This is a genomic window from Legionella drancourtii LLAP12 (genome assembly GCF_000162755.2).
GTDB lineage: Bacteria > Pseudomonadota > Gammaproteobacteria > Legionellales > Legionellaceae > Legionella > Legionella drancourtii.
Window position 1 is genome coordinate 162,325 of sequence record NZ_JH413847.1, and the last position, 53,916, is coordinate 216,240.

A 53,916-nucleotide genomic window follows, 5' to 3' on the forward strand; every position below is an offset into this window, starting at 1 on the left:
TTATTAGATGACCAACGTCGACCATTAAATGAAGAGCGGATAGCCCGTTATCATCATTTATTGCGTTTGAATCAGGATCATCTTGAGATGGCATAATTGTCGTAGTCGTCAAGCAAGCCTTATTCTTACATTCCGCGGCTTGTCCGCGGAGTAGGTGGCGCGAAGTGATGGATGAGGGGCTTATTGTGGCAAGTACATTTTAAGTGTCCTTATCAACCATCTTCATCCACCCAGTCTACGTTTTGTCGCTGTATATCCCCTCATTCGTGCGATACCCCTTGAACTCGAAGCTAAAGTGTTAGTACACTAGACTTTTGGCCTTCTCTAAATATCATGAACTTAAATACCGTCGCTGCATTACTTGCCCAATCATGCCAGATAAATGCTGAAATTACTGGCGTTTGTACTGACAGCCGCGAACTCAAGCCGGGTAGTTTATTTATTGCTATTCAGGGGGAGCGTTTTGATGGGCATGATTTTATTAAAGAGGCAGAGGCTCAAGGTGCTTTAGCTGCTGTGGTGAAGTATGCTGTTGACGGCATAACGATCCCGCAATTTGTGGTTCCGGATCCTTTACACGCGTTAGCTAAAATTGCAGCGGCTCATCGTCACAATATTCATTGTCCTGTAATTGCATTGACTGGCTCAAATGGTAAAACGACGACTAAAGAAATGATTGCCGCTATTTTACCGGTGCCATCGCATGCGACCAAAGGCAATTTAAACAATCATATTGGGGCTCCATTAAGCGTGTTGCAGTTGACTAGCCAGCACCGTTATGCGGTTTTTGAGTTGGGCGCCAACCATCCAGGCGAAATTAGCCACACTGTAGCTATCGTACATCCTGATGTGACTTTAATTACTAACATTGCTCCAGCCCATATCGAAGGTTTTGGTTCCATTGATGGTGTTGCACGAGCTAAGGGCGAAATCCATCAAGGCTTATCCACTAGCGGGATCGCGGTCGTGAATGACGATGATGCGTATGCGCATTTTTGGGATGATATTTTGGTGGATAAGAAGACCTTACGTTTTTCTATTGAACACCCTGCAGAGGTTTATGCTCAAGACATCCATCTAGATGCCTATGGTTGTGCCCAGTTTTCGTTGATATTGCCCAATGGTCGTATTGATACTCAACTACAGGTTCCTGGATTACATAATGTTCGTAATGCCCTGGCTGCTGCAGCTTGTTGTCATGCCGTGGGTGTGGCGATTAAAGACATTCAACATGGATTAAATAATTTTGGCGGTGTCAAAGGACGTTTAATGATTCTTTCTGGAAAAAATCAATCCACCGTAATTGATGATACCTATAATGCTAATTTACGTTCAGTCTTGGTTGCTTTAGAAGTTTTAGCGGAACGTCCAGGTAAAAAAATCTTTGTATTTGGCGATATGGGTGAATTAGGTGCATGGGCTACTCAGCATCATCAAGAAGTAGGGCTTGCTGCGCGTCGCTTGGGAATCGATTTGTTATTAAGTTGCGGTTCGTTCAGTAAATTGGCTACTGACTCCTTTGGTGCCGGAGGGGAGCATTTTACGAATCAGGAACTTCTGGCACAAAATCTGATCGAAAAGTTATCTCCTGATACAGTTGTCTTAGTAAAGGGATCGCGATCTAGTGCTATGGAAAAAATTGTGAATAAACTGCTTAATTGATGCCGTAGGTGTGTGATATGCTTGGCCACTTTTTTGCCCATGGACCTGGGTTTTTCTGGTTTTTGCTAAAAAAACCCTATCCCTCAGGAGGGATTTTATCGGGGTAATGCAAGACTATTGGGATGGATCTTAGGCACTACTATACTTAACGAGAGGAATAATTATGCTCTACTGGCTAACGCAGTTATTTCAAGGACAATATCATGCGTTACGTGTTTTTCAATATCTGACATTCCGCTCCATTCTGGCAGCATTAACGGCGCTTCTCGTGGGCTTACTTTGTGGTCCATTGACTATTCGTTGGTTACGTACGCTACAAATCGGCCAGATGGTTCGTGATGACGGTCCGCAATCGCATTTATCGAAAGCCGGCACGCCAACCATGGGTGGCGTATTGATCCTCTTGGCAATTACCGTGAGTTGTTTGCTCTGGGGGGATTTGCAACAATCCAGTTTATGGCTTGTGCTTTTAGTAACGTTGGGCAATGGGGTGGTGGGCTGGGTTGATGACTACCGCAAATTAGTACTAAAAAATAGTAAAGGCTTGCCTGGTCGCTGGAAGTTTTTTTGGCAGTCAGTTATTGCCTTGATCGCGGTTATTTATCTATATATGAATGCGACTTTGCCAGTACACACCCTGTTAACGGTACCTTTCTTTAAATCAGTTACTGTAGGATTAGGTATTTTCTTTCCTGTCCTGGCTTATTTTGTGATTGTTGGCAGTTCTAATGCTGTTAATTTAACGGATGGATTGGATGGCTTGGCAATTATGCCAATTGTCATGGTTGCTGGTGCTTTGGGGATCTTTGCTTATGCCTCAAGTAATGCAGTACATGCGCATTATTTAGGTATTCCTTTTGTTCCTAACGAAGGAGAGTTAACGATCTTTTGTGCTTCCATTGTCGGTGCAGGGCTTGGTTTTCTTTGGTACAATAGTTACCCCGCGCAATTATTCATGGGCGATGTCGGTTCTCTCGCTTTAGGTGCTGCTCTGGGAATAGTTGCTGTTGTTGTTCGCCAAGAACTGGTATTGTTAATGATGGGGGGGTTGTTTGTTATTGAAACGTTATCAGTTATTTTACAGGTAGGGTATTTTAAATACACTCATGGTAAACGCTTGTTTCGTATGGCACCCTTACATCATCATTTTGAATTAAAAGGTTGGTCTGAACCGAAAATCATCGTTAGATTTTGGATTATTACTGTTGTATTTGTGTTATGCGGATTGGCTACTTTAAAACTACGATAGGCAAGGTGCATCCATGAAACATCCTTTATATTTAGTTGCTGGCTTGGGTAAAACAGGATTGTCGGTAGCGCGCTATTTGCGTCGAACGAATAAACCGTTTGTTGCCTTTGATACGCGCCCACAAGCGCCAAATTTAGCTGAATTTACCGCCGAATTTCCTGATGTCACCGTTTATGTGCAACATGTTCCTGAGGATGTCCTTGGTCAATTAACTGATATTATTGCCAGTCCTGGGTTATCGTTAGATACTCCTTTGTTACAATATGCCCTGCACGCAGGTATTTCTGTTTATGGCGACATCGAATGCCTTGCTCGTGAAATTCACGCCCCAGTGATTGCGATTACGGGCACTAATGGTAAATCGACAGTAACTACTTTAGTTGGGGAAATGGCTAAGGCTGCTGGTTATAATGTAGCGGTGGCGGGCAATATTGGTATGCCAGTACTTGATATGCTTGAGGATGAACATCAATATGATTTATGGGTTCTAGAGTTATCCAGTTTTCAATTAGACCTAACTTCTTCCTTGGCGCCAGTTGTGGCAACCATCCTTAATGTCTCGCCAGATCATTTAGACCGGCATCACTCGATGGATGCTTATATACGCGCGAAGCAACGCGTCTATCATCACGCGCAAGTTGTTTTGTTTAATCGTGATGATGCCTATACAGAGCCAGCAGGTCAGGTGATACGTGCTATTTCTTTTGGTAACAATCAGCCGGCCACAGAAGATTGGGGCTTAATCAACCAAGAAGATAAAATCTATCTGGCACACGGCAACTCTTGCTTTTTAGCCACAGAATCGGTATTAATTAAGGGAGTACATAATTGGCTCAATGCACTTGCCGCATGTGCTCTAGCGGATGCTGCGGGTATTCCCCGTCAGTATATTATCAGTGTACTGACTACTTTTTCAGGTTTATCTCATCGCTGTCAATGGGTGCGAACCTTAGATGGCGTTGAATGGATTAATGACTCAAAAGGGACCAATATTGGTGCAACAATCTCCGCAATTAATGGAATAGGGGGCTCTATGCAAGGACGGATTGTGCTTATTGCTGGTGGACAAGGAAAGGGTGCTGATTTTAGTGAATTGGCACAACCGATTGCTGATTTTGTACGTTCTATAGTTTTAATTGGTGAAGATGCTGATAAAATTGCTGCCGCATTGGCTGATGTAGTGCCGATTACTCGTGCTTCATCACTTGATAATGCGGTTGCAGTGGCGAAGACTCAGGCTAAGCCAGGTGATGTTGTTTTATTATCACCAGCTTGTGCTAGCTTGGATATGTTCCGTGATTTTAATCATCGTGGTGAACTGTTTACTTCTCTTGTCGGTGGATTGTAACGCTATGCGACCAAGACACGTCAATCAACGAGGTAAACCAGTTAGTCGACCTATTTCTCTTTATGATAAATGGTTGATTGGCGTTGTCATGGGGTTGTTGATTATTGGCTTGATGATGGTTGCTTCAAGTTCAGTAATGATTTCTACTAAATATTTTCATCAGCCCTTTCATTTTCTAATTCGTCAATCCTGCTATTTATTTGCAGGTTTCATGGTGGCCTTAGTGGTGATTCGTACCGACAGCAGTTTTTGGGAACGGATTAGCATGCCCATGTTGGTTATTTGTTTGTTTATGTTGCTGATAGTCTTAGTCCCTGGTATTGGTCGTACGGTTAATGGAAGTCGTCGCTGGCTGGCTTTAGGGCCTATCGGTATTCAAGTATCTGAGCTGGCTAAATTAACGATGATTTTTTATCTTTCTGGCTATTTGGTGCGTCAGCAAAAAGCAGTCAGTGACAGTATTGTTGGTTTCATTAAGCCAATGATGATTTTGGGTTTAGTGTCAGTGTTGCTTTTGCGTGAGCCGGATTTTGGCGCCACCGTGGTTATTTCTGGCACCGTCATGGCCATGTTATTTTTAGCAGGGGTTAAATTACGTTATTATATAGGTTTGTTGCTGGTGGTAATTGGGGCACTGGCTTTTTTAGCGGTTTCCTCTCCTTATCGTCTTGCGCGGTTAACCGCATTCTTAGATCCTTGGGCGGATCAGTATAATAGCGGTTACCAGTTGACGCAGTCCCTGATTGCTTTTGGTCGTGGGGGGTGGTTTGGTGCCGGTTTGGGAGAAAGTATTCAGAAATTATTGTACTTACCCGAAGCACATACAGATTTTTTGTTTGCTGTTTTAGCAGAAGAATTAGGTTTGGTGGGCATTTTAACGGTTATTACCCTATACACTATCTTAGTGATCAGGGGGATGACTATTGCGTATAATGCTTATCTGCAGGATCGTTTATTTGCCTCATACACGGCTTATGGCCTGACTTTTTGGTTAGGTTTACAGGCGACCATCAATATGGGTGTTAATTCGGGCTTGTTACCGACTAAAGGGTTAACTTTGCCACTGATGAGTTATGGTGGTGCAAGTATGGTAATTAATTGTGTGGTCATTGCATTATTATTGCGCATTGATCATGAAAATCGTTGGCAGTCGCTCGGATTGAAACCACTGTCAGCATAAGGGGGAATTGTGAGCAATTCAGGACAATTTGTATCTCCACGGATGGGGCGAGTAGAACAAATTCATTTTATTGGAATTGGCGGTGTTGGTATGTGCGGTATTGCTGAAGTATTGCATAATCAAGGTTATCGTATTACGGGCTCAGATGCTGGCGAAAGTAGTACGGTACAGCGGTTAAAATCTTTAGGTATTCCTGTTTACCTTGGCCATAAGGCTGAGCACATGCAAGGTGCTGATGTCGTAGTTCGTTCTTCAGCGGTTGGCATGAATAACCCTGAAGTGGTTGCGGCACGTGAGCAGCTGATACCGGTGATCCCGCGTGCGGCGATGCTTGCTGAGTTAATGCGTTTTCGTCATGGTATTGCTGTGGCTGGAACGCATGGTAAAACGACAACAACTAGTTTGGTAAGCAGTTTACTGGCCGAGGGTGGGCTCGATCCAAGTTTTGTGATTGGTGGTAAATTAAATAGTGCCGGAGTCAATGCAAAACTTGGGCAATCACCTTATTTTGTTGTTGAGGCTGATGAAAGTGACGCTTCATTCTTATTCCTTAAGCCGATGATGGCCATAGTGACTAATATTGATGCAGATCATATGAGTACCTATGAAGATAATTTTGATAAATTGAGAACAACGTTTCTTGAGTTTTTACATCATTTACCGTTTTATGGTTTAGCGGTAGTTTGTACTGATGATCCTGAGGTGCGTAATATTCTGCAATCGATTGAGCGTCCTACCTTAACTTATGGGTTTAATGACGAAGCGCATTATCGCGCTGTTGATTGGACACAGAATGAATTGCTTAGTGAATTTACCGTAGCGCGACCCGCACCTTATCCGCCATTAAATATTTGTTTTCAATATCCTGGTCGTCATAACGTATTGAATGCTTTAGCCGCAATTGCCATTGCCACGGAACTCGGTGTTAGTGATGCCGCGATTGTTAGTGCTTTAGCTAAATTTCAAGGGGTTGGTCGTCGTTTCCAGATGTTGGGCGAAAAACACTTTGAGAGGGGTTCTGCGCTTGTTGTTGATGATTACGGTCATCATCCTCAGGAAATTTTCTCTACTATAGATGCTTTTCGTCGTGTGTGGCCAAATAAACGCCTAGTTCATGTGTTTCAACCACACCGTTACAGTAGAACCCAATCTTTACACGATCAATTTGTCGATGTATTAAGCCTTTCTGATAAACTATTTTTGTTTGATATTTATTCTGCTGGAGAAGCGGCTATTCCTGGAATAAGTAGTGAAGGTCTAGCGCAAAAAATCAGAGGTAATGATAAGAATGTGACGATGGTAAATGAGCAGTCGCTTAAAATGCAACTTGATGAATTTATTCTAGATGGTGATGTGATTTTAATCCAAGGTGCGGGAAATATTGGCCAAATTGCTGTGAACTTGATGCAGGAAAAGTGAGAATCAATATGAGTACAGTGGAAAATGAGTGTGAATTAACAGCTGAATATCAAGGGACATTGCTTTATAATGAGCCTTTGGCAGAATACACAACCTGGCGTGTTGGTGGGCCTGCAGCCAAGCTTTATAAACCCGCTCATGCCGCTGATTTGGCGTTATTCTTACGTAATTTGCCTGAAAGAGAGCCCTTATTATGGTTAGGTTTGGGTTCCAACTCATTAATTAAGGACAATGGTTTTTCCGGTACGGTGGTCTTGACTCAGGGATGTTTAAAGGAAATTAATCTGTTGAGCGCGCAGACAGTAAAAGTGGATGCCGGCGTGTCCTGTGCGAGTATGGCGCGATTTTGTGCACGTAATAATCTGTCTGGTGGCGAGTTCTGGGCGGGAATCCCTGGTACTATGGGGGGGGCCTTGCGTATGAATGCAGGCTGCCATGGCGGTGAAACCTGGCAATCTGTTGTTGAGGTGCAGACTATAACGCGCAGTGGTGAAATTAAAATACGCAAACCAGAAGAATATGAAGTGGCTTATCGGCATGTTTCTGGACCAGCAGATGAATGGTTTATTTCTGCTACGTTTAAATTACTTGCTGGCACCAAAGAGACTTCACTGCAAGTCATTAAAGATTTATTGGCACATCGAGCAAATACCCAACCTACAAGTGAATGTAACTGTGGTTCGGTATTTAGAAACCCTCCTGGTGATTTTGCGGCACGACTTATTGAGTCTTGTGGTTTAAAAGGATTTAGTATCGGCGGCGCTATGGTTTCGCAAAAACATGCTAATTTTATTATCAATCATCAAGGTTTAGCAACAGCCGCTGATATTGAAGCCTTGATTCATTTGGTGCAAACTAAAGTTCGTGAGCAGACAACAATTGAGTTGATGCGCGAAGTACATATTATTGGAGACTCTTAAATGCCTAAGCCTATCAACCTGGTGCTACTTTATGGTGGAAAATCTGGAGAGCATGAAGTTTCATTGGTTTCAGCAGCGTCTGTTCTTGCCAATTTAGATGTGGAAAAATACCACATTATTCCTGTTGCTATGGATAAAGACGGGCTATTTTATGTGCACCAGTATGAGGATTTATTAGCGTATAAAGATAAGCTTCCTGTAGTGACGGAGCGTTCTAAGTCTTTAGATAACTTACTGATCAATGGACGCTTGGCTATTGATGCTGAAGTTGTTTTTCCTGTAGTTCACGGTCCTTTATATGAAGACGGTTGCTTGCAGGGGCTGTTGGAATTAGCGGGTGTTGCTTATGTAGGCTGTGATGTATTGTCTTCCGCTATCGGTATGGATAAGGATATGACGCGAAGAGTCGCCTGCATCGATGGCTTAAAATCAGCGCGTTATAAACTGTTATCATGGCATGCGCCTTTGTCTGAACGACAACGTTTTTGTCAGGATGTTGCTGCAGAATTTGGTTGGCCTTTATTTGTTAAGCCTTGTGCTATGGGGTCAAGTGTAGGCATCCATAAAGCCAAAAGTATGGATGAGCTTGTTGTCGCTGTGGATGATGCTCTACGTTATGACGAAGAGATTTTGGTTGAGTCGTTTGTTGAAGGCCGTGAAATTGAATTATCAGTGCTTGAAAGCGCAGTGCCTTCTATGGCGCCGAGAGTGAGTGTTGCTGGTGAAATTCGCGTACACCATCCTGATGGTTTTTATTCCTATTCTGCAAAATATCTGGAGAGCAATCAAACTGATTTGCTTATTCCTGCTGCGTTAAGTACTACCTTGCAAGCAGAGTTAAAACAAGCGGCGGCAGATATTTTTACTCGCTTAAAATGTAAGGGTATGGCGCGAATTGATTTTTTTGTTAATGATAAGACGGAAAGTATTTATTTTAATGAAATAAATACCTTGCCTGGTTTCACCTCCATCAGTATGTATCCAAAACTGTGGCAGGAAAGTGGTTTGGCTTATCCTGATTTGCTTGATGAGTTAATTCGTATTGCAATGGTACATCAGAATTGTCGTAAACATTTAGTAACTAACTACCTGTGAGAGCGATGACGAATAATAGGGATAATGACTCTGGGAACTTACGCTATGTTTTCCTGCTCTGGGGGCTAATTCTTAGCGCCCTATTTTTAGCTGGGCGCCTGGGTTATTATTACTTGTCTAATGCCGATTATTTTCCAATTGCTACCATCAAGGTTGCGGCAAGTTATGAACATGTTAGTCATAAAGAATTAGAAAATGTATTAGCTCGCTATGTAGGGGACAGTTTTTTTGCCTTACCGGTGAGCGCATTGCAAAATGAATTAAACGCAATGAACTGGGTTGATACGGCAACTGTAGAGCGCGTATGGCCGGATACATTAAAAATAAAACTTGTTGAAAAAAAACCGGTAGCGAGTTGGGGTAATGCGTTAATGACCGCCGATGGTAAACTCTTTAATGAAGGCGTTATTCCTCTGGGTATGCACCTGCCGCAATTAAAAGGACCGCTATCTCAACAAGCAGAAGTCTTACAAGTTTACGAAAAATTGAGTAAGATATTATCAAAGTACGGATTGAATGCTACTGGACTGCATTTAAGAGATAACCAATCCTGGGTATTATTAATGGATAACAATGTAAAAATATACTTAGGAAAGAACGAGTTAGAAGCACGGTTGCTGCGTTTTTGTAAGGCATATCCTGCAGTTTTTGCTCCAAAAGCAGATCAACTGGCAAGCGTGGACTTACGCTACCCGCGTGGTATGGCAGTGCAGTGGAAACAACAAACGGAACGATAATGGCAAAAAAAAATAAGAAAAAAATAATTATCACTGGCTTGGACATAGGCACTTCAAAAATTATCGCGCTTATTGGCGAAGTAACGTCCGATGGAACTATAGAAATAATTGGGATTGGCCGTCATCCTTCTCGTGGTTTAAAACGAGGAGTGGTAGTCGATATTGAGGCTACGGTTAATTCCATACAACGTGCAGTACAAGAAGCCGAATTAATGGCGAATTGTGAAGTGCGCACCGTTTATGCGGGTATAGCGGGCAGTCACATTCGCAGTTTAAATTCGCATGGGATTGTGGCGATTCGCGATAAAGAGGTGTCGCAAGCTGATGTGGAACGTGTTATTGAAGCCGCCAAGGCGGTAGCAATTCCTGCTGATCAAAAAATCCTGCATATTTTACCCCAAGAATTTGTCATTGATTATCAAGGTAGTATTCGCGAGCCTATAGGTATGGCTGGGGTTCGACTTGAATCACGAGTTCATTTGGTGACCGGCTCTGTGAGCGCGGCGCAAAATATTGTGAAGTGTGTACGTCGCTGTGGCTTGGAGGTAAGTGATATTATTTTGGAGCAATTGGCCTCAAGTCATGCGGTACTTACTGACGATGAAAAAGATCTTGGTGTTTGTCTGATTGATATCGGTGGTGGTACTACAGACATTGCGATTTTTTCAGAAGGCGCAATACAGCATACCGCTGTAATTCCAATTGCCGGAGATCAGGTAACTAACGATATTGCTATGGCATTACGAACCCCGACTAAGGCTGCAGAATCAATTAAACTCAATCATGCTTGTGCATTACCTGAATTAGCAAATGTTAATCAAATGCTCGAAGTTGCCAGTGTGAATGATCGCCCAGGTAGAAAAATTTCCGCGAAAGCACTCTCCGACGTAGTGTCTGCGCGCTATGAAGAATTATTTACTTTAGTGCGTAATGAATTACGTCGTAGTGGTTTTGAAGACAGAATGGCTGCAGGGATTGTTATTACTGGTGGTGCTGCAAATGTGCATGGGGCTATTGAGCTTGCAGAACTTTGTTTTGAGATGCCAGTAAGAAAAGGCTACGCTCATCATGTAGCCGGTTTAGCCGAGGTTACTGAAAATCCCTCTTTTGCAACGAGCGTAGGATTATTGCTGCACGGTTTTCAACAGCAATATGATGCGCGTTATAACGTTCCTAAAATGAGTGAAAATCCAAAGGGCATGTGGCTACGCATGAAAGAATGGTTTCAAGGAAACTTTTAAGATACAGGTAACTATAAACTTTGTGTGGATTGCACATAAAGAAGAGGAAATTTTTAATAGTTACTATTACAGAATGAACATATGGGGAGCACTGTTATGTTTGAATTAATGGAAGGCCAACTGCAAGGCAATAACGCGGTAATTAAAGTTGTTGGTGTTGGTGGCGGCGGCGGTAATGCAGTTGAGCACATGGTTGCAGAAAATATCGAGGGTGTTGAGTTCATCTGCGCCAATACAGATGCTCAAGCCTTAAGAGCATCTAAGGCAAAAATTCACATTCAATTAGGTGATGAACTCACTAAAGGTCTAGGTGCTGGCGCAAACCCACAAATTGGACGTGAAGCGGCAGAAGAAGATCGTGAACTGATTAGGGAAATGTTAACTGGTGCGGATATGGTCTTTATTACCGCCGGAATGGGTGGTGGTACTGGTACTGGCGCGGCGCCCGTATTTGCTGAAATTGCTAAAGAATTAGGAATATTAACTGTTGCGATTGTAACAAAGCCATTTTCCTTTGAAGGTAAACAACGTGCATTAGCAGCAGACGATGGTATTCGCCGTTTAGCCGAGCATGTTGATTCATTAATTACTATTCCTAATAATAAATTACTTAGTGTTTTGGGTAAAAATATTAGTTTGTTGAATGCATTTAAAGCGGCCAATAATGTATTACTTGGTGCTGTGAAAGGAATTTCCGATTTGATTACGCGTCCAGGTTTAATCAACGTCGACTTTGCAGACGTGCGCACAGTAATGTCTGAAATGGGTATGGCCATGATGGGAACTGGAAGTGCCGTAGGTGAACAACGAGCACGTCAAGCAGCTGAAGCAGCAATAGCATCACCCTTATTAGAAGATGTGAATTTTTCTGGTGCGCGCGGAATTTTAGTTAATATTACTGCCGGCCTGGATATGTCGATTGGTGAGTTTGAAGAAGTCGGCGATGTTGTTAAAGAATTTATTTCTGACGATGCTACAGTAGTGGTTGGCACCGTAATTGATCCTGATATGAGCGAAGAAATGCGAGTCACCGTTATTGTTACTGGCTTAGGTGATGCAAGACAACGTCATCAACAAACACAGCCACAACAGGCTCATCGTGCGCGTCTGATTGAAACGATGAGAAGTGATGGTTCGTTTGATTATGATGAACTGGACAGACCCGCTGTAGTGCGCAAACAAGCGCATTCATCTGTTGCAACGTCAGGTGTTAGCAGAAGCAATAATGGTGACCACATTCCTGATGTAGATTATCTTGATATACCTGCTTTTTTACGCCGCCAAGAAGAGGCGTAATTATTTTTAACAAATGACTGCAGTTCAACCGCAGTCATTTGTGTAATCCTATGGAAACGACTTCACCCAAGTTATAAAAAAATAGACTAAGTTATAAATTGTTGGTAAAATCGCTGAGTTTTTTGCGTGCAAAATTAAAAATATTAAGAGGAACGAGGATCAAGGTGAGCACTGAATGATAAAACAACGAACTCCTAAAAAGGTAATCCAGGCTACTGGCGTAGGATTGCATTCCGGTGAGAAAGTGCTTTTAACCCTAAGACCTGCTCCTGTTAATACAGGTATTGTTTTTAGACGAGTGGATCTTTCACCGGTTGTAGAAATTCCAGCATCCTATGAGTTTGTTGGTGATACTATGTTATGCACCACGCTCCATCATGGTCAAGTTAAAATTGCTACCGTGGAACATTTACTCTCCGCTTTGGCTGGTTTAGGTATCGATAATGCCTATATTGATGTCAATGCGCCTGAGTTGCCGATTATGGATGGTAGCGCAGCACCATTTGTTTTTCTTATTCAATCGGCGGGTATTCGTGAGCAAAATGCTGCTAAGCGCTATATTCGTATTACCAAGCCTATTCGTGTAGAGGATAACGGTAAATACGTTCAGTTTTATCCTTATAATGGCTATAAAATTTCCTTTACTATTGATTTTGATCATCCCGCTTTTAATGACAAGCCACAAACAGTAAGTTTTGATTTTTCAACAACTTCTTATGTGAAGCAAGTGTGTCGTGCACGTACTTTTGGTTTTCTTTCTGATTATGAAAAATTACGCGAATGCGAGTTGGCCAAGGGCGGTAGCCTAGATAACGCGATTGTTGTTGATGATTACCGCGTCCTTAACGATGATGGACTGCGTTTTGAGTCAGAGTTTGTAACACATAAGGTTTTGGATGCTATTGGCGATCTTTATCTGTTGGGCTCTAGTTTAATTGGCGCGTTTGAAGGATACAAATCAGGTCACGAGCTGAATAATCGCTTGCTACGTGAATTAATGGTCAGGCAAGATGCCTGGGAATATACCTATTTTGATGCAGAAGATTATCTTCCGGTAATGCATACTGAATTTTGTCCTGCTGAAGCGTAATATCTGTTTTTCTCAAGTGAATTGCGGCTCAATGCTGATTGAGCCCATTATTGGCAAAGGAGTTGCATTCATTATGAAATTTAATATAAAACTTTTTACTCTTGCCTTACTGTGTAGTTCATCTGCTTTTTCAGTAGGTTCTGCGGCCACAAAAACAGCAACAGATACCGCGCTGCATCTGGATTGGCTCGATACTTCTGTTTCGCCTGCCCAAGATTTTTATGCTTATGCTAATGGAAGTTGGCAAAAAAATAACCCAATTCCTCCTGAATATGCAAGTTGGGGTAGTTTTCATATTGTTAGTGAAAAAATGCAGGATATTATTCATCAAATGCTGATCAAGGCTGCGGCAAACACGCAAGCTAAGCCAGGCAGCATTGAGCAAAAAGTAGGGGACTTTTATTATAGCGGTATGGATGAGGCGCGTATTAATCAATTAGGGATTAAGCCTCTGCAAGCAGAGTTTGAGCGTATTAATGCGCTCAAAAACTTAACTGATTTACAAAGTGAAATAGCCCATTTGCATCAAATAGGCGTTGATGTATTTTTTGATTTTGGCAGCATGCAAGATTATAAAGACAGTAACAAAATGATTGCTGGCGCAGTCCAGGATGGCCTTGGTCTTCCTGATCGCGATTATTATTTACAAGATACTGCCAAGTTTAAATTGATTCGTGATGCTTATGTAATGCATATGACGAAGATGTTTGAGTTATTAGGTGATGCTCCAGTAAAAGCAGCCGCTGAGGCAAACACGGTCATGAAATTAGAAACGCAATTGGCACAAGTTTCTATGTCACAAGTAGAGCAACGCGATCCACATGCGATTTATCACATTATGAATAAAGAGCAATTAGCGCAAATTACCCCAGATTTTTCTTGGCCCGCTTATTTTGCTGCGATTGGTCAAGCTCAGCTTCAAAATATAAATCTGGGTATGCCCGCTTTTTTTAAAGGTCTGAATGAGCAATTAAAGACCGTACCACTACAGGATTGGCAAATGTATTTGCGATGGCATTTAATCAATGCTTTTGCTAGTTATTTATCAAAGCCCTTTGTGGATGAAAACTTTAAGATGGTTACTGTTTTAAGCGGTAACGAGAAAATATTACCACGTTGGAAGCGTGTTGTAGCTACTGAAAATGGCGCTTTAGGTTTTGCTATTGGTAAAATGTATGTTGATCATTATTTTTCTGCCGCAGCGAAAAAGCAAGCATTAGATATTCTAAAAAATATTCGTTTTGTTTTACATCAAGACATCAGTAGTTTAACTTGGATGACACCAAATACTCGGCAAGCCGCGCTGAAAAAATTAGATTTAATGGAAGAACGTATCGGTTATCCAAGCAAGTGGTGGGATTATTCTTCTTTAAAAATTGATCGCGGCCCTTACGTATTAAACGTAATTCGTGCCAATCAATTTTTGGTGAAACGTGATCTTAATAAAATTGGCAAGCCAATAGATCGTAGTGAATGGAGCATGACGCCACAAACAATTAATGCCTATTATGCCCCTTCGATGAATAATTTGAATATTCCTGCGGGAATTTTACAAGCACCATTTTTTGATCCCAACGCCCCTGCTGCAGTGAATTATGGCGCTATTGGCTTTGTTATGGGACATGAGATGACTCATGGATTTGACGATCAAGGCGCACAATTTGATGGCCATGGTAATTTAAAAGATTGGTGGACGACCAGTGATTTAACTAAATTTAAAGCGGCAACCCAATGTATTATTGATCAGTTTTCACAATACGTGGTAAATGGCGATACACACATACAAGGAAAATTAGTGGTTGGTGAGGCTACCGCTGATTTAGGCGGCATTATGTTAGCCTATCGAGCATTTCATCATTCTGATGCATACAAAAATGCAAAAATTATTGATGGTTTTACTCCTGATCAGCAATTCTTTTTAGGAACGGCCCATGTTTGGGCAATGAATATAAGACCTCAGCAATTACAAACGCAAGTTACCACGGATCCTCATCCGCCTGCAAAGTATCGCGTTAATGGCAGCTTGGCAAATCTTCCTCAATTTCAATCCGCGTTTAAGATACCGGATGGGAGTCCTATGGTGAATAAATCACGTTGTGTTATTTGGTAATGAGAGCGCGCTCCTTAGCCAACCGCAAGTCGTGATAAACAACAATTGCATCTTATGTGCGCATTAGGTAGACTGTCTGCGCATTTGGCTAGTGTAAAAAACAATTTGGAGAGCGCTTTATGACTAAAGAAGAAATGATTTGTCGCATTGTACGTTTTGTAACTCAAAAACCTAGTGCACAAAAAACTTGTTGTAGCTAATGGATTCTGACTTATCTGCGGTATTAAGTTACCGAAATCCGGCTGTAATCACTTATTTTTGCCACCACCATCCTGAGTTTATGATACCGCAAGGAGAGGCGTTATTTGCGGATTTATTGGGGTGGATGTGGCTGAATAAGCAAAGAGCGCAGCAAGGGAAGAAAACCTACCTCTTTGGTCCCTTACTCGAGCTTGATTTACTATGGCATGTTTTCATTTTACATACTCGAGATTATGTCCAGTTTTCAATGCACTATTTTGGGGCTTATTTTCATCATGATGTGGAGCCAATCGGTTTTGAACATATGATGGAGGAAAATGAATTACGTGATTATTTGCATGATTGTTTTCACTATCTAGGCGAAGAATGGGTGGCGCGACGTTTTACGGATGCATTTCTTTAAGCGTGTTATGCAATGACTAATCCTTGTCATCTTTTTTAAATAAAGCTCACGCATATTTCTTAAGGTCATTCAGCCAAATGCAGCAATGCTTTTTGTAATGGCTCGTAGTTGCACTGTTGGCTTTCGCTGATAATGGTTGCTTTGGCTTTTTCCGATAACAGATGTGTTTTTTGTTGAGCAGGCTTTTCATAGCTTATTACAGGCTCAACAACGGCTATTTTAATTGATGACAGTTGGTACATGCCGGCTTCTTTACGCAGCTTATCGCGCAATTCGGGAATGGCATAGCGTAATTGCGAGGCCCAGGCCGCATTGCTGGTCGTTAGAATCAAACAGCCCTTATTAAAACTACCTACGTTGCATTCACCAGCCAAATCTTTGGGGAGTAATTGTGCTAATTTGCTGGATAGCTCTTCTAATTGAACAGAACGCTGGCAGAGTTCGGCAAGTTGTTTATTCAGGCAACGATTAATGGAACGCATCATATTTATCTTTATTTAAGCAGGAACTGTTATAGAATAGCAAATTAATGGGAAATGCAATATTATATTTTTTGTATTGATAAAGCATTATCCTCTTCATAGCAGGAATTTCAAGGACCATAGGTGATTCATGATTGAAAATTTAAACGACAAGAATGTTGTCTACTTTACCCGATTACACTGGATTATATTTTTCTGGCCTCTATTCGCATTATTTGCGGCTTTAGCACTTGCCGCTTATGTTCCTCAATTACGTGAAGTTGGTTATGGTCTTATTGTTTTTGCCTTAGCATGGGTATTTATGACCTGGGTTACTTATTATTTTTCCTCGCTGACGATTAAGACCAACCAAGTGATCTTACGCACCGGGGTGGTGGTACGACAAACGATTGACATTCCATTGAGTAAGATTGAAGCAATTGACATTCGTCAATCGATTCTAGGCAGTATTATGAAATATGGTATGGTATCGATTACGGGGACAGGGGGGACGCGACGAGTCATTAATTATTTACATAATCCGTTAACGTGTAGACGTTACATCGAACAGTTAATGACTGAGTTGCATAATAATACTTAAGCGGAAGTCGTTGGTTGCGTTGTAACCCGGGAAGGCTATCCCGGGTTATTATTAATTAAGCCTTTTAAATCTTAGCCAGTAGTTCGCTGCGTGTTCTTTCATCAACAAAAGCTGCTTGAATTGCCATGCGGGTAATCGCATTCATCGTTTCATCACTGTAGTCATAAAACTCTTGGACACGTTCATACTCTTGACCTAGTGTAGTGCTCATAAATGGTGGATCGTCTGAGTTAATACTGACTTTTATGCCGGCATCATAAAATTGGGGGAAAGGGTGGTGAGCCATATCTTTGAATAGGCCCAAAAAGATATTACTAGTAGGGCAAAGCTCTAAGGCAATGTCTTTGTCTTTTACCATCGCCATAGTCTCTGGGGAGTAAATTGCATTAACGCCATGCCCTATGCGGCGAATAGGTAGGTTTTCCATGGCTTCAACCATCCCACTTGCAGGGGCAAATTCACCTGCATGAACGGTACAGGCCAAGCCCGCATCTGCAGCAATAGCGTAGGCTCTCGTGAATAATTTCGGTGGGAATTTGGCTTCATCACCGCCTAAGCCAAAACCAGTAACACAGGGGAAACGATCTTTATGAATTTGTTGGGCTACACGTTCGGCGGCCTCTGCACCAAAGTGGCGTACTGCGGTAACAATAATTCGCCCGACGATGTCGAATTGTTCTTTGGCATCGTTAATTGCTTGTTGAATGGCGATTAGGTGCTCAGCCGAAGGAATACCGCTGGAACGCTCCGCATGATCAGGGGAATACATCATTTCTACATAAATGGCATTCTCAAGCGCTCGCGCTCTTAGGTAATCAAAGGTAATATCATAATAATCCCGGGGCGTTTTTATTAAGCCAGCAAGGGTGTCATAGACATTGAGAAAATCTAAAAAATCTTTGGATAAATAGCTTGTTCCATTAGGAGCAATGAGTCCATCTGGCAGGGTTAATTTATTGCGCTGAGCCAGCATTACCGCCAATTCAGGGGTAAATGAACCTTCTAAATGAACATGCAATTCTGCTTTTTTTAAACTCATTTTTTAGCCTCTGCTTTCTTTAAAGAAGAGCTAATGGTAACTTAGATAAAAAAGTTATAAAATAGTTGTTTTAAGAACGCGCGAATTTTGGACGAGTTATGAATACAAACGATATAGATAAAGCTTATGTAAGTCCTTATGATAAATTTTTATTTGAATTTGATGCGACTCATGGCAAATCAGAATCACAAATGAAAGAAATTACGAAGCATGCGCGTCTTGCAAAGATGCGTGATGATAAAAATTATAAAAATGAAGTGGGCGAGATCTGGGAAAATTTCTAAGCCGTTTTGGATAATCTGTAGGTTGGGTCATTGACCCAACGGCAGTGCTCATCAGTAATCCGGCTATTTACCAAGATTTTGACCTCGTTCATTGAGGAACAGATCGAGTATAGACAAGGTTAAAATTCCCCTTTATCCCTTTCCTTCCTCAATCTATTTATTATCCCAAAAACCAATGTAACATCTTATACGATAAGATGGTCAAAATAGACGCGGCAGGTAAAGTCAGTATCCAAGACATAAAAATGTTGCGAATAACAATGAGATTTAACGCACCAATACCACGTGCCAAACCAACACCGAGCACCGCACCCACTAATGTTTGCGTCGCGGACACCGGGATCCCGGTACTGGTTGCTACTACAACGGTTGTTGCCGCAGAAAGAGTGGCGGCAAATGCACGGCTAGGTGTCAACGCAGTGATTGCACTGCCTACGGTTTCAATTACTTTTCTACCATACATTAATAAGCCGGTTATTACTCCAAAGCAACCTAATAAAATAATCCACGCTGGATAGTTATTGGCATTAAAGACTTGATTGGAGTGCATAACCAAACTATGAATAATGGTTAGTGGTCCAACAGCTAACGCCACGTCGTTGGAACCGTGAGCAAAAGCCATCGCACAGGCTGTCATGGCCATCAACACGGCAAAATATTTTTCCACTTGAATGAAGCGTTCTCTACGGCTAATGCGTGGATGTTCGGGAATACGGCGGATAATGATCATCCCAATCACCGTAATAATGATACTGGTTGCCAGTGTTACTGCTAAATTTTGTTTGAAATTCAGGTGAATGTTAAAGTGGTTTAACCCTTTAAAGACGGTGATAAACGATAAAATAGAGCCAATTAAAAAGAGATAAATGGGAATGTACAGCTTCGCTTTGGCCAAAGGATTACTTTTGACAAAAATTGTTTGTTGGATACTAATGAATAAAGCATAAGCGGTGATCCCAGAAATCATCGGTGAGGTAATCCAACTGATGGCAATGCGGCTCACTTGATTCCAGTGAATCGCATCGGTACCAAGCACTACAGCGCCAAAACCAACCATTGAGCCTACTAATGCATTGGTGATGGATACTGGGACCCCAATATAACTGGCAAGGTTCATCCATATGGTGCATGCCAATAATACCCCCAGCATGCCTTCAACCAGAATTAATGGTTGTCCAGATAGTTGAGTGGTATTAATGATCCCATCACGCATGGTTTCAGTAACTCCGTTGCCGCCTAAAAATGCTCCGGCGAATTCAAAAATAATTGCAATTAACATCGCTTGTTTCGCGGTAACCGCTTTTGAACCCATGGTGGTACTCATGACATTGGCTAAATCATTGGCACCAACCCCCCAAGTCATTAAAAAACAAAGAACAATAGCAATAGAAAGATATAAAACTGAATGATCCATAAGAATTTATTACCGAGCGATTAGAATTTGTAGTCGACTACCCACTGTTTGGGCATTATCGGCCAAGTCATCGATCCATTGGACCAACTTATAAAGGAAAATTGTATCTATAGCAGATAAATCGTGTTCGATTTCAAAAATGCGATGTCTGACTTCAGCCAGGAGTTCGTCACTTTTATGTTCAATTTCATAGAGGGTCATAATCATTGCTTCAACGATTTTCACCTCAGAACCTCTGAATCCAGTTTCTAGCAACTCATCAAGTTCATTAATTGCATTACATGCTTGTTTGGATGCATCCAGACAGCTGTGTAGAAATGGCATAAACAGCGGGGTGAGTGCCTCAGGAATCGTCATTTGGCGGCTGATAATTAAACTGGCAATATCTTCTGCCTTGTTGGCAATGCGATCTTGTGCGCTAAGCAATTCCAATAGGTCTGTGCGTGATACTGGCAAAAAGAGCCCCGTAGGCAAATGAAGACGAAGATCGCGTTTAATGAGATCTGCCTCTTTTTCCAAAGAAACTATCTTGTTTTTAATATTGGTCGCAGTCTGCCAATCTTTTTTTAATACAGCTTCAAAAAACGGGTAGAGCTGTTTGGCGCACTGGTGTACCTTGCGCATGTGTTGTTCTATAGGCCTTATTGGTGAAGGACCAAACATATTAAATATGCTACCCATCTATGATCTCGGTAAAAAGATTTTGGTGAAGTATACCCAATCTTTTATAGGAACAAAACCATTGATTGTTCATATTGATGCTACAATTGAAAATATTGGGTGTTTCAACGTGTTTTCAACGTGTTTTAAGGATAGATAATTGCCGCTCAAAGTGTGTAAAACACATTCATAAGGAGTTTTAGGATGAAACGTATAGGATTTATTGGTTTATTATTTTTCGCAAGTCAGGTCTTTTCCCAAACCGTAATTACCAAAGTTATTCAATTGCAGTATATCTCTGCCGCCCAAGCCATTAAGTTAATGCAACCTTTAATGCAAGCAGGGGAACAGCTTAGCGGTTCCGGACAAACCTTAATTGCCAAAGTAAGCCCCCAATCCTTAACGCAAATCAGGACTGTGCTCCACCAAGTTGACGTGCCTCCAGTTACTTTCAATATTTCTGTTTATCAGGGCGATCCCCAATGGCTTAGTAGTCAAAATGATAATTCAGTGACCTACAGTACCCAGACGCAGTCGCAAATGTTGCAAAATCAATCAGTGCGGGTAATGAGTGGCGAGTCCGCTTTGGTTACGATGAATCAAGAAGTACCAATCGTCAGTTCGGTTGGCGCCGGCTATTTTACGGGAATTGCTTATCAGCAACATCAAATTAAAAATGGTATTTTAGTTCTGCCGGTGTTGCGAGGTTCGCAAGTACAATTAACTGTACGCCGTTTGCGTGAGCAGGCAAATCCCGCCGGTGGTCAACAATTTGATAATCAAAAAATAGATACCACTTTGATGGTGCCATTAAATAAATGGGTTTCTTTAGGGAGCCCGGAAGGGGCACAACAAACTGATAATTCGTCTACCTATTACACGGCGGGGAATACGTTTGCGCAACAGTCAACTTTGTATATACGGGTGAGCATTATTAGTGGTGGCACTCAGGTAAATGGTAGTGGAACTAATGGGGTTAATGGGGCTAATGGATGGTGATCTATAAATGTATCGCATGTTTATAGTATATACTTAAATTTAGACAATAGTCTTTTTGAGGAGGCAGCATGGCAATAATAAATTCTTTCGCCAATCATTTGCTGATCGCAATGCCTTCACTACACGATCCCAACTTTGAAAAAACAGTTATTTATGTTTGTGAACATCGTGAAGAAGGCTCTGTCGGCTTAATTATTAATCGACCAATGCAATTTTCTTTATCTATTGTATTTGAGCAATTAGAAATCGACCCCATTCGTGTTGAACAAAGCCATTTACCTCTAATGTTTGGCGGTCCTATACAACCAGAACGTGGATTTGTTGTTCATAAACAATCAGGGGAATGGCGATCGAGCTTGTTTTTGCAAGAAGACGTGACGGTAACAACTTCAAATGATATTATTCGCGCCATTGCTGAAGACAAAGGTCCAAAAGAGGTTTTGGTTACTTTGGGTTATAGTGGCTGGGTAGAAAATCAATTAGAACGAGAAATTATGGATAATGTCTGGTTGGTTTGCCCCTATCGTTCCGAAATTCTTTATGAAGTTCCCTACGAAGATCGTTGGGAATATGCAGGCTCAACTTTAGGTATTAAAATGAATCAATTAAGCGAAAGTGTCGGTCATGCCTGATGGTGTTTATCTAGGTTTTGATTTTGGCTATAAACGCATCGGCGTTGCTGTTGGGCAGCGTCTGACCTGTAGTGCCTCTCCTTTAGCAACGATTAGTGCGCAAACAGGGGTTCCCGATTGGACGGTCGTTGCCAAAGTAGTCGCGCAATGGACGCCTCAAGCATTAATTGTTGGTATTCCTACCTGCATTGATGGACGTGAACAATACACCACTTCGGCTGCGCGTCGTTTTGCTAAAGAATTGCGTAAACGCTTTACTTTGCCTGTGCACTTAGTTGATGAACGGTTGACTACAGTTGAGGCGAGGGGGCATCTTTTTGCGCAAGGCGGTTATCGAAAAATCAAACAGACTGAGGTAGATAGTATTGCGGCTTGTGTTATACTTGAGCAGTGGCTGCAATACCCTTAAATGAGGTTGAACGAGACTTTATGAATCATTTTTTAGAAATTAGTCAATTATCCCGCCAACAGCTTGAATCGTTAATACAACGTGCTTTTTCTTTTAAACGTCACCCTAATTATCCGACCTACAGTCAACATACCGTTGCGAATTTGTTCTATGAAAACAGTACCCGCACGCGCATTAGTTTTGAGTTAGCTGCGAATCGTTTAGCGATGCCGGTGGTTAATGTGGATTTACAAAATTCTTCAGAGACTAAGGGGGAAATTATTGAGGACACCATTAAGACGCTGGTGGCAATGGGCATTAATTATTTGGTAATTCGCCATCAGCAAGATGGTTTGCAGGAGCATTTGGCCACTAAATTAGGCAATGAGTTGCATATAATCAACGCTGGTGATGGCATGCACGCTCATCCAAGTCAGGCTTTACTGGATATCATGACCATTCTGGAACAAAAACCGCGTTTAGAGCAGTTAAAAATAGCCATTCTAGGCAATATCCGCCATTCACGTGTTGCTAATTCATTTCAATGCATGTGCAGTAAATTAGGGGTTGGCGAGTTGGTTTTGATTGCCCCTGAACTTTGGCAACCGCAAACCGTCCATTATGGACGGGTAACCAGCGATTTGCGTGAAGGCTTGGCTGATGCAGATGTAGTCATTTGTTTACGAGTACAGCGTGAACGTTTATTAGCCGCCGACCATTTAGATTTAGAGTCTTATCGCCATGATTTTGCGCTAACCGAGAAAAGTTTAGCTTATGCCAGAGCAGATGTAATGGTGATGCATCCTGGACCAATGAATCGTGGGGTCGAGATTGATAGTGAGGTTGCGGATGGCTCTCAATCCTTTATTTTGCACCAGGTAACGAATGGTGTGTTTGCCCGCATGGCTATTTTTGATGCATTAATAAAAAAATAAAACAGTTTAAAGCCGGTTTGCATCCATAGATGCAAACCGAATCGTCCCTCAGATTTGAGCATCGACGTCAACGCTAAGTTTTATTTCTACGTCCCGTGCTTGTTCGTAGAAATTCAGAGATCCTGGCTTTGCGCAAGATCCCTGGCGCACGCGGATAAGCCGTGGGAAGTAGGCCGCAGATTTTTTTACTTGATGTTGAGGTTTCTTCTCGATCATCGCGGGGTTTGTAAGGTATGTTTAAACGACAAGGCCTGTTGCAAATGCCCTAAATTCACTGGAGTACTCTCATTCATATCGGCAATAGTTCGTGCCACTTTGAGCAAACGATGATAGCCCCGAGCGGATAATTTTAATTGGTTCATTGCCTGGCCTAAAAAATCTTGTTCTTGAGTGCCTAAAGTACACACTTGTTCGCAAGCTTTAGCACTTAAATTGGCATTAATACAATTTTGGCGTGCCAATTGTATTGCGCGTACATGCAGTACTTGTTTGCGGATTTCCTCGCTTTGTTTATTGGGGTTGGTATTGGGTTTTATCAACTCCTCTTGGCTTAATGCGTGTACCGTAATATGCATATCAATACGATCTAATAAGGGGGCGGAAAGCTTAGCAAGATAGCGGTTAATGCGCTCCGGGCTGCAGGAACAATTTGCCTGAGGATTACCCCATTGTCCGCAGGGACAAGGGTTCATTGCGGCCAGTAGTTGAAATTGTGCGGGAAATTCTATTTGTGCGGCTGCACGGGAAATACAAACCGTGCCAGATTCTAGTGGTTGTCTTAGGGTTTCAAGAACCTGCCGGTTAAATTCAGGTAGTTCGTCCAAAAATAAGATGCCATGATGTGCTAAGGATATTTCCCCTGGTTTGGGGGGATTGCCGCCGCCGACTAACGAAATCGGTGAGGCAGTATGATGTGGGGCACGGAAGGGAGGAGCGCGCCATTCTGTGAAATCCGGTAATTTACCGCGGATGGAATTAATCGCGGCGCATTCCAGGGCCTGAGTTTCAGATAATTGCGGTAATAAAGTATTAAAGCGTTTGGCTAACATGGTTTTTCCACTACCTGGGGCGCCGCTGAGTAGGATACTGTGTCCACCACAGGCGGCAATCTCCATGGCTTTTTTGGCATGAAATTGACCTTTAATATCGGACCAGTCCACTTCATGTTGCGTTGTATTTACAGTGGGTCGAGGAGGTAATGCATGTAATGGCGTCCCCTGGCAAATATAGCTACATACTTCGCGTAAATTGTGGGCGGTGAAAACACCCTGATGTCCAGTTAAAGATGCTTCTGCTGCATTGGCATTGGCAATAACGAGGATGCTCTTGTCTTTATGGGCTGCTAATACGGCCGGAATGATGGCGGAAACCCCTCTTAGTTCACCACTTAAGGCTAATTCACCAATAAACTCATGTTCACTTAGGCTTTGTTGTGGAATTTGATGGGATGCAGCAAGAATGCCTAAGGCAATCGGTAAATCAAAACCACTGCCTGTTTTGGGTAAATCAGCGGGGCCTAAATTTACGGTGATTTTACGGCATGGGAATTCAAATTGGCTGTTGATGATAGCTGAGCGCACCCGATCTTTACTTTCTTTCACCGCGGTTTCTGCCAGACCGACAATGGTAAAACTGGGTAAACCATTTGATAAATGAACTTCTACGGATACAGGTTGGGCTAAAATACCGATGGTACTTCGTGTTTTTGTAAAGGCAAGATTCATTCGGGACTTATTCCTTGTTGTTAAGTTGGACTTATGGGCGATAGAATTTCCTACTATCGATTTATTATTTGCTACTTAATTCATTGTTTTTGCGAAGTTTTCTCATTTCAGAAGGCTGGAGAAACGCTCCAACCTACATGTTTGTATGCTATTTCTTTTTATCCTGAATGCTCATCAATTCATCGACTTGCTTTTGAATCTGTTCCAGTTTTTCACGGGTACGCGCTAATACTTTGCTTTGTACATCAAATTCTTCACGTGTGACCAGATCCATGTGCGCAAATGCTGCTTGCAATACTTCTTTAAATTTTTGTTGGATGTCTTTTTCAATGTTTTGTAGACTGGGGGGAAGTGCGGCAAAAAGTTTTTTTGCTAAATCGTCAAATTGTTTGGGGTCGAACATAATCACTCCATTTTTGTTTTTAGCAAAGAGTCTAACAAAAGTATCATCACAGCGGAATATATTATGAAAATGATTACAGCAATTATCAAACCATTTAAATTAGATGATGTTCATGAGGCGTTAATGGATATTAATGTACCTGGAATTACTATTTCAGAAACTCGTGGTTTTGGGCGGCAAAAAGGGCATACTGAATTATATCGTGGGGCAGAGTATGTTGTTGATTTTCTTCCTAAAATTAAAATTGAATTAGCCTTACCTGACGACATGGTCGAAGCTGCAATTGAAGCGATTTGTAAATCGGCTTACACCGGTAAAATTGGTGATGGCAAGATTTTTGTTTATGAATTACAACAAGTTGTGCGGGTACGTACCGGTGAAATCGGTGCTGATGCATTAAGTTAACTTCAATTGCGGATAAGCGAGCGGGTAAGCGCTTATCGCTCCTTGGCTGAGGATAAGCTTTATCGTTTACGGATTACGCCAATAAATCGCGCGTTGGGTTATAACAGCATCCAAGGGAATGTCCCAGGGGTGTGGTTGAATATAATCCACGCGTTGAAATTGATAAGCTACACCAAATAGGGTGCAATTGGTTTTATCTTTAAACGTGCGGTCATAATAGCCCGCACCCATTCCCAGACGAGTACAGCGTACATCAAAAGCCACCAATGGCATTAAAAATCAAGTCTAATTCTTCAGCGGGTATCGCTAAATCATGACTTACATCAGGTTCTGGAATGCCATAGCGATTCTTTTTAAATGGCGTCACCGGGGTTGCTGGGAGAAAGAAAAGGGTTAAATTTTCTTCATTTATTGCCGGAAAATAACAAAATTTCCCCTGTAATGGTGCCGTATTCCAAATACCGGTTAAATCAACTTCACCATTTATGGCAAAATAAAGTGCGATGCGCTTTGCATACCGATATTGCTCGAGTGAGCGTATGCGTGTGCAAATTTGCTGAGATGCTGTCGAACGGGAGGAAACAGATATTTTCGAACGTATTTGTTTCATCGTATCTCGTAATGCTTTTTTAACTTGGTCCGCCATATCAATACAGGTCGATTATTCTTCATTGATTATCAGTTTTTTATTCCTAAAGTTCAAGAGCCATGACTACTCAAAAGATTTTTGTAACTCTTTTGGCTAGGTTGGTTTGTTGTAGAACAGGCGCACTCTTTAAAGTGAAAATCTGCAGAATTAATACTAGGCAAGAAAAAAAAATAAGGTATACAGCCGTTTCGGCCTATTGTGGTTTGGTAAATTAATAAATCATTGAGAGAGCGAGATGAGTGATTTGTTTGAAGAAGATGATGAAGATACTGGCGTTGAAGTGGGTGATAATTTTGACGATGTCGAGAGTGAACTTGATGCAGCTGCAGAGGTTGACGAAGCGACGCACCGCGATTTAGATGCACGTAGACGCTTGGAAAATATGTTGGATGAAAAACGTTTGCGTGATGAATTGGATGATTTTGGTGACTATTAACGCTTCGTTCCGCATGCTTACGTGAGTGTTTATGGAGAATGAAAAGCATAACTTGGCATTGGCCATCGATGATCGCATTTTTTTAGGCGAAGGTCTGTTTGAAACGCTTAAAGTGGTCGCCGGTGCTCCTTGTTGCGCTGATTTACATTGGCAGCGACTTGCTGATGCCGCGCAACAGTTAGGAATTTCTTTTCAGCTTTCTTATGAGCATTGGCTGGTGTGTTTGCAGCAGCAGATTAAGCAAGATAATCTTTTAGATGGTGGAATTAAAGCAATTTTAAGCGCTGGTTCCGCTCCACGAGGTTTAGCCGAATATGGAGTAGGAGCTCAGTTGCATTTGCAGACTTTTACGTTCAGCGTACACACGCATCCCTTAAGTTTGGTTCGTGCACCTTGGTTAAGGGATGCTGCTAATCCGGTGTATCAGGTTAAATCAATAAACTATTTAGAAGCAATCTTGGCGCGCCGCCATGCTTTAGCGTTGGGGGCCGATGACGCTTTATTTTTCAATTTACAACAACATGCCACGGAAACAACGTGTGCGAATTTGTTTCTTATTCACCAACAATCGTTGCTTACTCCACCGAGAACAGATGGGGTGTTGGCAGGCATTATGCGTTCACGTATTCTTGCTTTTGCGAAGCAGCAAAATATAGCGTGTAAAGAAGTCTCTCTGAGCCAGGCCATGATTGAGCAGGCTGATGCTGCGTTTATAACGAATTCCTTACAAGGTATGCGCGCAATTAACGCTATAGATGGTATTAATTTCCCAGTGAATCATCCATTGCTAGCGCTTTTAAATTCTTCTTTTTGCGTTTAAAGTGCAATTGATTGACTTTCAGCAGGCGAAATTTGCATAAGCACAGAATAACGATGGCCATTCCAGAGATAATTATGCCGCTGTTGCGATAAAAAGAGCCTTGTGTCAGTAAGATATCCATGCCGGCATAGCCAAAATAAGTATAAATAATTTCAGGTGGAATCAGGAAAACAAAGGTGGTGATGAGGTAGGTGCGGAATTTAATCCCGGTAACGCCTAAACCATAATTAACCAGGTTAAAGGGAATAATAGGGAATAAGCGCAGTAAAGCTACGAACCCCCATCCTTTTTGATCGACTTCATCAATTAGCCCACTTACTTTGACTCCTTTTGTTCGGGAAAACCAATCAAAAATCAAATGACGAGTAATTAAAAACGAACAGGCTGCGCCCCAAGTAGCACCTAATAAGTTCAGTACGGTACCTAAAAATGGGCCAAAAATAGCACCTCCAGCGAAGGTAATGACCATCGTAGGTAGAAACATGATGGATGCCAGACAATAGATAACTAAAAAAAGTATTGGCGCAAACCAACCCAGTTGCTCAACCCAATGCATCACTTCGTTTGAATGTTTCTGGAAAAAAAATGCGGTCGCAATCAAGGTAGCCGAGGCTAAAACAATAAAGAATATTTTAGTGGAAAGAATTTGGTACTTCATTACTCTCACTTAATTAAGACTCCAGTCAATTAGCCAAAGAATCTATTATACACCATTACCGGTTACAATCTTGCAAAATCAAGATTGATTGGGTATAACCGATGCGAATTTTTATAAGAGAAAACAATATGATGGAACAAAATACGTGGAAAGAAAGACAAAAGCAACGTGCTCGACAGTGGATTAAGGCACTATTAGTCCGTTGTTTTCATGTTGAACTGCTAGGTAATTATCAATCAGAACCGAACTCGGTAATCATTGCGAATAGAACGTCAATCATTGATTTAGTGTTGCTGGCGGCTTTTTTACCGGAGCGCCTGACGGTCGCTATTCATCCAGGTGCTTCAGGTAAGTTGTGGATGAAAATGATGATGCTGTTTGCCGATGTCATTGCGATTGATTCAACGCGAGCTTATGCTGCCAAGGCTTTAATTAAAGCCATCCATGCAGGAAAGCGCTGTGTTATTTTCCCGCAGGGGCTAGGGGGAGAAGAAGAAAGTTTAAGAGTTTTTGATGGACCTGCCATGGTACTGAAAAAAGCAGGTGCTTCGGTCATTCCTATACGCATTGATGGGCCGCAATATAGCATTTTTTCGATCAGTAAAGACAAACACCGTATACGTTTATTTCCTAAAGTTACGTTGCATATATTGCCATCACGTGCTTATTTGCACATTAAAGAAGGGGCTGTGGACCGATCAACAGTTAGTTTGCGCCTCTTTCGTTTGATTAGTGAATTAACTTTTGCCAATAATTTTCAGCCCAAACCTTTATTTAAAGCCTTAATTGAAGGTGCTTATTTAGGTCTAAAGCATAAGGCAAAAATTGAAGATTCGAATCGTACGCCATTAAATTATCGTCAGTTTCTGGCGCGCTGTTTTATTCTTGGTCGCCAAATTAAAAGGCAAACGCGTATTGGTGAGCGTGTCGGGGTAATGATGCCTACCACAATCGCGGGTATGGTTACTTTTTTTGCTCTACATGCTTATCGTCGGATCCCGGCCATGTTGAATTTTAGTATGGGATTTTACAATCTATTTTCTGCATGTCATTCAGCCGGTATTACGACTATTTATACGTCAAAGCAATTTGTTGTTACCGCGAAACTTGAGACTTTAGTCGAAGAATTACAAAACGCTGGTATGAAGGTGCGCTTTTTGGAAGATTTTAAAGCGTCTATTCATTTAGGTCATAAGCTTTCTGGTTTAGTCAAAGGAATGTTTCCTTTATGGGCTTATCAATTGATTGGCAAACCCGTCATGCCTGAAGAAACAGGGGTTATTTTATTTACTTCAGGTTCTGAAGGGGTACCTAAGGGCGTGGTCTTAAGCCATTCAAATCTTCTGGCAAATTGCTGGCAGTTGATCTCGCGCGTAGATTTTTCCTCACGCGACATATTCTTTGATGCGTTACCGATCTTTCATTGTTTTGGATTAACTGCAGGCGCTATTTTGCCTTTAGTTACGGGCGTGAGCTGTTTCTTTTATCCTTCGCCGCTGCATTATAAAATTATTCCTGGCTTAGTATATCAATCCGGGGCGACGATTATGTTTGGTACCGATACTTTTTTAACCGGCTACGCCCGTGCAGCAGAACGGTATGATTTTAGTAGTGTGCGTTATGTTTTTGCAGGCGCGGAAAAAGTAAAACCCGAGACAATCAGAAATTGGACTGATAATTTCGGGGTGAAAATTTTTGAAGGTTATGGGGCTACGGAGGCTTCTCCCGTTATTTCCATGAATTGTCCTTTAGCATCAATTCCGGGTAGTGTGGGAATGATCTTACCCTTTATGGAAAGCCGCATCGAGCCTGTAGATGGTATTGCTGAAGGCGGGCGTTTGTTCTTGCGTGGCCCTAATGTCATGCAAGGTTATTTATCCGCCGATACCGGACATGAGGTTATTGCACCTAAGGGGGGCTGGCATGATACCGGGGATATCGTGACCATGGATAAAGAAGGATTTATTACCATTGCGGGACGAGCGAAACGTTTTGCTAAGATTGCCGGTGAAATGGTGTCTTTGACTGCGGTTGAAGGTATTGCTGCCTCAATCTGGCCTGAATTATTACATGCGGCAGTGTCACAAAAAAGTGCTAAGAAAGGCGAACAGGTTTTACTTTTTAGTGAAGCAACGAATGCGGAAAAATCCAGTTTTATCAAGAAAGTGCACGAGCAAAGCTATTCGGAATTGCTGATCCCTCATCAAATTTATTCAGGAAGTAAAATCCCCGTTTTGCCTTCAGGTAAAATTGATTACATTACTTTGGAGAAGCAATTAACCGAAGAATCGTCATTTTCTTAAGGGCATTCAAATTCTGCAGGTTGGCTCGTTTGCCCCCTAGGGGGCATTTGACCTAACAGTTGTACCTATCCGTGCATTATTGTTGTGAATTTTAGGAGCAACACCTTCACTTACAGCCAACTATCTTTACAGCAGCATTATTTTTTCAACACATAACTGCCTGGAGCATCCATTATCGGTGTATAAGGCAATTTACTAAAGTCTGGAGCCGGGATGGTTTTTCCTGAATACTCGTTCAGCCATTTAACCCATTCAGGCCACCAGGAACCTACATGTTCTACGGCCCCTTCTATCCATTCTTCCTCTGTGGATGAGGTGCTGTTATTAACCTTATAGCCGTATTTAGTCACCGAGGGTGGGTTGATAATGCCGGCGATGTGCCCTGAACCTCCCAAAACAAAACTTTTGGGGCCACTCATTAGTTGAAAACCAATATAGGTTGTTTTCCATGGCGCAATATGATCTTTTTCAGTGGAGAGGAAAAAGGTCGGCACATCAATTTTACTGACATCAATGGGAGTATGATTGATGTGAATTTTATTAGGCTTAGCCAGATCATTATGGAGATACATCCATCTTAAATACTGAGAATGCATGGTTGCAGGCATGTTGGTTGAATCTGAGTTCCAATACAAAATATCAAACGGAACCGGGTTTTTACCGCGCAGATAGTTTTTAATGAAAAAAGACCATATTAAGTCATTTGCTCTTAATGAGTTAAAACTTGAAGCCATGAATTTCCCCGCAAGATAGCCTTTGGACTTCATTTCTTCTTCTAATTTTTGAATTTGTTGCTCATCAATAAATACGGCAATGTCGCCTGGATCACTAAAATCTATCATTGAGGCTAGAAACGTAGCGCTGTGAATGGAGTTATCTTGATGCGCTTTATTGTAAGCCAGCAAGAGGGATAATAAGGTGCCACCAATACAGAATCCCAAGGTATTAACCTGATCTACACGCAGTTGGCTTTGAATTACACGAATGGCCTCTTGGGGACCTTCTTTTAAATACTCGTATAAGCCTTTTTGCGCAAAGCTGGCGTCTGGATTGATCCAGGAAATAATAAAGACCGTAATGCCTTGTTCTACGAGCCAACGAATTAATGAATTATGAGGACTTAAATCCAAAATATAATATTTGTTAATCCATGGTGGGATAATTAATAGAGGTATTGATTTAACTTTAGCTGTTTGCGGCGTGTATTGAATTAATTCCATCATGTCATTTCTAAATACTACTTTTCCAGGCGTAATTGCTAAATTTTCACCAATTTTAAAGGCATCAGTATCGGTCATTTTAATTATGAGACGTGCAGAACCTACTTCTAAATCGGATAAGAGGTTGTGCAAGCCATGTAGTAAATTTTTACCATGACTTTTCAAGGTTTCATCCATCAACTGCGGATTTGTATATAGGAAATTTGCGGGTGATAAAGCATCTAAATACTGTCGCGTAAAAAATTGCAGGCGTTTTGCCAAATTTTTATCAGGATACTCCATTTGTGCAAATAAACGATTCATATGTTCGCTAGCTAAAAGATATTGCTGGCTTAGCAGATTGAAAAATGGGTTATGCAGCCAATCCTCACTACTGAAGCGCGAGTCAGTAATCGGCATTGACGTGCCTTCTAACCAATGAGTAAATTGAGTCTGGGCCAGTTTCATGGCATCTTCCCAATAAGCCAATTGCATTTGCCAGAGTTTTTCGGGATTTTTTAAAATAACGGAAACCACATTTTGGAAATGTTCAGTTAAGTCAATGTATCGTTCTACTAGAGCAGAAAGCTGTTGCGGTTTGGATTGTATGTCATTAATGATCTGTAGACTTTTTTCAGCAACCGCTTGCAGCAAATCACCAAACTCTTTGTCATGGGTCATCCTAAACTCCTGAAAGACAAATAATGTTTAATTTCTTATTTTGGTGCGTTTCTTTTGATTTAGCAAGGTTTATAGTGTTCTTCTCAATTGAGCTTGCATACGACTAAAGCGATATTTATCCTTATCTTATCCAATATGAGTAATCTTGGGATTTAATAAATTTGTTTAACGCATCTATGTTGCCTTTTGTTCTGGCAAAATGAACTGTTATTTTTCATAAATTTTGCTTGTTTAAAACGCATGATTTAATATTAATGCTTGAAATGCCTGATTCCAGTGAAAACCATAGCTAAGCCCTGTGCTTGCGCACAGGCAATAATTTGCGCATCTCTTATCGAACCACCAGGTTGAATGATGGCAGAAACCCCTGCCTGTGCGGCAAGTTCTATCGTGTCGGGGAAGGGGATAAAAGCATCTGATGCCATAACCGAATTTTCCGTAGCAAATCCCATTTGTTGTGCTTGCCAAAGGCCAATGCGGGCGCTCATAACGCGGCTGGTTTGCCCTCCTCCTAAACCGATGGTGGCTCCATCCTTTGCATAAACAATGGCATTTGATTTCACATGTTTGACGGCCAACCAGGCAAAGAGTAAATCGTTCATCTGCTGTTCTGATGGTTGACGACGAGTGACGGTCTTAAATTCATAACTGTCTAGTGAAAATGAATCTTGTTCTTGCACTAAGATGCCGCCATCAATTTTTCTCATATTTAAACGAAATACGTTGGCGGGTGGCCAAGCCCCGGTGATCAGAACACGGATATTTTCTTTATTGGCAAGGACTGATTTTGCTTCGGCATTGATTTCTGGAGCGATGATGACTTCCACGAATTGTCGTTCGAGGATCGCTTTGGCTACTTCGGCATTCAAGGTTTGATTAAAGGCAATAATGCCGCCATAAGCCGAGGTAGGATCACTTTGATACGCTTTTAAATAGGCAGTAAGAGCACTTTCGGCAACGGCAATGCCGCAGGGGCTTGCGTGTTTGACAATGACACAAATAGGTTTATCCAGAGCAAATGATTTAACACAATCTAAAGCGGCATCCGCATCTAAAATATTGTTATAGGATAATTGTTTGCCTTGGATTAATCTGGCGGCGCCAAGTGAACCATGACTTATATTTTTGTCGGTATAGCATGCTGCTTGCTGATGTGGATTTTCGCCATAACGCAAATCAGTCAGCTTATTAAACTGACAGGTAAGTATTTCGGGGAAACCGCTGGGCGTGAATTGTTCATCCAGGGCGGTCAGGTAATTGGTGATTGCTGCATCGTAGGCGGCCGTATGGGCAAAGGCTTTTTTGGCGAGTGTAAACCCCCAATTTGTAGGCGCCTTTTGGTTTGTTAGGTGGTTAATGAGTTCAGCATAATCTTCGGGTTTTACAACGACAAAGGTATGGGCATGGTTTTTTGGCTGCCGAGCGAATCATGGCTGGGCCGCCAATATCAATGTTTTCTATGGCGTCACTAAAGTTGCAGTCAATTTGACTAATGGTTTGTTCGAAGGGGTATAAATTGATTACCAGTAAATCAATGGGCTCGATTGCATGTTGTTTTAAGGTGGGTTCATCCTTTTTTCTGCGCGCTAATAAACCGGCATGAATTGCTGGATGTAAGGTTTTAACCCGGCCATCCAGCAATTCAGGAACGCCGGTATATTCGCTTACTTCAGTTACGGGCAATGCATGCTCTTTGAGTAAGGCGCTGGTATTACCGGTTGCAATCAGTTCTATGCCTTGCTGATGTAATGCTTGTGCCAGCTCAATAATCCCGCGTTTATCAGAGACACTGAGCAACGCTCTTCGTGGTTTAAACGCGGAGAACCTGGGGGGATGAGGCATTAAAAATTACCTTATTTACGCGCAAATATTAATAATGACCATCCATTGAGTTCTTTTTGACCGACCAAAAGAAACAATGACTCATAAGCTGCTATGAGCATCGGTGCTTGTTCGCTCAGTAAACCGGAGACTACCAATTGCCCATCTGGATGTAATAATTGCTGAAAACGTTCTTTTAGCGTAATTAATGGCGCTAATAAGATATTGGCAATGATTAAATTCACTGGGGTGCTTAGTTCATCAGGAAAGCTAACATGTAGATTGTGAGCATTTAGATTGTTTGTTAGCGCATTATTTTGGGTAGCTTGCAGAGCTTGTTGATCAATATCTACCGCATATACCTGTTCGGCGCCTAATTTTAATGCCGCTAAGGAAAGAATGCCGGAGCCACAACCATAATCAATGACCGATTTGCGTTTAAGCTCCGCCTGCTCAAGCCAGGTTAGGCATAAAGAGGTAGTTGGATGTGTCCCCGTACCAAAAGCTAAGCCTGGATCGAGCATTAAATTAACGGCGCCAGGTTCAGGTGGCGTTGACCAGGTTGGACATATCCATAAACGCTTGCCAAAACGCTGTGGTTTAAAGTCATCCATCCACGCGCGTTCCCAGTCTCGGTCTTCTAAAACTTCTAGACTTAAACTTAATTCTGGATAGCTTTGGGCTAGGCTATCGCGTGTGAATTGTGCTTGAATGGCCTCTGGAAACAAGGCCTGAATAATGACTTCAGGCCATAAAGGCGTAGTCCCAGGTTCGGGTTCAAGAACTGGATTATCGTTTTTATCGGTGAGCATAATAGATAAGGCACCAAACTCTTCCAATTCGGCGCTTAGTTTTTCTAGTTCTGCAACCGGACAATGTTCTATTTTTAATTGAAACCACACAGCATTAATCCTTCAGCATTTTTTCTAGATAGTGAATATTGGTACCGCCAGCAATAAAGGATTGATCATGAAGAATACGTTGGTGTAATTCAATATTAGTCTTTATGCCATCGATAATGATTTCATCAAGCGCATTACGCATTCTGGCAATTGCTTCGGCACGGGTTTCGCCATAGCTTATCAATTTACCAATCATGGAATCATAATTAGGTGGTACAGTGTAACTGCTGTAAATATGGGAGTCAAAGCGAATGCCAGGTCCACCAGGTTGGTGTAATAATTTAATCGTTCCTGGAGAAGGCATAAAAGTTTTTGCATCTTCAGCATTGATTCGGCATTCAATGGCATGGCCACGAAATCTGATGTCTTCTTGCGTCAATGTCATTGGTAGTTCACTGGCGATTTTGATTTGTTCTTTAATTAAATCAATGCCGGTAATCATTTCCGTTACTGGATGCTCGACCTGAATCCGTGTATTCATTTCAATGAAATAAAAACAGCCATCTTGATATAAAAATTCAAAAGTTCCTGCTCCGCGGTATTTTAAGTCTTGGCAAGCCTTAACCACGGAGGCACCGATTTCTTTTCTTAGTTCGGCACTAATGCCAGGAGCTGGTGCTTCTTCCACTACTTTTTGATGACGTCTTTGCATGGAGCAATCGCGCTCTCCCAAATGAATGGCCTTGCCTTGGCCATCACCGAGTACTTGAAATTCAACGTGGCGTGGGTTTTCCAGGAATTTTTCCATGTAAACCGTGGCATTATTAAATGCGGCTTTTGCCTCACTACGGGTTAGTGCAATGGCGCTCAGAAGATTGGATTCGCTATGCACTACGCGCATACCACGGCCACCGCCGCCGCCAGCGGCTTTAATGATCACTGGATAACCAATTTTACGACCAATTTCCAGACTCCGGTTATCATCTTCCGTTAATGGACCATCAGAGCCTGGAACACAAGGAACACCCGCTGCTTTCATGGCATGGATCGCAGATACTTTGTCGCCCATCAGACGAATTGTATCACCACGTGGGCCAATAAATTTAAAACCACTTTGTTCGACAATATCCGCAAAATCGGCATTTTCAGACAAAAAGCCATAACCGGGGTGAATGGCTACCGCATCGGTAATCTCGGCAGCAGAAATAATAGCCGGGATATTTAGATAACTTTTTTGGGCTGGAGCTGGGCCAATGCAAACGGTTTCATCCGCCAGGCGAACATGCAATAAATCTTTATCCACATCAGAATGGACCGCAACAGTTTGAATGCCTAGTTCTTTACAGGCACGTAAGATACGAAGGGCAATTTCGCCGCGATTGGCAATAACAATTTTACTGAGCATAAATGCACCCTCTATTCAATAACAAATAAAACCTGGTCGTATTCAACCGGCTCTCCATTGGCGACCAATATATCCACAATTTTACCGGCACGATCGGCTTCGATTTCGTTGAACATTTTCATTGCTTCAACAATACATAAAACATCGCCCACTTTGACTGATTGGCCAATAGTAACAAAGGGGGGGCTTTCTGGTGATGGTGAGGCATATATAGTACCGACCATGGGGGAGCGGATTTTATGTCCTGAAGCAACAATCACAGCAGGTTTGCTATCAGCGGCCGCAATACTTGGCGCTGCTATTTCGGCTCGAGGTGATGCAGGGGCAGAAACATAATGAACTTGAGGTGCCTCTATGGGGGCGGTGTTGTGGCGACTTAATCTTAATGATTCTTCACCTTCTTTAATTTCAATTTCAGAAATGCCGGTTTCTTCCAGCAATTCGATTAGTTTTCTTATTTTACGAATATCCATTATTTGATTCTCTCTAATTCTTCGATAATTGAGGTTAAAGCTAACGAATACCCTTGCGCACCTAAACCACTGATAGTGCCTTTGGCAATATCAGAGAAGTATGAATGATGACGAAAGGTTTCGCGTGAATAAATATTACTGATATGTACTTCAATAAATGGAATTGCAACGGCACAAAGTGCATCGCGCAATGCGACACTTGTATGGGTGAAGCCTGCGGGATTAAAAATGATGTACTTTGTTTTGTTCGCTCCAGCCTGATGAATTGTGTCGATTAACTCCCCTTCAGAATTGCTTTGATAATAAGATAGTGCCAATCCAGCACGTGTTGCTTCTTGGGCTAAACGAGTATTGATCTGGTCTAACGAAGTAGCTCCATAAACTAGCGGCTCTCGAGTTCCCAGGAGATTCAGATTTGGGCCATGTAAAACCAGGATTTTTTTCATCATTCCGTAATTATAGAATAATTTTTGGCAAATTTTGCCCTATCTTTAGGAGATTGTCTATATATCTCCGAGGATATCGGCACGATCTCAGCATGTTAGTTGGATTTTTCTTACAAGTTTTTCAGATGAAAGCCCAATTTAACACGTTTAAGCCCCCCAATAGACTCCAGTTATTTCATAACGAACTATTTTTGCTTTCGTGAAATTATTTGACATATCAGCGGTTATTTGTTCAAATTGGGCGTAAATTATGTTTTTGTCCTTAATCCGACGATTCAATTAATAATTTCAAAAACAATAAAACTGTGCTAGCTTGAATTAGTTTGTTGAGCTGTAATGGTATTTGAACAAAAATTTTTGGTGTGACTCTCTGTTGAAACTATACAGGTTATTCCATGGCTTGGATTATCAGGATGATGAATGGATTCAACAGAGGAGAGTTACTTTTTATATATTAGTTAGAGTTGCAATTAAGGAGTTTTTTCAATGCATCATAATTATTATTTGTCCCCATTAGCGGTTGCTTTGGCTTTAGGAATAGCATCCCCTGTCCGAGCTGCAGAGCCCATGCCTTTACAGAAAGCATCTATTGCTCAATTAAAACAAAAATTCGCTTTGGCTACGCAAGGTATTGCTGCGTCCACTGATAGTTTAAGCTTTGTAAGCGAACATACGGATCGTAATAAAATAACCCATGTACGTATGCAACAACAGTATGCTGGATTCCCTGTTTTTGGTGGTTATGCTATTTTGCACAGTGCAAATTCAATGAAATCATTGGCATCAGCTGAGTCTAATGTGTCTATGAACGGGGTTGTATATCAAGGTTTGCAATCTGAATTGGGTAAACCAAGTGCGTCTTTTGTAAATAATGCACCTGCCGCGCTTGAACAATTTAAGGCGCAATATGTGGGGAAAGCACTAAGTGACGCACAGGTTACACCAATGGTTTATCTTGATGGTAGTCATCAAGCACATTGGGCTTATAAAGTAAGTGTTTTTGTTACTCATACCGATAAAATTCCTGCACGCCCAACAGCGATTATTGATGCGCAAACGTATAAGCCTTTTGTGCAATGGGATGATGTAAAAACTAAAAAAGTTGCAGCAAATGGTAGTGGTTTTGGTGGAAACCATAAAGTAGGCGTGTATCAGTATAATGGCACTGGTTTGCCTTACCTGGAAATTACTCGTGACGAATCTGAGGCATCTTGTTTCATGGAAAATACCAATGTTAAGGTAATTGATATGGGGCATAAATACAGTACGAAAACGAAAGCTATGAAGTTCGATTGCCCAACTAATGATGCAGGTATTTATTTGACTGGTTACAAAAGCGATGGCTATGATAAAGACAATGGCGCTGCTTCACCAACAAATGATGCACTGTATGCCGGTTATGTAATTAAGCATATGTATCATGATTGGTACGGTGTTGAGGCATTAACTAAATCTGATGGTTCGCCAATGCAATTAGTTATGCGCGTTCACTACGGTGAGGGTTATGAAAATGCCTATTGGGATGGTCGTCAAATGACTTTTGGTGATGGCGATACCATGATGTATCCTTTAGTTTCGCTTGGAGTTGGTGGTCATGAAATCAGTCATGGTTTTACAGAACAACATTCTAATCTTGAATACTATGGCCAATCAGGTGGTATGAATGAAGCATTTTCTGACATGGCAGCGCAAGCAGCCGAATATTACTCTATGGGTAAAAATAGTTGGAGTATTGGCGGTGAGATCATGAAAGAAGACAGTGGCTATGATGCGTTGCGCTATATGGATTTGCCAAGCCGTGATGGTGAGTCGATTGATACTGCTGACGAGTATTATGGTGGTTTGGATGTCCATTATTCCAGTGGTGTGTATAACCATTTATTCTATATTCTGGCGAGCAAGCCAAATTGGAATACTCGTTTAGCATTTGACGTTATGGTTAAAGCAAATATGGATTACTGGACCCCTTATTCAACATTTGATGAAGGTGGTTGTGGCATAATTAGTGCTGCCAGTGATCTGGGTTATTCTCTAGACGATATCAAAACCTCATTAAAAGAAGTTGCAATTAATTACGCTTCTTGCTCTAAGTAATTAAAATTCATGGTAAAAATCAGCCAGAAGTTGCGCTACAACTTCTGGCTTTTCCATATGGATATGATGTCCGCCATCGAGTCGTTCCACAATCAGATTATTTACGGTTTTAATGCGATTCGCCATAATCTCTGCATCAAAAGAAAAGCCTTCATTGCTTAATAACAACACTGTTTTGCTGCTAATCTGGCGAAGGCAAGACAATATTTGCTCCTCTGTCATCCGTAAAGGGGAAGTGACTAGCAATTTGGGATCATGTCGCCAATGATATCGTCCGGCTGTTTGTATTAAAGCACGCTCACAAAGTATTTGCGCAATGTCCATAGAAACATAACCCTTAGCAGAACGTGCAACAACGGCCTTTTCAAAGTGTTCATAACTTTTAGATTTTTTACTGGGTTGATTCAGAAATTGCGCATAGGCGGCCAATTGTTGGCATGTCGTTTCCGCGGGAGCAGAAAATGGCCCTAATGCTTCAATAAGGTAAAGGGAGCGCAGTAGTTGTGGTGCAACGCCGGCCAGTAAGCTGCTGATGCAGGCACCCATTGAATGACCTAATAAATGTACTTTGCCTAATTGCAGTGCGTTAATCAGTTCGATAATGATGAAAATGGCATCAAAAAAATGATAATTACACCCTGCTGGAATATGCGAGGAATATCCATGTCCAGGTAGGTCAGCGGCAATGAAATAAAAGTCATCTTGCAGATAAGGAGCTAAAGGTGCGAAGCTGTTGGCATTATCCAGCCAGCCGTGTAAGGCTAGGATAGGAGGGTTTTCCGGGCTTCCCCAGGTTTTCCCGGCGATAGAAAAGCCTGGAATTTGAATGATAATTTCATGCATTTTATTTATTTTTTATCAAGTAAATAGTGATATAGCACAGTATAGATCAAATAGTGTGGGCTCATAAGCCCTGACAAAAAATTTACGCAATGATGGATTAATATACGATTGCCGATATTTTTTTTACCCACTTTAGTGTTATGCTTAATACAGAAACCTGAAAAAGGTACATCCATGCACCAAGCAGTACGTAGCGTTTCATTGATAACATACAATATTCATAAGGGCTTTGGGGTCGGGGCTATTCGCTTTTTACTGCCCAAAATGCGCGAAGCAATTACGGAGTTAAATCCTGATTTTGTTTTTTTACAAGAAGTGCAAGGTGAGCATAGAAAACGACAAAAACGCATCAATGCATGGCCAGACTCTCCGCAATGCGAATACATTGCCGAAAATATATGGCCACATTATGCATATGCCAAAAATGCTATTTATCAATCGGGTCATCATGGCAATGCAATTTTAAGTAAATATGCGTTTCGACGCATCGATAATATTAATCTGGCCAGTATACGTCGTGCTTCACGCGGAATATTGCACGCACAGTTAATGGTGGATGGCGCGACGGTTCATTTATTGTGTGTGCATTTAGGTCTTTTTAAGCGTGAACGCGCAGAACAAGCTACTGCGCTTATGCGTCGGATTAAAGAGGTAGTGCCACTTAATGAGCCTTTATTGATGGCTGGTGACTTTAATGATTGGCGTAATGTTTTGTCACAGCCTTTTGCCGAGGATTTAAATGTGGAAGAAGCTTTTGTCTCGCTAGAAGGGCAACATGCCCGTTCATTTCCAGCAATTCGTCCCGCATTGTGCGTCGATCGCGTTTATTTTCGTGGCATGCGTGTCCAGGAAGTCGCTTGCTTGCAAGGTAAACCCTGGCGGATGCTGTCCGATCATTTACCGCTTTATGCTCGTTTTGAGTTGAGTTGAGTTGAGGGCCTTTTCGTCGATTAGCGCAGGGATTTTTTCAGAGCTAAGCGATTAGGGCTTTAATGCAGCGTCTTAGTTTTTACCGTGATCCGTTCAGGCTATATTTTGCCTCAAAGGGCATGAATTACTTAGCCTGATCGGGGCGGAAAAGGCGCTAAATTAGATTAGCGCGTTTTAATGTTATTCCATATCGCTTTGGTATTCACCAAGGCAAGCTAAACTGTTTAAGCGCGCACGTTTTAACAATGCTTCTTGCGCGCTGGGGATATTTTCTTTTTTACCGCCCCAAGCAGCTAAACAATCTTCTTGTAATGCTCTACCGTAAGAGAAACTGAGCGACCAGGGTTGATGCCCAATACTGTTGATTGCATTTAAATTAGCCGTTGCTTGTTGTGGTGTTTGACCGCCAGACAAGAAATTAATGGTTGGTACGGCAGCAGGAACGTTATTGCGGAACACACTGATGGTGAAATCAGCAACTTCATCAGGCTCGCTAAATGGCGTATTTGCTTTACCGCAGGTTACCATGCTTGGTTTTAGGATAATATGTTCTAATTCCACTTGGTGAATGAATAAAGCATGGAATACTTCATGCAATACAATTTCGCATACTTCCGCGCAGTGTTCAATGCTGTGCTCACCATCCATTAAAACCTCAGGCTCGACAATTGGCACAATACCGGCAGCTTGGCATGCTGCGGCATAACGAGCCAAGTTTTCTGCTCCGGTTTTAACAGCAGTTAAACTTGGAGTAAATTCTGAAATTGAATATACGTTACGCCATTTAGCGAAGCGTGCACCTAATTTTTTGAAATGTTGTAAACGTTCAGCCAGACCATCTAAGCCTTGCGTTACTTGCTCATTTTCAGTATTGGCTAAATCAACTAAACCTTTATCTACTTTAATTCCTGGTACAATGCCTTTATCAGCAAACAATTTTGCAATTGGCGTTCCGTGTTCATCGGTTTGCGCAAATGTTTCTTCGAACAAAATGACGCCGTTGATGTATTGTTCTAAATCGGGAGTAGTAGCCAGCAGTAAGCGATAATCACGACGGTTTTGTTCGTTGTTTTCTGTTTGGATTGAGGCGAAACGTTTGCCAATGGTGCCATTGCTTTCATCAGCGGCCAAAATACCTTTACCTGCTTGTAGCATTTGCTCCATAGTGGCGGATAATTCTTCATAACTCATAATGTTTTTACTCCTGGTCGTTATCTTGAAATGTATTTTTCACGAATAATTTGTTGCATGGCAAAGCCTTGCTCTTTTAAATAGTTAAACGCTTCGTCGATCATACCTGGATTTCCACATAAATAAATAACATCATGTTGTGGATTTAAATTCAGGGTAGGGAAGGCATGTTGTACATAGCCAGGGCGTTCGTTTTCCAGCAAGTCGTCAGCCGGTTGGCGGCTTAAATAAGGTAAGAAGGTTGCCTGCGTGTATTTTTGGGCAAAGGCATGGAAGTCATTGGGATAGAGGATTTCTTCCCGTCGTTGTACCCCTTGGAGAATGACAACCTGTAAATTAGGATTTTGCTCCATACGTCTGCCAAGCTCGGTAAGCATTGCTCTGTAGGGCGTAATGCCAGTGCTGGTTGCTATGAGAATATAGCGGCCAGGCTGCTCATCTTTCATGGTTAAACGGCCAAAAGGACCACTAATATTAATAATGTCCCCAGGTTTTAGATTAAAAAGGAGTTCAGTGCCTGGCCCATTAGCAAAATAGCCGGCCGCAAATTCAATCTGGTTATCTTGTTTGGGTTCGCTAGCAATACTGTAACTGCGCTTTAAGGCTTTACCTTCATGCTCAAAATGGATGGTGATAAATTGTCCGGGTTCATAACTAAAATGAGGTGATAGCTCACAGTTAAAAACAAAGTGTTTTACCTTAGGCGTAATCATAAATGATTCTTTTAAAGTAACAGGGAAGGTCTTTATTTGCATAAAAATATCAACTTTTGTTATAAAGTGTCTAACTATAAGGAAAAAATTATGCAATGCAAGGGTTGACGACATATAATTAACTTATGAATACGACACATGACTTGGTTACAATCTTAGGCAATATAAGCCAATCCTTATACCCTATACAGCGTTTAATTACCGGGGGGGCTTATTTATTGGGTATGTTATTCTTCATAACTGCAGTTATGAAGTTCTTGAAAGTCGCTGATCGCCGTGCGCAATCGCCATCACAAGAGAAGATGTACTCGCCAATGATGTATTTATTATTTGGCGCAATTTTAGTTTATTTGCCTTCGGCGCTTAATTTGGCAGCAAATACTGCCTTTGGCGTGGGTAATGTTTTAACCTATACTTCGTATAATCCAACCAATATCTACAGCTCGATGGGCTTATTAATTCGTACTGCGGGTATTTTATGGTTTGTACGTGGATGTGTCTTAGTGGCGCAAGCAAGTCAGCCTGGAGCAAAACATGGTCCCAAAGGCTTGGTATTTATTATTGCGGGTATTCTATCAATAAATTTCGACAATACCGTAGGGATGTTAAATACTATTATGGGAAATATTGCTGTTTGGTCTGTTGCTCTTAAGAACAGTCAAGGCTTTTAACGTGAGGAACCTGGCGCATTTATTGGTGCTTTGCTTTAAGACTCAGTGAGTGAGCCTTAATGAGGTGCTTTACTCTTCTTCTCCACAAATGCGTAGATGATTTGCTTTGGCAAAATCCATAATTGATTGATAGAGCAAAGGACTTGATTCTTTAAGCTTAGGGTCGAGTAGAACGCATTGATATCCGTCGCTATTAATGCTAGGACGCAATAGGGGGGAATAACGAATGCGGCAATTTTTAAAGCTGGCAAGAGAGCCGCTCATACGTTCTGCCCAATCACTAGGACGAAACGTTTTGCCTTGGGCTGTTCTTCCTTCGATAATGATTGTTTTATTTTGAGGATCGGCCATAATTCTATACAATATAAATACAGTGTGCTAAGTATAACAGCAAATGGTGATTTCTGTATTGAAATTTATTCGTTTTATTGCAATATATTTGTGTTTGCAAAAGTAAATTTTATCCCTATCATGTCAGATTGGGGCTATTTAGCGTTTAATGAAGGTTATTATTAATGGAAAAAGAAAGTCATTCAGGTATTTATTTATTACCTAATTTATTTACTACAGCCAGCTTATTTGCAGCATTTTATTCTCTGGTTGCGTCAATGAAAGGGCAGTTTGAGGTGGCTGTAGTTGCTATCTTCATTGGTATGATCGCCGATGGTTTAGATGGACGTATTGCCCGTTTAACCAATACCCAAACAGAATTTGGTGCTCAGTATGATAGTTTGTCCGATATGGTGACCTTTGGCGTAGCTCCATCACTATTACTCTATAATTTAACTTTAAGTCACTTGGGCAAGGTCGGTTGGTTGGTTGCTTTCGTTTATACTGCTGCCGTGGCTTTACGCCTCGCCCGTTTTAATACCCAGCTTGAAACAGCGGACAATCGTTATTTCCAAGGTCTTCCTTGTCCGCCATCTGCCGCCGTGCTGGCTTCTTTTGCCTGGTTATGTTATCAAAATGACTGGCATAACATGTTTGTTTCCATATTCGCCGCGATTTTATCTTTAGTTGCGTCGGTACTGATGGTTTCCAACTTTCGTTATTATAGTTTTAAAGAAGTGGACTTTAAGGGCAAGGTGCCTTTTTTATATGTCTTGGTTATGATCGTTTTATTTGTTGCAATCGCAGCAAATCCATCTTGGGTTATTTTTGTTGCTTTTAGTGCTTATGCTTTATCGGGATTGGCTTTAACTTTGTTCATTTTGAACAAAGTGAGAAAACAAAGAAAAAAGTCAGAAAATAAGTCATAAAAAAGTATTCTGAAATACCTTAATCTAAACGATAAGGGAAAAAGCCCTCTTTATTTTTTCTCCTGAATAATAAAGAGGGTAAGCGATTGATGTTTTATTGATGCGGAATTAATTGATTTCGTTGTTCGTATAAAGATGTAGCTATTTCTTCATCATTTTGTCGGGCTCGGGAAGAAGCTTCTATTGTCGCGCTCTTCATAAAGAAACTAAATGGGGTTGGAGCTATGCGAGCTCGTTCTTGTGCCACGCGAGGATTTTCTATTTCTTCTGCAACCACTTGTGCGTTAAAATCTTGCTCCTCTTCAGTGTCTGAGTTTTCATAACTAAAGCGCTCCGTTTTTTCTAATAGATGACCTCGCGTATAGGCAACCAGTGTCATACGATGCCAATTAGGAATGGTGTGCTTGCCACGTCGTGTAATCTCAAATTCTGTTGGTGTATCTAAAGGAATGATTTTCGTATTCGCATGAATTACTTCCTCAAAGTTTGCTATTAAACAATCCCCTTGCTCCACATCAAAGGCAATTTGATATTCGGGAAATGCTGTATATCCTCCTTTATAACGTTTTTCCTTACTGCCATAAAAACAAGATAAAAAGCCTAGATATTTACCTGGAAATTGATTCTCATCAGTATGAGTAAATGTTTGCTTATCGTAATTGAATTCTATAGCACAGGTTACATCAGAACCCGGAAAAATCCGATATTCTTCAAGAGGTTTCATTACGCGTTTACAATAAGTATATTCTTTTGCTGCTACTTCTTTATATGTGGCCTCTAAAGCGTTTAAGACAGCCCCGGCATAGGTAACAATCTGAGTATTATAATTATCTAGACCCGTATAATGAGAAATAGTCACGTTTTGGATGGGTAAGCCTAGTATGCCTAATGCCGCTGAACGACAAGCGGTTCTTCGTTGATTTTTCGCTTTACGTTCAATGCGATCTTCAACTCCTTGGGCACCACAGCTTTGTAAATTATACCAGGTAGCATTCATCGCATATTTATTCATCCCCTCAATGGCATCATCAGGAACTACTTTTTTACGGAAGCTGGCAACTAACTCCCCGGTGTCCAAATCATAGACATTAGTATTTTCTCTAATAATAGGATAATTGACTTCGTCAATTTGTTGGTGTTTTTCTGCGGTAGGTCCTCGTTTTAACCAGATTAATTGGATGCCATTTTCCCGATGTCTGTAGTTTCCTTCACGGTCTTGAATCGGGGGGCGAATTGGTAATTTTCTACTGGGATCAATAGAGTATTTACTGGTAATTACAGTGTCTTTTACCTCTTTGTTTATGCTACCAAAGAGTGAGTAAAATTTTTTCTGTAATGGCGTATTTAACGGGAGAATATTTAGCTTTTTTAACTCGTAATTTATCATGGTCAGTAAGAGTACTTTTGATGTTTTAGTGATTAAAGATTCTTTGACCATATGTGAGAAAAGATATAAGAGTGCCTTGATTGCCTCTTCATTTTGTCGGGCGCTCTTTTTTGTATTGAGTACAACAGGAAGATAATATTTTTGTAAATAAAGTTGTCGTGATTTATGTGTCTCATACTCTTTTACCCGCGGAAAGGTATATTCATTTCTCACCGGAGTATTGGTAAATGGAACATTGACAACTGTAGCATATTGGGCAAGCGCCATCGGCTCATCGTTGCTTTTAGGGCTAGGGAGTACATTTTTCCTAAATGCTCCTGATGCTCGACCATGTGCGGTGGTGAGTGGTGCTTGCGTGTATTTGTTAGGAAATCCACTCGCTTTTTTAGGTTTTGCTAATGGGGTATCTCCTTTTAGTGTACTTGTAAGTCTTGGTGGGGATATTAGAAAATGATTATTCGCTAAGTCATATCGAGCCTGTAATTTTTTTACAGTATGCTCAGGTAGTTGCTCTGGTTTTAACTGCGCTATTTCGTGTAGGAATTTATTCCAGTTTCTTCTGATTTCTGTTTGTACTTGAATGGAGAATTCACTTGCAATTGCTTCTGATTCAGCTTCAAGATCTATTAGTTCAACAGGTTGACTGTCGGGTTGTTCAGGAATTGGGGAATGAATCGTGTCCTGTTGTTCTTGAGTTGTTGCAGGAGGAGGGGGGCTATAAGCATGTTCTTCCCTTGTTCTTGGTTTTTTATGCTCTGAATTATCTTTTACATTTGTTTGATTTTGGGATCTTTTCATTGTTTATTCTCTCTATAAATGTTAGATGGGAACATCCAAGTAAGACTTAAGAGAAGCAAAAAAGTAGACTTATGATTCTTGATAATCTTCCATATTGACCAATCCTAGATCAATTATATGGGTTGAATTTTGTAACAACAAGATTATTTTTGAATAAATTTGATTTTCGCTATTTAGGTTTGATGGTCCAAAAGCCAATAGGAGCATTTCGGGTAAAGTTAACGGGGGGCGACTTAGCTACACTGATATCCAATTTTTAAAAGCCCGTCAAACATGATTCTGAAAAATTAATTAGGTTAACATTTCTAAGTTGGCGGGAATTTAGGATTTACAATTTCATCTGTATTTGATATTATGTTCTTTTTTTAAGCATTAGCATGTATAGGAAAAAGGTCCATGTCCATGTTTTTAAAACGAACACCTGTGATTTCGATATTGCATAATAAAAATTACAAAAATGCAGCTACATTCCATTCGAGGATCAAATTTTCCGTATCTGATTAGGTACAATTATCTTATGGAGCTTGAAGTTATGGAACGATTGATTTGCGCCCTGTCTTTTAGACAAAAGAAATGGTTCCTAGTTGGTGGGGGTCTTACTGTTTTAATTATTGGCTATTATTTTATTTCTCATGCACCTATCGTCCCTATAGTGCCCATTGTCCATTTACATGTGGATGAATCCATTCCTTTTTGGCCATGGACTGTGTGGATTTACCTGATTGGTCTTTATTTCCCCATCCCATATATCATTGAGAAAGCTCGTAGCCCAGAAACTCTCGTCACTGCGCTCCTAGCCACCCTATGCTCGGGATTTGTTGCTTTTGCATTCTTTTGGTTAGTTCCTATGGCCTACCCACGACCCTCGGTTATCTCTGGTGGAGACGCTATCTCCAACCAACTCTTGGCCTGGGTCTATCTTGTCGATTCCCCCATTAACACCTTTCCATCCTTGCATGTGGCATATTCGACCATTTTCTATCTTGTGATCAAAGAAGAAGTACCGTCTCAACGCTTGTTCTTTTTTGTAAATCTTTGTCTCATCCTCGCTTCTACCCTAACAACCAAACAGCATTTTTTGCTAGATGGCATCGCCGGGGTTTTACTAGCCCTGATCTCTTTCCGTGCTGCTAGAGCCTTAGTCTCAAGGCCCCATTTTGCAAAAATTTCCCTGCTTTTTGATAAACGCTCCCAGGTAGAGCCTTCCAATTCACCCTAAAGAAATTTAAGCTGAAGTTTAAATGCCCATTTAAATATAAAATCTACCATACCATTGGGTAGCAGATTTAAAAAGCGTATGACATTGATATTTTTTCCTATGTAATAAGTGGATTTAATTTTTCTTTTTAGAATAAGTTGATGAAATAATTTAGCGACTTGTACTGGCTTGGTAGATTTGGACATGTCGGCATCAATTATTTTTAATCCAAGTGTTGCTATCTTGGAATAAAAGGGAAAGTTAGTTTTGAAACTTAATTCTTTGGCGCCATCCCAAATAGGCGTCTTAATGGATCCCGGGTGTATAATGGCGAATTGAACTTGGTAATAGGTGGGATGGTGAACCATTTCTCGGCGTAATGAAGTAATCAAGTAATTAATGGCTAGTTTAGAAATGGGATAGATGCCCATAAAAGGAACGGTCGTGGTTGCCGACCCTGAGCCCATGGCAATAATTTTTCCCTGAGGCACTAAAAAGGGAAGTACCGTTTTGATTAATTTTGTCGTTCCAAAAAAATTTATTTCAAAAATTTGTTTAAAGGATTCTTCATTGATGTCGAGCATCGGGCCCCAAGTGGAAATTCCCGCGTTAGCAATTAATGTATCAATAGAATGATGATTTTTCTGGAGATAAAATTCAAGTTTTTTGAAATCCTGATTATTGCCATAATCCAAAACAAAGTATTCGACTTGCGAATATTGTTTCGCTGTCTTTATTTCATATTGTGTTTTTAAACCAGCCAAGATTTTAAATCCTGGATAATTACCAAACTCTTCTAAAAACGATTGACCAATTCCTCTACTTGTTCCGGTAATAAGAACGGTTTTCATAAATGGTTTCCTAGTGACTGAATTATCTTATCGGTTTGCGTGTCATCATAAGCAGTAATTTCAAAAATTTGAATATGAGGAAAATTGAATTTTATAAATTTGAGCATTCTTTGATAATTTTTCTCTAACTCACGAAGTCCTGCTAAGTTTTCATGCAATTCTTTATTAGTTTGACTCTCTTGTGCGCGCGTATCAATTTTATTTAAAACCGTTTTCACTTTTGGACAAATATAAATAATGCCATCGGGCATTTGCGTTTGGTAGCGAAATTGCAGTTCAGCAATAAGATCCATCCAGTCTAATTTAAAAAGCCCGAGAATTTCCTGGGAAAAATTCCAGATGGAAGATTGAGACTTCGTTCGCTGTTTATGCAGTTCAAACCACCGCAAAATAAAATCCCAAGGCACTTGGCGAGTTTGCAATTTTGATAATAACTGATCATGCAGGGCACTGGTATCTATCCCTTTCATGTGTTGGCGATAAAGTTCTCCATAAACTAATGAATCAAGTACTGGATGACGCTGGGATAAAATGATTTCCGGTTGCCAGTTATTAATAAAAAATTGCTCAATAACACCAAATAACGTTGCTTGTAAGTAAAGGGAAACGCCTTTGAGTTCAAAAGACTTTAGTTCATCACTGAGCGAAGAAAAAATTTCCAATTTTTCAGAGAGATTTTTAAAAGGAGAGTCCGAAGCTTCATGGTAATTGGGGGCATTAATAAATGTAGTTTTATGTTGAACAAGCTTGGTTGTCGCCATGAGACGATGCACTAGCGCGGTTTTTCCTGAGCCATCAATACCTAAAATAGTATAATGCTTACTCATAAGACGTCACAAACTTGAATGGTTTCGGCATGAAGATCAAAAAATGCTTCTCGCACAGGCTCCATAATTTCTCCATCCATCTCCAATAAAAATGGTGTCAATGATGAAACTTTTATAGACGTGACAGAATGAAAACCTGAGTTTTTATCTTTAAGAAAGGCACCTTGGTGGAGTTTAATGAACAGAGAAAATAACTGACTCATATTCATTTTTTGGGTAAAAACAAAATCAAGTAAACGATCGTTGCGTTGTACTGGAGTGCCAAAGTTCATGCCACCGGATACGTTCGGGGTTTTGAGAATTCCCATATTTGACATAATTTCATTAAAGACTATTTTTTCGTCCTTAGAGGTGATTAATTCGAAAAAAAATCGCTGATGAAAGATATTTTTTAATAAAAGAATAAGCGTACAGAAATTGGCTAGATTAAAATTAATTTTTTTTAAATGGTGGATTATGGGGTTGGTATTGAAGATATAATTTCCCTGTGCCGTTACGCCAATGCCAGCATTGACTAGAAACAAAGCTTCCCTAGGCTCTCCTCCTCCATTAATCATGCAACATCTCCCCACATCGTAAGTAGTGCTTTGGGTAGACATTCGCAAGCTGTAACCTTTTACTAGGTTAGAATAGGGTTTGTGAAAGTCATTGCTACTGCCCAAATTAATGGCCCCAAGCTTTATTTTTTTTCGCTGTTGTTCGGAAAAAATTTCAAAAATTTTGTTTAGGAGAGTGTGAATGGAGCCATCTCCGCCCGCACTCACTAATTGGATTTCCGCCGTTTCCCAGGCTGGTAATTTAGCTATCTCTTTAAGTTGTTGGGTGAGCTCGGTAATTCCCGTCGTAAAAATAGGTCGGTAGTTAATGGCCCGTTCTTGCAGAATCTGCTCTACCTGATGCCACTTCTTGAGCGCAACTTGACTGGCCGAATGGGTATTGATAAAAATATAAATCATAACAACATTTCCTTCTGGATGTCTTCAAAAACTGTGCGCGCCAGATCCTCAATACTTAAACTGGTATCTAAATTTTTCCAGTTGGGCTGTTTTATTTTATCCCATTCCTGCTGCGCTTTTTTCTGAAATGTAAGAAAGCCTTTTTCCTTATCACGTTCATAGCCGCTTTCATAGCCTGAAATCACCTCTTTTCTTTTAAGTGAAGTCACAGGAGAAATATCTAAATAGTAAACCAAGTTTGGTTTAGGGAAAATTTTTACCATCGCGTCCACATCATCGCGAAGTGCGCCATGCAAAATTTCACTGATATAGTATTTATACCAATAGCTATTGATGACTAATATTTGTGGGTTTTCTTTTTGTGCTACATGAATGGCCTGGGCCATACTATGAAATAAAAAAAGCGATCTTGCGTGACAAGACAAGGTTTGAAGATATTTTGCAATACCCTGTTTGTTTACAGGAGCAATAAAAAGATTTTTGTCCAAGATATCCCAAATAGTGGCCACTTCAACTTTATATCCCTGAAGGCGTAGTGACTTCTCAAGAGCGTTGCAGAGAGTAGTTTTACCTGAGCCGTCGGCGCCGGCAATGACAATTGTTTTCATTCAGGGCCATCCATATTTTGTAAATAATTGATAAGATCCTGGTAACTTCCGCTGGCATTCAGCCTTGAATCAGTAAGATTAGCAATCACATCGTGGTTTTTGGGCGTAGATAATAAAAACGTATTCATGCCCACAGTAGCTGCGGGCAAATCTTTTATGGGATCGTTGCCAATCATAAGGCATTCGTGAGGAGTTAGTTGAAATTTGGACACTAGTTCTTGGTAGTACTCTACTCTAGGTTTCGTTCTTGTCATATTTTCTGCATGGGTAATGCCATTAAAATAATTTAAATGAAGTCCGGCAGCTTCGAGGCGAGTTTTGATTGCCGACATCGGAAATACCGGATTAGTTGCAAGAATAATACGATAGCTGTTTTTTTTTGCCCAAAGCAAAATTTCTTTGTTTTGCGGAATAGGATAAAAAAAACATTTTAAGCGAGGGAAATCTTCGTTAAGGATTTGGCGAACCAAACCCTCAATAGTTACCTTGTTTTTGCTTTTTGAATAATCAACTAAATAGTCAATGAACACATTAAAGTTTGTAACAGATGTTGTATTGTTCAATAATTTTTGCACAGCTTGGCGAAAAATTCCATGAAATCGGAGCATGCTAATTTCAGGAAAGAAACGATAAATAGTAATGGCCAATAAAGGAAAAGAAAAGATCCGATGCATTTCCAGTAGCGTTCCATCCAGATCGAAACAAAGGGTGGTAATTTTACGGCGCTCCAAGTTAAGTTTCTCCTTCCATATAAACCTGTCCGGTATTGCCATTGACCGTAATGATTTGATCATCGCTAAGTAATTTATCAATGCCGGCAATGCATAGAACAGCCGGAATTCGGTATTCTCTGGCTGAAACAATTCCGTGAGATAAAATACTGCCTGTAGAAGTTACAAGCCCTGTCGCCAAAGAATACAATGGAGTAAAAACCGGGTTAGGACTTTGGGTAACGATAATGTCACCGAGATTTATTTTTTTAGCGTCTTCAATGGTTCTGATAATTTTTACTTTGCCGGTGACAATCCCAGGAGAGCCACTTTCACCGTGAAACAGGGTTCCGCTGGCATCCTGTGTAAAGGTGGCATTAATATTTTCCTGTTCAATATAATCACCTATGTAAGAACTCACGGGTATTTGATTGAGACTGGTTTGAAATTGTCTTCTTCTTTTCGTGGCCAGGAAATGAAGTGCAATAGGTGTCTGATTTTGAAAAACATTTTTTATTTCTTCTTCCGTTAAGAAATAAATTTGATCAATTTCTTTGATTCTATGTTCGGCCACGAAGCTACGAGCAATTTCATGATAAAACGCTCGGGTGGCTTTAAACACTCGCGAGCAATAAAAATGATGTTCTTCATCAATCCTCATAAATTCTCGGATGAAGTGATTAAGCTTTTTTAAAAATGTCATCGTCATGGGATGAAAACGCAATGAAGCAAATAGTTGCTCACAAAATTGGTTATGTTCCTCTAGTCTGCCTTGCATGTTTTCTTCTAGTGAGTTTTCAAAACTCATGACCGATGCCTTAATGAAAGGCATCAATCTGATAGGATCTTCTTCCCAGGTGGGTTCACGAATGTCCCAGTTACTAGTGAGATGGCCATTTTTTTGCAAAAAATCTAAAAAATAGGATTTCTTTTTTAAAATGGTCAGTGCTGCTTCCAGCTGATTGCTTTGCAGCAACTGGAGTAAAGTGCTGTCTTGTTTGATAGTTTGAAATAATTTTTTAAATTGAATATTCATTTCGAGGGTTCGATTTTTTTCTAAACTTTTAGAAAATTGCAATAATAAAAAATCGGCTGGTTCCTTGGGAAATAGGGCCTTGCTCATAGTATTTACCATCCAAACGCAGGCCGTCTTGATGATGTAAATGGCCAAATCCGGCTCCATGTAAAGAACAGCAATGTTCTCTAAGCGGTCGCGATATTTATAAGTCTGTTTTTTATCTTGGATATCAA

Annotated in this window: 51 protein-coding genes and 2 pseudogenes; 28 read left to right on the plus strand and 25 right to left on the minus strand. The window is 41.0% G+C overall.

What is annotated here, in order from left to right:
* The first annotated feature begins 333 nt into the window (after nt 1–333).
* The 13 genes from LDG_RS15520 (at nt 334) to LDG_RS15580 (ending at nt 15,951) form a co-directional block, all read left to right on the plus strand.
* Nucleotides 334–1,662, plus strand: coding sequence for a UDP-N-acetylmuramoyl-tripeptide--D-alanyl-D-alanine ligase (locus LDG_RS15520; RefSeq protein ID WP_006872387.1), 1,329 nt, complete (start codon nt 334–336; stop codon nt 1,660–1,662).
* Between the two features lie 163 nt (nt 1,663–1,825).
* Nucleotides 1,826–2,911 (plus strand): phospho-N-acetylmuramoyl-pentapeptide-transferase, encoded by a 1,086-nt coding sequence (mraY, locus tag LDG_RS15525; RefSeq protein WP_040536217.1) that lies wholly within the window; start codon nt 1,826–1,828, stop codon nt 2,909–2,911.
* Nucleotides 2,912–2,924: 13 nt separating this feature from the next.
* Nucleotides 2,925–4,259 carry a UDP-N-acetylmuramoyl-L-alanine--D-glutamate ligase gene (gene murD, locus LDG_RS15530; protein WP_006872390.1) on the plus strand — a complete coding sequence of 445 codons (1,335 nt, stop codon included), beginning with the start codon at nt 2,925–2,927 and terminating at the stop codon, nt 4,257–4,259.
* Between the two features lie 4 nt (nt 4,260–4,263).
* Nucleotides 4,264–5,439: a putative lipid II flippase FtsW gene (gene ftsW / locus LDG_RS15535; RefSeq protein WP_040536220.1), complete on the plus strand. Its 1,176-nt coding sequence runs from the start codon at nt 4,264–4,266 to the stop codon at nt 5,437–5,439.
* Between the two features lie 9 nt (nt 5,440–5,448).
* Nucleotides 5,449–6,858 (plus strand): UDP-N-acetylmuramate--L-alanine ligase, encoded by a 1,410-nt coding sequence (gene murC / locus LDG_RS15540; RefSeq protein WP_040536223.1) that lies wholly within the window; start codon nt 5,449–5,451, stop codon nt 6,856–6,858.
* Nucleotides 6,859–6,866: 8 nt separating this feature from the next.
* Nucleotides 6,867–7,778, plus strand: a complete 912-nt coding sequence (gene murB / locus LDG_RS15545; RefSeq protein WP_040536225.1) for a UDP-N-acetylmuramate dehydrogenase — start codon at nt 6,867–6,869, stop codon at nt 7,776–7,778.
* A complete protein-coding gene (locus tag LDG_RS15550; RefSeq protein ID WP_006872394.1) occupies nt 7,779–8,873 on the plus strand; it encodes a D-alanine--D-alanine ligase family protein in 1,095 nt (364 codons plus the stop codon). It begins immediately after the preceding gene.
* A gap of 5 nt (nt 8,874–8,878) precedes the next feature.
* Nucleotides 8,879–9,610, plus strand: coding sequence for a cell division protein FtsQ/DivIB (locus tag LDG_RS15555; protein WP_040536228.1), 732 nt, complete (start codon nt 8,879–8,881; stop codon nt 9,608–9,610).
* Nucleotides 9,610–10,851 (plus strand): cell division protein FtsA, encoded by a 1,242-nt coding sequence (ftsA, locus tag LDG_RS15560; protein WP_006872396.1) that lies wholly within the window; start codon nt 9,610–9,612, stop codon nt 10,849–10,851. The genes LDG_RS15555 and ftsA overlap by 1 nt, the downstream gene beginning before the upstream one ends.
* Before the next feature lie 96 nt (nt 10,852–10,947).
* Nucleotides 10,948–12,147, plus strand: coding sequence for a cell division protein FtsZ (ftsZ, locus tag LDG_RS15565; protein ID WP_006872397.1), 1,200 nt, complete (start codon nt 10,948–10,950; stop codon nt 12,145–12,147).
* Nucleotides 12,148–12,322: 175 nt separating this feature from the next.
* Nucleotides 12,323–13,237 (plus strand): UDP-3-O-acyl-N-acetylglucosamine deacetylase, encoded by a 915-nt coding sequence (lpxC, locus tag LDG_RS15570; protein ID WP_006872398.1) that lies wholly within the window; start codon nt 12,323–12,325, stop codon nt 13,235–13,237.
* Nucleotides 13,238–13,310: 73 nt separating this feature from the next.
* Nucleotides 13,311–15,347: a M13 family metallopeptidase gene (locus LDG_RS15575; protein ID WP_006872399.1), complete on the plus strand. Its 2,037-nt coding sequence runs from the start codon at nt 13,311–13,313 to the stop codon at nt 15,345–15,347.
* A gap of 199 nt (nt 15,348–15,546) precedes the next feature.
* Nucleotides 15,547–15,951: a glycine-rich domain-containing protein gene (locus tag LDG_RS15580; protein WP_040536231.1), complete on the plus strand. Its 405-nt coding sequence runs from the start codon at nt 15,547–15,549 to the stop codon at nt 15,949–15,951.
* Nucleotides 15,952–16,016: 65 nt separating this feature from the next.
* Here the strand turns inward: LDG_RS15580 and LDG_RS15585 are convergent, their stop codons facing one another.
* Nucleotides 16,017–16,433: a DciA family protein gene (locus LDG_RS15585; protein ID WP_040536234.1), complete on the minus strand. Its 417-nt coding sequence runs from the start codon at nt 16,431–16,433 to the stop codon at nt 16,017–16,019.
* Between the two features lie 130 nt (nt 16,434–16,563).
* Here LDG_RS15585 and LDG_RS15590 point away from each other — a divergent pair, with 130 nt between their 5' ends.
* The gene (locus tag LDG_RS15590; RefSeq protein ID WP_006872402.1) at nt 16,564–17,013 is read left to right on the plus strand and encodes a PH domain-containing protein; all 450 of its coding nucleotides are present in this window, start codon (nt 16,564–16,566) and stop codon (nt 17,011–17,013) included.
* 64 nt (nt 17,014–17,077) lie between these two features.
* On the opposite strand, the gene LDG_RS15595 is transcribed toward LDG_RS15590, so the two are convergent.
* The gene (locus LDG_RS15595; protein ID WP_006872403.1) at nt 17,078–18,052 is read right to left on the minus strand and encodes an adenosine deaminase; all 975 of its coding nucleotides are present in this window, start codon (nt 18,050–18,052) and stop codon (nt 17,078–17,080) included.
* 98 nt (nt 18,053–18,150) lie between these two features.
* Here LDG_RS15595 and LDG_RS15600 point away from each other — a divergent pair, with 98 nt between their 5' ends.
* Nucleotides 18,151–18,336 carry a CBU_0585 family protein gene (locus tag LDG_RS15600; RefSeq protein WP_006872404.1) on the plus strand — a complete coding sequence of 62 codons (186 nt, stop codon included), beginning with the start codon at nt 18,151–18,153 and terminating at the stop codon, nt 18,334–18,336.
* Nucleotides 18,337–18,496: 160 nt separating this feature from the next.
* On the opposite strand, the gene LDG_RS15605 is transcribed toward LDG_RS15600, so the two are convergent.
* Together LDG_RS15605 and LDG_RS15610 are read right to left on the minus strand one after the other, a co-directional pair.
* A complete protein-coding gene (locus tag LDG_RS15605) occupies nt 18,497–19,750 on the minus strand; it encodes an inorganic phosphate transporter (RefSeq protein WP_006872405.1) in 1,254 nt (417 codons plus the stop codon).
* A 9-nt stretch (nt 19,751–19,759) separates the two neighbouring features.
* The gene (locus LDG_RS15610; protein ID WP_040536236.1) at nt 19,760–20,431 is read right to left on the minus strand and encodes a TIGR00153 family protein; all 672 of its coding nucleotides are present in this window, start codon (nt 20,429–20,431) and stop codon (nt 19,760–19,762) included.
* A 183-nt stretch (nt 20,432–20,614) separates the two neighbouring features.
* Here LDG_RS15610 and LDG_RS15615 point away from each other — a divergent pair, with 183 nt between their 5' ends.
* From LDG_RS15615 to LDG_RS15630, 4 genes are all read left to right on the plus strand, one after another.
* Nucleotides 20,615–21,409: a hypothetical protein gene (locus LDG_RS15615; RefSeq protein ID WP_006872407.1), complete on the plus strand. Its 795-nt coding sequence runs from the start codon at nt 20,615–20,617 to the stop codon at nt 21,407–21,409.
* 68 nt (nt 21,410–21,477) lie between these two features.
* Nucleotides 21,478–22,041: a YqgE/AlgH family protein gene (locus LDG_RS15620; protein WP_006872408.1), complete on the plus strand. Its 564-nt coding sequence runs from the start codon at nt 21,478–21,480 to the stop codon at nt 22,039–22,041.
* Nucleotides 22,034–22,450, plus strand: a complete 417-nt coding sequence (gene ruvX, locus LDG_RS15625) for a Holliday junction resolvase RuvX (protein ID WP_006872409.1) — start codon at nt 22,034–22,036, stop codon at nt 22,448–22,450. Before LDG_RS15620 ends, ruvX begins: the two co-directional genes overlap by 8 nt.
* A gap of 20 nt (nt 22,451–22,470) precedes the next feature.
* Complete coding sequence (locus LDG_RS15630) at nt 22,471–23,364, plus strand: aspartate carbamoyltransferase catalytic subunit (protein ID WP_006872410.1); 894 nt, start codon at nt 22,471–22,473, stop codon at nt 23,362–23,364.
* A gap of 212 nt (nt 23,365–23,576) precedes the next feature.
* Here LDG_RS15630 and LDG_RS15635 read toward each other — a convergent pair whose 3' ends face one another.
* Nucleotides 23,577–25,088 carry a YifB family Mg chelatase-like AAA ATPase gene (locus tag LDG_RS15635; protein WP_006872411.1) on the minus strand — a complete coding sequence of 504 codons (1,512 nt, stop codon included), beginning with the start codon at nt 25,086–25,088 and terminating at the stop codon, nt 23,577–23,579.
* A gap of 148 nt (nt 25,089–25,236) precedes the next feature.
* Nucleotides 25,237–25,491 carry a ubiquinone biosynthesis accessory factor UbiK gene (ubiK, locus tag LDG_RS15640; RefSeq protein WP_006872412.1) on the minus strand — a complete coding sequence of 85 codons (255 nt, stop codon included), beginning with the start codon at nt 25,489–25,491 and terminating at the stop codon, nt 25,237–25,239.
* Between the two features lie 63 nt (nt 25,492–25,554).
* Here ubiK and LDG_RS15645 point away from each other — a divergent pair, with 63 nt between their 5' ends.
* Entirely contained in the window at nt 25,555–25,896 is a 342-nt protein-coding gene (locus tag LDG_RS15645) for a P-II family nitrogen regulator (protein WP_006872413.1), read from the plus strand.
* A 66-nt stretch (nt 25,897–25,962) separates the two neighbouring features.
* Here LDG_RS15645 and LDG_RS20645 read toward each other — a convergent pair.
* Nucleotides 25,963–26,542: pseudogene (locus LDG_RS20645) on the minus strand (5-formyltetrahydrofolate cyclo-ligase).
* 238 nt (nt 26,543–26,780) lie between these two features.
* Between LDG_RS20645 and LDG_RS15655 the strand changes: the two are divergent.
* Nucleotides 26,781–26,981, plus strand: a complete 201-nt coding sequence (locus LDG_RS15655) for a PA3496 family putative envelope integrity protein (RefSeq protein WP_006872416.1) — start codon at nt 26,781–26,783, stop codon at nt 26,979–26,981.
* 31 nt (nt 26,982–27,012) lie between these two features.
* On the plus strand, nt 27,013–27,801 hold the full coding sequence (locus LDG_RS15660) for an aminotransferase class IV (protein WP_006872417.1): 789 nt from the start codon (nt 27,013–27,015) through the stop codon (nt 27,799–27,801).
* Here LDG_RS15660 and LDG_RS15665 read toward each other — a convergent pair.
* Nucleotides 27,743–28,459 (minus strand): TVP38/TMEM64 family protein, encoded by a 717-nt coding sequence (locus LDG_RS15665; RefSeq protein ID WP_050805588.1) that lies wholly within the window; start codon nt 28,457–28,459, stop codon nt 27,743–27,745. The genes LDG_RS15660 and LDG_RS15665 overlap by 59 nt on opposite strands.
* Nucleotides 28,460–28,590: 131 nt before the next feature.
* Between LDG_RS15665 and LDG_RS15670 the strand changes: the two genes are divergently transcribed.
* The gene (locus LDG_RS15670; RefSeq protein WP_040536319.1) at nt 28,591–30,762 is read left to right on the plus strand and encodes an AMP-binding protein; all 2,172 of its coding nucleotides are present in this window, start codon (nt 28,591–28,593) and stop codon (nt 30,760–30,762) included.
* Nucleotides 30,763–30,899: 137 nt separating this feature from the next.
* On the opposite strand, the gene LDG_RS15675 is transcribed toward LDG_RS15670, so the two are convergent.
* The 6 genes and pseudogenes from LDG_RS15675 to aroQ all read right to left on the minus strand — a co-directional run bounded on the left by LDG_RS15675 (nt 30,900) and on the right by aroQ (nt 37,629).
* Nucleotides 30,900–32,642 carry a PHA/PHB synthase family protein gene (locus tag LDG_RS15675; RefSeq protein WP_006872419.1) on the minus strand — a complete coding sequence of 581 codons (1,743 nt, stop codon included), beginning with the start codon at nt 32,640–32,642 and terminating at the stop codon, nt 30,900–30,902.
* A gap of 251 nt (nt 32,643–32,893) precedes the next feature.
* Nucleotides 32,894–34,484 (minus strand): annotated as a pseudogene (purH, locus tag LDG_RS15680) (bifunctional phosphoribosylaminoimidazolecarboxamide formyltransferase/IMP cyclohydrolase).
* Between the two features lie 11 nt (nt 34,485–34,495).
* Nucleotides 34,496–35,365 carry a 50S ribosomal protein L11 methyltransferase gene (gene prmA / locus LDG_RS15685; protein WP_006872422.1) on the minus strand — a complete coding sequence of 290 codons (870 nt, stop codon included), beginning with the start codon at nt 35,363–35,365 and terminating at the stop codon, nt 34,496–34,498.
* Between the two features lie 4 nt (nt 35,366–35,369).
* A complete protein-coding gene (gene accC, locus LDG_RS15690) occupies nt 35,370–36,710 on the minus strand; it encodes an acetyl-CoA carboxylase biotin carboxylase subunit (RefSeq protein WP_006872423.1) in 1,341 nt (446 codons plus the stop codon).
* A gap of 11 nt (nt 36,711–36,721) precedes the next feature.
* Nucleotides 36,722–37,183 carry an acetyl-CoA carboxylase biotin carboxyl carrier protein gene (accB, locus tag LDG_RS15695; RefSeq protein WP_006872424.1) on the minus strand — a complete coding sequence of 154 codons (462 nt, stop codon included), beginning with the start codon at nt 37,181–37,183 and terminating at the stop codon, nt 36,722–36,724.
* Nucleotides 37,183–37,629, minus strand: a complete 447-nt coding sequence (gene aroQ / locus LDG_RS15700; protein ID WP_006872425.1) for a type II 3-dehydroquinate dehydratase — start codon at nt 37,627–37,629, stop codon at nt 37,183–37,185. The genes accB and aroQ overlap by 1 nt, the downstream gene beginning before the upstream one ends.
* A 486-nt stretch (nt 37,630–38,115) precedes the next feature.
* Between aroQ and proA the strand changes: the two genes are divergently transcribed.
* Nucleotides 38,116–39,723, plus strand: a complete 1,608-nt coding sequence (gene proA / locus LDG_RS15705; RefSeq protein WP_006872427.1) for a zinc metalloprotease ProA — start codon at nt 38,116–38,118, stop codon at nt 39,721–39,723.
* On the opposite strand, the gene LDG_RS15710 is transcribed toward proA, so the two are convergent.
* Nucleotides 39,724–40,566: an alpha/beta fold hydrolase gene (locus tag LDG_RS15710; protein WP_006872428.1), complete on the minus strand. Its 843-nt coding sequence runs from the start codon at nt 40,564–40,566 to the stop codon at nt 39,724–39,726.
* A 174-nt stretch (nt 40,567–40,740) separates the two neighbouring features.
* On the opposite strand from LDG_RS15710, the gene LDG_RS15715 reads away from it, so the two are divergent.
* On the plus strand, nt 40,741–41,496 hold the full coding sequence (locus tag LDG_RS15715) for an endonuclease/exonuclease/phosphatase family protein (RefSeq protein WP_040536239.1): 756 nt from the start codon (nt 40,741–40,743) through the stop codon (nt 41,494–41,496).
* Between the two features lie 180 nt (nt 41,497–41,676).
* Here the strand turns inward: LDG_RS15715 and LDG_RS15720 are convergent, their stop codons facing one another.
* Complete coding sequence (locus tag LDG_RS15720; RefSeq protein WP_006872430.1) at nt 41,677–42,687, minus strand: class I fructose-bisphosphate aldolase; 1,011 nt, start codon at nt 42,685–42,687, stop codon at nt 41,677–41,679.
* Between the two features lie 20 nt (nt 42,688–42,707).
* Nucleotides 42,708–43,442, minus strand: coding sequence for a ferredoxin--NADP reductase (locus LDG_RS15725; protein WP_006872431.1), 735 nt, complete (start codon nt 43,440–43,442; stop codon nt 42,708–42,710).
* An 83-nt stretch (nt 43,443–43,525) separates the two neighbouring features.
* Between LDG_RS15725 and LDG_RS15730 the strand changes: the two genes are divergently transcribed.
* Nucleotides 43,526–44,071 (plus strand): hypothetical protein, encoded by a 546-nt coding sequence (locus tag LDG_RS15730; RefSeq protein ID WP_040536242.1) that lies wholly within the window; start codon nt 43,526–43,528, stop codon nt 44,069–44,071.
* Nucleotides 44,072–44,140: 69 nt separating this feature from the next.
* Here the strand turns inward: LDG_RS15730 and LDG_RS15735 are convergent, their stop codons facing one another.
* A complete protein-coding gene (locus LDG_RS15735) occupies nt 44,141–44,422 on the minus strand; it encodes a DUF3579 domain-containing protein (RefSeq protein ID WP_006872433.1) in 282 nt (93 codons plus the stop codon).
* A 164-nt stretch (nt 44,423–44,586) separates the two neighbouring features.
* Here LDG_RS15735 and pssA point away from each other — a divergent pair, with 164 nt between their 5' ends.
* Nucleotides 44,587–45,330 (plus strand): CDP-diacylglycerol--serine O-phosphatidyltransferase, encoded by a 744-nt coding sequence (pssA, locus tag LDG_RS15740; RefSeq protein WP_006872435.1) that lies wholly within the window; start codon nt 44,587–44,589, stop codon nt 45,328–45,330.
* A 94-nt stretch (nt 45,331–45,424) separates the two neighbouring features.
* Here pssA and LDG_RS15745 read toward each other — a convergent pair whose 3' ends face one another.
* Complete coding sequence (locus LDG_RS15745; RefSeq protein WP_006872436.1) at nt 45,425–47,515, minus strand: hypothetical protein; 2,091 nt, start codon at nt 47,513–47,515, stop codon at nt 45,425–45,427.
* Between the two features lie 532 nt (nt 47,516–48,047).
* Between LDG_RS15745 and LDG_RS15750 the strand changes: the two genes are divergently transcribed.
* On the plus strand, nt 48,048–48,734 hold the full coding sequence (locus tag LDG_RS15750) for a phosphatase PAP2 family protein (protein WP_006872438.1): 687 nt from the start codon (nt 48,048–48,050) through the stop codon (nt 48,732–48,734).
* On the opposite strand, the gene LDG_RS15755 is transcribed toward LDG_RS15750, so the two are convergent.
* From LDG_RS15755 to LDG_RS19750, 6 genes are all read right to left on the minus strand, one after another.
* Nucleotides 48,731–49,564, minus strand: coding sequence for an SDR family NAD(P)-dependent oxidoreductase (locus tag LDG_RS15755; protein WP_006872439.1), 834 nt, complete (start codon nt 49,562–49,564; stop codon nt 48,731–48,733). The two genes, LDG_RS15750 and LDG_RS15755, sit on opposite strands and share 4 nt — an antisense overlap.
* The gene (locus LDG_RS15760; protein ID WP_006872440.1) at nt 49,561–50,391 is read right to left on the minus strand and encodes a hypothetical protein; all 831 of its coding nucleotides are present in this window, start codon (nt 50,389–50,391) and stop codon (nt 49,561–49,563) included. The genes LDG_RS15755 and LDG_RS15760 overlap by 4 nt, the downstream gene beginning before the upstream one ends.
* Nucleotides 50,388–51,347, minus strand: a complete 960-nt coding sequence (locus LDG_RS15765) for a diacylglycerol/lipid kinase family protein (protein WP_006872441.1) — start codon at nt 51,345–51,347, stop codon at nt 50,388–50,390. Before LDG_RS15765 ends, LDG_RS15760 begins: the two co-directional genes overlap by 4 nt.
* Nucleotides 51,344–51,955 carry a dTMP kinase gene (locus tag LDG_RS15770; RefSeq protein ID WP_006872442.1) on the minus strand — a complete coding sequence of 204 codons (612 nt, stop codon included), beginning with the start codon at nt 51,953–51,955 and terminating at the stop codon, nt 51,344–51,346. The genes LDG_RS15765 and LDG_RS15770 overlap by 4 nt, the downstream gene beginning before the upstream one ends.
* Nucleotides 51,952–52,686, minus strand: coding sequence for an HAD family hydrolase (locus tag LDG_RS18690; protein ID WP_006872443.1), 735 nt, complete (start codon nt 52,684–52,686; stop codon nt 51,952–51,954). Before LDG_RS18690 ends, LDG_RS15770 begins: the two co-directional genes overlap by 4 nt.
* A gap of 1 nt (nt 52,687) precedes the next feature.
* A partial coding sequence (locus tag LDG_RS19750) for a PEP-utilizing enzyme (protein WP_040536245.1) occupies nt 52,688–53,916 on the minus strand: 1,229 nt, incomplete at its 5' end.

Coding starts and splice junctions, on each gene's coding strand:
- LDG_RS15520 (WP_006872387.1), top strand. CDS start 334: ATGAACTTAAATACCGTCGCTGCATTACTTGCCCAATCATGCCAGATA.
- mraY (WP_040536217.1), top strand. CDS start 1,826: ATGCTCTACTGGCTAACGCAGTTATTTCAAGGACAATATCATGCGTTA.
- murD (WP_006872390.1), top strand. CDS start 2,925: ATGAAACATCCTTTATATTTAGTTGCTGGCTTGGGTAAAACAGGATTG.
- ftsW (WP_040536220.1), top strand. CDS start 4,264: ATGCGACCAAGACACGTCAATCAACGAGGTAAACCAGTTAGTCGACCT.
- murB (WP_040536225.1), top strand. CDS start 6,867: ATGAGTACAGTGGAAAATGAGTGTGAATTAACAGCTGAATATCAAGGG.
- LDG_RS15550 (WP_006872394.1), top strand. CDS start 7,779: ATGCCTAAGCCTATCAACCTGGTGCTACTTTATGGTGGAAAATCTGGA.
- LDG_RS15555 (WP_040536228.1), top strand. CDS start 8,879: ATGACGAATAATAGGGATAATGACTCTGGGAACTTACGCTATGTTTTC.
- ftsA (WP_006872396.1), top strand. CDS start 9,610: ATGGCAAAAAAAAATAAGAAAAAAATAATTATCACTGGCTTGGACATA.
- ftsZ (WP_006872397.1), top strand. CDS start 10,948: ATGTTTGAATTAATGGAAGGCCAACTGCAAGGCAATAACGCGGTAATT.
- lpxC (WP_006872398.1), top strand. CDS start 12,323: ATGATAAAACAACGAACTCCTAAAAAGGTAATCCAGGCTACTGGCGTA.
- LDG_RS15575 (WP_006872399.1), top strand. CDS start 13,311: ATGAAATTTAATATAAAACTTTTTACTCTTGCCTTACTGTGTAGTTCA.
- LDG_RS15580 (WP_040536231.1), top strand. CDS start 15,547: ATGGATTCTGACTTATCTGCGGTATTAAGTTACCGAAATCCGGCTGTA.
- LDG_RS15585 (WP_040536234.1), bottom strand. CDS start 16,433: ATGCGTTCCATTAATCGTTGCCTGAATAAACAACTTGCCGAACTCTGC.
- LDG_RS15590 (WP_006872402.1), top strand. CDS start 16,564: ATGATTGAAAATTTAAACGACAAGAATGTTGTCTACTTTACCCGATTA.
- LDG_RS15595 (WP_006872403.1), bottom strand. CDS start 18,052: ATGAGTTTAAAAAAAGCAGAATTGCATGTTCATTTAGAAGGTTCATTT.
- LDG_RS15600 (WP_006872404.1), top strand. CDS start 18,151: ATGAATACAAACGATATAGATAAAGCTTATGTAAGTCCTTATGATAAA.
- LDG_RS15605 (WP_006872405.1), bottom strand. CDS start 19,750: ATGGATCATTCAGTTTTATATCTTTCTATTGCTATTGTTCTTTGTTTT.
- LDG_RS15610 (WP_040536236.1), bottom strand. CDS start 20,431: ATGGGTAGCATATTTAATATGTTTGGTCCTTCACCAATAAGGCCTATA.
- LDG_RS15615 (WP_006872407.1), top strand. CDS start 20,615: ATGAAACGTATAGGATTTATTGGTTTATTATTTTTCGCAAGTCAGGTC.
- LDG_RS15620 (WP_006872408.1), top strand. CDS start 21,478: ATGGCAATAATAAATTCTTTCGCCAATCATTTGCTGATCGCAATGCCT.
- ruvX (WP_006872409.1), top strand. CDS start 22,034: ATGCCTGATGGTGTTTATCTAGGTTTTGATTTTGGCTATAAACGCATC.
- LDG_RS15630 (WP_006872410.1), top strand. CDS start 22,471: ATGAATCATTTTTTAGAAATTAGTCAATTATCCCGCCAACAGCTTGAA.
- LDG_RS15635 (WP_006872411.1), bottom strand. CDS start 25,088: ATGAATCTTGCCTTTACAAAAACACGAAGTACCATCGGTATTTTAGCC.
- ubiK (WP_006872412.1), bottom strand. CDS start 25,491: ATGTTCGACCCCAAACAATTTGACGATTTAGCAAAAAAACTTTTTGCC.
- LDG_RS15645 (WP_006872413.1), top strand. CDS start 25,555: ATGAAAATGATTACAGCAATTATCAAACCATTTAAATTAGATGATGTT.
- LDG_RS15655 (WP_006872416.1), top strand. CDS start 26,781: ATGAGTGATTTGTTTGAAGAAGATGATGAAGATACTGGCGTTGAAGTG.
- LDG_RS15660 (WP_006872417.1), top strand. CDS start 27,013: ATGGAGAATGAAAAGCATAACTTGGCATTGGCCATCGATGATCGCATT.
- LDG_RS15665 (WP_050805588.1), bottom strand. CDS start 28,459: ATGAAGTACCAAATTCTTTCCACTAAAATATTCTTTATTGTTTTAGCC.
- LDG_RS15670 (WP_040536319.1), top strand. CDS start 28,591: ATGGAACAAAATACGTGGAAAGAAAGACAAAAGCAACGTGCTCGACAG.
- LDG_RS15675 (WP_006872419.1), bottom strand. CDS start 32,642: ATGACCCATGACAAAGAGTTTGGTGATTTGCTGCAAGCGGTTGCTGAA.
- accC (WP_006872423.1), bottom strand. CDS start 36,710: ATGCTCAGTAAAATTGTTATTGCCAATCGCGGCGAAATTGCCCTTCGT.
- accB (WP_006872424.1), bottom strand. CDS start 37,183: ATGGATATTCGTAAAATAAGAAAACTAATCGAATTGCTGGAAGAAACC.
- aroQ (WP_006872425.1), bottom strand. CDS start 37,629: ATGAAAAAAATCCTGGTTTTACATGGCCCAAATCTGAATCTCCTGGGA.
- proA (WP_006872427.1), top strand. CDS start 38,116: ATGCATCATAATTATTATTTGTCCCCATTAGCGGTTGCTTTGGCTTTA.
- LDG_RS15710 (WP_006872428.1), bottom strand. CDS start 40,566: ATGCATGAAATTATCATTCAAATTCCAGGCTTTTCTATCGCCGGGAAA.
- LDG_RS15715 (WP_040536239.1), top strand. CDS start 40,741: ATGCACCAAGCAGTACGTAGCGTTTCATTGATAACATACAATATTCAT.
- LDG_RS15720 (WP_006872430.1), bottom strand. CDS start 42,687: ATGAGTTATGAAGAATTATCCGCCACTATGGAGCAAATGCTACAAGCA.
- LDG_RS15725 (WP_006872431.1), bottom strand. CDS start 43,442: ATGCAAATAAAGACCTTCCCTGTTACTTTAAAAGAATCATTTATGATT.
- LDG_RS15730 (WP_040536242.1), top strand. CDS start 43,526: ATGAATACGACACATGACTTGGTTACAATCTTAGGCAATATAAGCCAA.
- LDG_RS15735 (WP_006872433.1), bottom strand. CDS start 44,422: ATGGCCGATCCTCAAAATAAAACAATCATTATCGAAGGAAGAACAGCC.
- pssA (WP_006872435.1), top strand. CDS start 44,587: ATGGAAAAAGAAAGTCATTCAGGTATTTATTTATTACCTAATTTATTT.
- LDG_RS15745 (WP_006872436.1), bottom strand. CDS start 47,515: ATGAAAAGATCCCAAAATCAAACAAATGTAAAAGATAATTCAGAGCAT.
- LDG_RS15750 (WP_006872438.1), top strand. CDS start 48,048: ATGGAACGATTGATTTGCGCCCTGTCTTTTAGACAAAAGAAATGGTTC.
- LDG_RS15755 (WP_006872439.1), bottom strand. CDS start 49,564: ATGAAAACCGTTCTTATTACCGGAACAAGTAGAGGAATTGGTCAATCG.
- LDG_RS15760 (WP_006872440.1), bottom strand. CDS start 50,391: ATGAGTAAGCATTATACTATTTTAGGTATTGATGGCTCAGGAAAAACC.
- LDG_RS15765 (WP_006872441.1), bottom strand. CDS start 51,347: ATGATTTATATTTTTATCAATACCCATTCGGCCAGTCAAGTTGCGCTC.
- LDG_RS15770 (WP_006872442.1), bottom strand. CDS start 51,955: ATGAAAACAATTGTCATTGCCGGCGCCGACGGCTCAGGTAAAACTACT.